Here is a 56,882-nt window from a genome sequence, read left to right on the forward strand (position 1 = left end):
GACACCCCAGCCCAACGCCTAGCCGCGCTCTTGAACCAAGCCGCCTAGCCACGTTGCACTAATCGATTGACTTTGAGCCGAGATCCGCGCGATCACGTTCACGTTCGACGTACGCTCGGCTCGACATCGAGCGGGAGACGTCTGATGACAGAAGCATTTGTGCTTGGTGGTGTCCGCACTCCATTTGCGCGGTACGGCAGCTCGCTGTCGCACATCCGCACCGATGACCTCCTCGGCATGACGATGAAGGGCGCGTGCGAACGCGTCGGCGTCGAACTCGGCGCCATCGAGGACGTCGTCGCCGGTTGTGTGAACCCTGCCCACGAGGGGATGGGTGACGTCGCCCGCTGGGCGGCGCTCGCCGCCGGATTCCCGGACACCGTGGCCGGGACGACCATCAACCGATTCTGCGGTTCGTCGCTGAGTGCCACGATCAACGTCGCGCACGCGATCCGGGCCGGCGACCTGGGCGTGGGGATGGCCTGCGGCGTCGAGTCGATGTCGCGATCGGGCTGGGCCTACATGAAAGGCGACGCACCGTTCGCGCCGCGCGGGCCGGTCATCCTGCTCGACACCATGTGGGCCGGTGCCGGCGGCCCGCCCAACCCGGCGCTGCTGGCGCGCAACGCCTACATCAGCATGATCGAGACCGCGCAGAAGGTGGCTGATCGCTACGGTCTGACGCGCGAGGAGATCGACGCCTTCGCGCTGCGCACACAGCGAAATGCCAAGGCGGCCCGCGATTCCGGGCGCCTGGCCAAGGAGATCATGCCGGTCGAGATCGCCGCGACGAAGAAGGCGCCGGCGCGGCTTTTCGAGCACGACGAATTCATCCGCGACGAGACCACGGCCGAGCAGCTGGCGGCACTGCGACCGCAGCCGGGTACGACCCAGATGACCGCGGCCAATTCGACGCCGCTCACCGATGGCGCCAGCGCCCTGGTACTGGCGTCGGGGGAGCGCGCGGCGGAACTCGGCGTCGAGCCGTTGGCGCGGGTGGTGTCCTCGGCGGTGTACGGGATCGACCCGCTGTTCATGGGGCTGGCACCGGCGTGGGCCCTGCCCCTGGCCATCAAACGTGCCGGTCTGACGCCTGAGCAGATCGATGTCTGGGAGGTCCACGAAGCGTTCAGCGCGCAGGCCCTCGGGGTGTTGCGCGAGCTGCCCAATCAGCTCGACGGATTCGTCGTGCCCGACGAGAAGCTCACACCCAACGGGGGCGCCGTGGCGATCGGCCACCCGTTCGGCGCCACCGGTGCCCGGTATGTCCTGACCCTGGCCACCGAACTGCGCGAGCGCAATGCCCGCTACGGAGCCATCGGCGTCTGCGTCGGATCGGGTCAAGGCGTTGCCATTGTGCTCGAAAATCCCTCTGCTGCTTGAGGAGTAGGCGAGCGACTGGGTGCGATTTTTTGTCGTACCCCTCTGGTTTGATGGTGTTATGTCCAGCAGCGCAACGGCTTTCGATGTTGAGTCGTCGCCGTGCGAGCGGATGGATGCGTACTTCGCCGAGATCGGTGAGCTGACCGGTCAGCGCAACGCGATCGACGCGCGGCTGGTGCAGATTGCCGCCGAGATCGACCGGGACGGGCTCTGGGGTGCCACCGGTGCCCGGTCGATGGCGTCGTTGATGGCATGGAAAACCGGTGTCTCGCCGCGTAATGCGGAAGTGATGGTGGCGGTGGCGCACCGGTTGGAGGAGTTCCCGCGCTGCGCGGAGGCGATGCGGGCGGGCCGGTTGTCGTTGGATCAGGTCGGGGTGGTCGCCGAACACGCGGCCGACGGTTCTGACGAGCACTACGCGCAGTTCGCCGAATCCGCCACGGTCACGCAGTTGCGGACGGCGGTGAAACTGGAACCGCGCCCGGAGCCTGAGCCCACGCCTGAACCGGAGCGGTCGATCGCCAAGACCACCCATGATGACGGCTCGGTCACCTACAAGATCCGGCTGCCGAAGTTGGAGGCGGCGAAGTTCGATGCCGCCGTGGCGTCGCATCAGGACGCGTTGGTCGCGGACTGGAAACGCGACCACGAAGACACCGAAGGGCAAGTGTCGGAGCAGGCACCGCCGTTCCCGAACCAGGTGGACGCGTTCATGAGCGTGGTCGAGGCCGGCTGGGACGCCGACGTGGCACTGCGTCCGCATGCGCAGCACACCACCGTCGTCGTGCATGCGGACCTCGAACAGCGCACAGCCACCTTGCATCTGGGGTCGATGCTCACCGACGAGGAACGCCAACTGCTGTTGTGCGACGCCACCTGCGAGGTATGGCTCGAGAAACACGGGCAGCCGATCGGGGCCGGGCGCACCACCCGCACCATCAGCCGGCGGCTGCGCCGCGCGCTGGAACACCGCGACCGCTGCTGCCGCGTCCCCGGGTGCGGGGCCACCCGCGGTTTGCATGCGCATCACATCATTCATTGGGAGAACGGCGGGGAGACCGAACTGCACAACCTGGTGCTGGTGTGCCCGTACCACCATCGGCTGCATCACCAGCGGGTCATCACGATCACCGGGCCGGCTGATCGGCTGGTCGTCGCCGATGCCGCGGGCCGCCAGCTCGACGGCGGATCTCTTGCGCGGCCACCCACCTCAGCTCGCCCTGATGTGCCGCCGTGCCCCGGACCGACCGGGGAACGCGCCCAATGGTGGTGGTACCAACCCTTCGAACCACCACCCACACCCTCGACCAACTAGGGCAGCAGCGGCAGCCGCCACAGCGGTGCGCCGGGTTCGAGGAACCACAGCCGCGTCGCGGTCAGACGCAGAATCCGGATGGCGCCGGTCATCATGAGCACCGCCAGCGGCAGTTCGATCAATACCGCGGTGACCAACGGCACCGTCGAGTCGTGGCCGAAATCGGACGTCATGACGTCGAACCAGGCATCACAGACCAGCAGCACCCCGGTCGTGAACGCGGTGAGCAGCACGAGTTGACGACGCAACCAGCCCAGCACCGCGGTCGTGGCCATGAAGGCGACGAGGAGACCGTCGAAACCGATCCAGGTCGCCGGCCAGTTGTGCGCCGTGTAGTTGTCCGGAAGCGTGAATCCGAGGTAGACGACCCACGGGATCAGCACGATGCAGCTGCCGGTCATCACCGTCAGCCGGATGCGCCGCATCCTCCTCGCCATCGCGGGCGGGAACACTTCATCCAGTGGACGCTGCAAGCGCATGATCAGCTCGTGCCGCTGCGCCGGCGTCATCGCGGCGATGGCGGCGTCTGACAACCCACTTTCCATGCGGTCGATACTGCCGAACGTCTTGCCGGAGGCCTAGCGCAGCCGCAGCCCTCGCGGCGTTCGGGAGAAACCGGCGTCGGCAAGCGCGGCGTGGACCTCGGCCTGCGCCGCGTCGGGGGTAGGGGCCAATACCGGCTCCCCGTTGACCTTCTCGATCAACAGCGACTGCAGCCGACCGGTGCTCACCAGCTCCGCCAGCGCACCGGCCGCCGCGCGTTGTTGTTCCGGGGTGGCGCCGAACGACAACAACGATTTTCCGCCGCGCTCCAGGAACCACACCGACTCGCCGTCGACCAACGCGACCAGCGCGCCCGCCTTGCGGCCCGGCCGATGGCCGGCTGCCTCGGGCCAGGGGAGCGTGACGCCGTAGGGATTTCCCGGGTCCGTGGCGGCGAGCACGATGGCGGTGTAATCGGGGCTGCTCTGGTCGACGTTGTCGAGATAGTTGCGCAGCCGGTCCACCGTCGAGGCCACCGCGAACTGTGCACCACCGAGGGATTCGATGAAATACCCGCGCTGGCAGCGTCCGGCTTCCTCGAAAGCGGTCAGCACTTTGTAGAGGGTGGCGAAGCCGCCGGGCAGACCGTCGGCCGCGCCACGCGTGACGACGCCATAGCGGTTGAGGAGCAGCTCGGCCTGAAAGTGTGCCCGTGTCGTGGATTCCGGCTCAGCGGGTGGCAGGGCCGACCACCGGCCGGCGACAGTGGGATCGACGGTGCGGGCCTGCGGCCGGGCGACGCTGTACCGGCTGAGCCGGGGCGGACGCTGCTGCCGCTGCCGGTGCGATCCACCGGGTTTGCGTCCCGCGTTGCCGAGGAGCGCCCGTACCGGCGCGAAGGTGTCGCCGGTGACCCAGCCGGCCCAGATCAGTTCCCACAGCGCCTGTTTCGCATCGGTGCTGTCCTCTGCGGCCAGCTGCCGGAAGAAGTAGGCGCCGCCGTTGCTCAGCGTGTCCAGCAGCTCGCGGTGCGCGTCGGTGAACTCGATCTCGGTGCCCGGCGCCAGTGACAGCGGCGCGGTGTCGGACCGATGGAAGACGACCCAGCCGTCGTTGGCGCCGATCTGGCCGGCGCCCGACCAGGTGACCTCACCGGAGGCCAGCAGTTCGTCGAGCATCGCCGGCTGATAGTCCGACACCCGCTGGCCGAACACGAGCGGCTCGACCGCGGACGCCGGAATCGGCACGCCCGCAAGCTGTTCGATGACCGACGCCAGGCCGTCGATGCCGCGGGCATCACCGAACTGCTGCCAGGCCGGCAGGAACCGGGCGTACGCGGCGGTGCTGACGGGTTCGATCTGGGCCCGCAGTGCGGCCAGCGACCGGCGCCGCAGAATCTTCAGCACCGTGGCGTCACACCACTGCTGGTCGACGCTGTCCGGCAGATCGGTGAACTCACCGCGAATGAGCTTGCCGTCCAGCACCATCCGACTCAGGGCATCGGCGGTCACCCGGTGACCCAGGCCGAACCGGGCGGCGGCCTGCGTCGTCGTGAACGGGCCGTTGGTCCTGGCGTAGCGGCCGAGCAGTTCACCCAGCGGGTCGGTCACGGTGGCGGTGAAACTGGCCGGCACGCCGACCGGCACCGCGACACCGAGGCCGTCGCGCAACAGGCCCATGTCTTCGACGGCGGCCCACCAGCTCTGGCCGGCGAACGTCACCGAGACGGCGCGTTTGGCAGCTTGCAAGGTGGCGCACCAGGCCTCGACATCGCTTGCGGTGCAACGCTGCCGGAGTTCCTCGGTGGTGAGCGGCCCGAGCAGCCGCAGGAGGTCGGCGATGCCTTCGGCGTCGCGCGCGGCACGGTCTTCGGTCAGATGTTGCAGTTGCCGGATGGTGGCGGTGACCACGTCCGGGTCGAGCAGTTCCCGTAGCTCGACGCGGCCCAGGAGCTCGGCCAACAGGGTGGCGTCCAACGACAGTGCGGCAGCCCGGCGTTCGGCGAGGGGGCTGTCGCCTTCGTACATGAACGCGCCGACGTAACCGAACAGCAGCGATGCGGCGAACGGCGACGGCGTGGCGGTCTGCACGTCGAGCACCCGGATGCGGCGTTGTGCGACGCGGCGCATCAACTCGATCAGCATCGGCACGTCGTAGACGTCCTGCAGGCATTCCCGCACCGTCTCCAGCACGATCGGGAAATCCGGGTACTTGCGGGCGATGTCGAGCAGCTGCGCGGCGCGCTGCCGCTGATGCCACAGCGGCGACCGCTTGCCGGGATGGCGCCGCGGGAGCAGCAGCGCCCGTGCCGCGCATTCGCGGAAACGCGACGCGAACAGTGCCGACCCGCCGACCTCAGCGGTGACGATGGGCTCGATCTCGTCGGCCTCGAAGACGAAAATGTCTGCGCCGGGCGGGTTTTCCCCGGTATCGGGCAGCCGCAGCACGATGCCGTCGTCGGATGCGGTGGGCTTCTCGTCGATGCCGTACCGCTCCATGATGCGTCGGCCGACCGCCAGCGCCAGCGGCCCGTGCACCCGCAGCCCGTAGGGGGAGTGCAGGACGATCCGCCAGTCGCCGAGCTCGTCGCGGAACCGTTCCACCACGAACGTGGTGTCGGTGGGCACCGTACCGGTGGCCTGCCGCTGTTCGTCGAGCAGCTGCCACAGGTTGTCGGTGGCGTAGCCGTTGAAACCCATTGTGCTGCAGTAGTCGTCGAACTCGGTGCGCGGCAGTCCGGCGAGCTTCCCGGTGAAGGCGCCGATCGCCGCACCCAGCTCGGCGGGGCGGCCGACGGCGTCGCCGCGCCAGAACGGCAACCGCGCGGGCTGGCCGGGCGCGGGCAGCACCAGCACCCGGTCGTGGGTGATCTCGGTGATCCGCCAGCTGGTGGCGCCCAGGGAGATGACGTCGCCGGGCCGTGACTCGTAGACCATCTCCTCATCGAGTTCACCTACCCGCGAGGGCTTTTCGTCACCCGTGGCCAGGTAGACGGTGAACATGCCGCGGTCCGGGATCGCCCCGCCGGACGTGACCGCCAGCCGTTGCGCGCCCGGCCGGGCGGTCAGGGTGCCGGTGTCGCGGTCGTAGACCAGACGCGGCCGCAGCTCGGCGAATTCGGTGGACGGGTACTTGCCGGCCAGTAGGTCGAGCGTCGCTTCGAAGGCGGTGCGCGGCAGGGCGGCGAACGGTGCACTGCGGCGGACGGCCTCGAACCAGCGGTCGGCGTCGAGGGGCTCGAGAGCCGCCGCCGCGACGGTGTGCTGGGCCAGCACGTCGAGGGGATTGGTGGGCACCTGCAGGGTCTCGATCTCGCCCGCGCGCATCCGCTGCACGGTGACGGCGCAGTCGATCAGGTCGGTGCGGTGCTTGGGCAGCAGCACACCCTCGGAGATTTCACCGACCTGGTGGCCGGCGCGGCCGATGCGCTGCAGACCACTGGCCACCGAAGGCGGCGCCTCGACCTGGATGACCAGGTCGACGGCGCCCATGTCGATACCGAGTTCCAGGCTGGACGTGGCGACGACGGCTTTGAGCCGGCCGCTCTTGAGATCCTCTTCGACCTGCGCCCGGGCCTCCTTGCTGACCGAGCCGTGGTGAGCCTTGGCCAGCAGGCTCGGCGCGCCGAAGGTCTGCCCGCTGCCCATGAGGTTGGCGGGCGCGCCGCCACCGACCTGCGGGTTGCGTTCATTGGGCAGTTCGATGCCCGAGCGGGCCGCGTGAATCTCGTTGAGCCGCGCGGTGAGCCGTTCGGCCAGGCGCCGGGAGTTGGCAAACACCAGCGACGAATTGTGCGACTCGATCAGGTCGACGATGCGTTCCTCGACATCGGGCCAGATGGTGCCGCCGTCGAGGTTGGCCATGTCCGGTACCGGTACTTCGACGCTCAGGTCGAAGGTCTTGGCGGCCGGCGGTTTGACGATGCTGGTGGGGGCCGCTCCCGACAGGAACCGGGCGACCTCCTCGGGTGGCTTGACGGTCGCGGACAGGCCGATCCGCTGGGCCGGCTTGTCGAGCAGCTCGTCGAGACGTTCCAGCGACAGGGCCAGGTGTGCGCCGCGCTTGGTGGCGGCGACGGCGTGTACCTCGTCGACGATGACGGTTCGCACCGTCGCCAGCGTCTCGCGGGCCGCCGACGTCAGCATGAGGAACAGCGACTCGGGTGTGGTGATCAGGATGTCCGGCGGTGTCGCGATCAGCTGGCGCCGCTGCGCCGGCGACGTGTCACCCGACCGCACGCCGACGGTGATCTCGGGCGCGGGTGCGCCCACGCGCTCGGCGACCCGCGTGATGCCGGTGAGCGGCGTGGACAGGTTGCGCTCGACGTCGACCGCGAGGGCCTTCAGCGGCGAGACGTAGAGGACTTTTGTGCCCTTGGCGCCGTTGGTGTTGGTGGGCTCCTGCGCCAGCTGGTCGATGGCCCAGAGGAACGCCGCCAGGGTCTTGCCGGACCCGGTCGGGGCGATGACCAGCGTGTTGTGGCCGTCGGCGATGGCCTGCCAGGCCTGCTCCTGGGCCGGGGTGGGCGTGCTGAAGGCAGCCGCGAACCACTCCCGGGTCAGGTCACTGAACCTGTCGAGTGGATTCACGTGTCCATACTGCCCGGCGGGTCTGACATGCCTGAGGGATTTGTGCACGAAAATCCGCGGTCAGCGCGGAAAATCGTGCACAAATCGCAGGTCAGAGGGTCCGCTGGTAGCGCCGCATGCCGGCGATCCAGCGGTCGTAGTCGGCGCCCTTGTGGCGGTACATCTCCAGCACCTCGGGGTGCGGGAGGACCAGGAACGTGCCGTCCTCGATGGCCTTGACCACCAGGCCGGCGACGTGATCGGGCCCGACGACGTTACCCGCGTGGGTCACGGCATTGCCGGCCACCCGGATCGCGGAATCGGGGGAGTCCGTCATGCCGCGCAGCAGTGGCGTGTCGACACCCATCGGGCAGACGCAGCTGACGCCGATGCCCTGGTCGCCGTACGTGATGGTCAGCCACTCCGCGAACCCGACGGCGGCGTGCTTGGTGACGCTGTACCCCGCCGCACCGAGCTGGGTGAGCAGGCCGGCGGCGGAGGCGACAGCGACGAAATGCCCGCCGCCGCGCTCGACCCATTCCGGCACAACGGCTTTAGCGGCCCGGATGTGCGCGCGCAGGTTGATGTCGATGATGCGGTCCCAGGCGGCCTCGTCGTCGCCCAGTCCTGGTTCGCCGGTGATGCCGGCGTTGGCGACGTAGATGTCGACGGGCCCGTACGCATCGCGTGCGGCGTCGAGCAGTGTCGCGATGCCGTCGACCGACGACGCGTCAGCGCCGATGCCGACACCGCCGTAGCCCGCGGCCGTCTCGGCGGCGGCCTCGGCATTGATGTCGCCGGCCACGACCGATGCGCCCGCGGCCGCCAGCGCCGTTGCGATGGACCTGCCGATGCCCGAGCCCGCTCCGGTGACGACGGCCACCGCACCTTCGATCTTCACGGGCTCATGTCTACCTCAGCCGAACTGCACGCCTTGAGCCAGCGGCAGTTCCGAGGAGTAGTTGACGGTGTTGGTGGCCCGGCGCATGTAGGCCTTCCAGGAATCGGAACCGGATTCGCGGCCGCCGCCGGTCTGCTTCTCGCCACCGAACGCACCGCCGATCTCCGCGCCGGAGGTGCCGATGTTGACGTTGGCGATGCCGCAGTCCGACCCGTCGGCGGCCATGAAGCGTTCGGCCTCCCGGATGTCGGTGGTGAAGATGGCCGACGAAAGGCCCTGGGGAACAGCATTGTTGAGAGCGATGGCCTCGTCGAGGGTGTCGTACGTCAGCACGTACAGGATCGGCGCGAAAGTCTCCTGGTGCACGATGGCCGTCTGCCCGGGCATCCGGACCACCGCCGGCGTGACGTAGTACGAGCTGGGGTGCAGCTGGACGCGTTCGCCGCCGGTCACCTCGCCGCCTTCGGCCTGCGCCTGTTCCAGCGCGCCCACCATGTCGCGGTACGACCGCTCGTGGATCAGTGGCCCGATCAGCGTTCCCTCGGCAGACGGGTCACCGACGGGCAGGCTCTGATACGCGGTGACGATGCGCTGCACCAACGTCTCCACCACGCTGTGGTGCGCGATGACGCGGCGCAGCGTGGTGCACCGCTGGCCTGCGGTGCCGGCGGCGGCGAACACGATGCCGCGCACCGCGAGATCGAGATCGGCCGACGGCGTGACGATGGTCGCGTTGTTGCCGCCGAGCTCCAGCAGCACCTTGCCGAACCGCTGGGCCACCCGCGGGCCGATCTCCTGACCCATCCGCACTGATCCCGTCGCACTCAGCAGCGCGACACGGGGGTCGTCCACCAGCTGTTCGCCGATGTCACGGCCGCCCAGCACCAACCGGCCGACATGCGCGGGTGCTCCGACGTCGGCCGCGGCACGCTCGAGCAGCGCCTGGCAGGCGACGGCGGTCAGCGGGGTGAGCTCGGAGGGCTTCCACACCACGGTGTCGCCGCACACCAGCGCGATGGCGGCGTTCCAGGCCCACACGGCGACGGGGAAATTGAACGCCGTGATGACGCCGACGACCCCCAGCGGATGCCAGTTCTCCATGAGCCGGTGGCCGGGCCGCTCCGAGGCGATGGTGCGCCCGTACAGCTGGCGCGAGAGACCCACCGCGAACTGGCAGACGTCGATCATCTCCTGCACTTCGCCGAGGGCCTCGGAGGTGATCTTGCCGGCCTCGATGGTCACCAGCGTGCCCAGATCGGCCTTGTGCTCGACGAGCAGCTCACCCAGCCGGGCCACGAGCGCGCCGCGCACCGGTGCCGGGGTGGTGCGCCACGTGGAAAAGGCCTGCGCCGCTTCGGCGATCGCCGCATCCGTATCGGCGGAGGTGCTCTCCGGAATGGTGAAGAGCACTTCGCCGGTGATGGGCGTGCTGGCGTGCAAGCCGTGGTCGCCGGGCTCACCCAGTGTGACGTGGGCACCGACGGCCTGCAGCGCGGTACGCACGCGGTCGCGGAGTTGATCGGCAGTCGGGAGGAGATTCTGCACTTGCGGTTGAAGGGGAGTCATGATGCCGCTTTCTCGTAGAGGTCGTACGGGTCATGGATGTGATGGCCGATGGCACCGGCCATCCAGTCGAGGCTGTAGTCGGAGTGGTCGTCGGCGGCTGCCGGCTGCGCATCCCGGTCCAGGTTCGACCGGAAGATGCCGGCCGCGGAGGCCGGCAGGAAGTCCTCGTAGACAACGGGTTTCGTGGGGTCGCCGCCGCGGTAGTAGGCCAGGCCCTGTGTCGCCATCTCGGCGTCGGTGGCGGGAAAGTACCGGTCCCAGTGCTCCTGGTCGGCCATCGCGGCGTCGTAGCGCTCCCGGCCGGCGCGGGTCAGCGCCACTCCGCGGGCCTCGACCTCACCGAAGCGCACCCGCAGACTCCCGTCGAACACCGTGCCGTCGGGGTTGCGGAACGTGCGTGGCTCGGCCAGGGCCCGAAACGAGGTCTGCCGCAACAGGACCTGCGGTCCGTCCGTGCGGGGCGGGCCTTGGATCGCGTCGATCATGGTGATGCCGCGGGCCGTCATCCGCCGGTACAGCTCGTCGATGTCGAGCACGCGCGGCGTCAGATGGTTGATGTGGGTCGTGGCCACGCCGGCGATGTCCGCGGCGACGGCCGAGATCTCACTGAGCTCGTCATACCAGGCCTTGTCGATCGGCGTGCGGGACAACGCGAAAGCGGCAGTGCAGCGGCGGACGAAATCGTCGGCATCATGGTCCGGGCAGCCGTCGGCGGCGATCCGGCGGGCCTGGGCGATCAGCGCTGGGTCGAACAGCCGGCGTTGCCCGAGGAACCGCTGCACCCGGGTGCGCAGATCGGGGGAGAAGAAGCGGGCGTCCTCGGTGGCCAGCATCGAGGTGAACACCCGAAACGGGTTGCGGTCGAGCTCTTCTGCGTCGATGGGACGGAACGCGGTGGAGACCACGGGCACCGGTGAGGCGGCCTCGCGCAGGTCGTAGAAGCCGACGGGGTACATGCCGAAGGCTGCGAAAAGGGCTGCGGCGTCAGCGAGTTCGGCGGGGCTGCCAACGCGGATCGCGCCGTGGCGTTCGGCGGTGACGCGCTCGAGGGAACCGAGCCGGCCGTCGGTGGCGCAGTCGCGGTTCACGGCCGTGCTGACCTCGACCAGCGTGGTGTACGCCGGAACCTCGGTGCCGTACATGCGCGACAGTGCGGCGGCGAACGCGGCGCGCAGCTCCCAGGTCTGGACCGTCATGGCACGACCTGCGGGTAGTCTCCGGCCATGGCCGAAGCCGAGCAGCTAGACGATGTCGACCGAATCCTGGTGCGGGAGCTGATGGCCGACGGCCGCGCGACGCTGGCACACCTCGCGACGGCGGCGGGACTGTCGGTGTCGGCGGTGCAGTCGCGCGTGCGCAGGCTCGAATCCCGCGGAGTGATCACCGGATACACAGCGCGGATCAACCCCGAGGCCGTCGGCCACATGCTGTCGGCGTTCGTTGCGATCACCCCACTCGATCCTTCCCAACCTGATGATGCCCCGGCGCGGCTGCAACCCTTCCCCGAAATCGAGTCCTGCCATTCGGTGGCCGGCGAGGAGAGTTACGTCCTGCTGGTGCGGGTCGCCTCGGCGCGGGCGCTGGAGGGCCTGCTGCAGCGGATCCGCACGGTCGCCAACGTTCGCACGCGAAGCACCATCATCTTACAGACTTTTTACGATGATCAGGTGTCACTACCGGAATAGTTCCTGTCAGAAGGCGGGCAAGCTGTAAATATTGCGTTAGGATGGCGCCATGACCGCTGTTCTGACTTCTGGTGACGGGCTGTCGGCGGGCAGCGCCCGCGACGTGCGCGACGTGCTGGGGCGCAGCATCCTGACCGACGGCCTGGATCTCGTGCTCGATCTGGACCGGTCGGGTGGCTCGTATCTCGTCGACGCCCGTGACGGCACCCGGTACCTCGACATGTTCACGTTCTTCGCGTCGTCGGCGCTGGGGATGAACCATCCGGCGCTCACCGATGCGGCCTTCCGCGCCGAACTGGCGCAGGCGGCGGTGAACAAGCCGAGCAACTCCGACGTGTACAGCGTGCCGATGGCGCGCTTCGTGCAGACGTTCGCGCGGGTGCTCGGCGACCCGGCGCTGCCGCACCTGTTCTTCGTCGACGGTGGGGCGCTGGCCGTGGAGAACGCGCTGAAGGTGGCGTTCGATTGGAAGAGCCGCCTCAACGAGTCGCGCGGCATCGACCCGGCGCTGGGCACCCGGGTCCTGCATCTGCGCGGCGCGTTCCATGGCCGCAGTGGCTACACCATGTCGCTGACCAACACCGACCCCAACAAGGTCGCCCGGTTCCCGAAGTTCGACTGGCCGCGTATCGATGCCCCGGTGGTGACGCCGGACGTGGATATCGTTGCGCTGGAACGTGAATCGCTGCGCCAGGCCAGGGCGGCCTTCGAGGCGTACCCGCACGACATCGCCTGCTTCATCGCCGAACCGATCCAGGGTGAGGGTGGCGACCGGCACATGCGTTCCGAGTTCTTCGCCGCGATGCGGGAGTTGTGCCTCGAGTACGACGCGCTGCTGATCTTCGACGAGGTGCAGACGGGCGTCGGGATGACCGGAACCCCTTGGGCCTACCAGCAATTGGGCGTCACACCCGACGTCGTGGCGTTCGGGAAGAAGGCCCAGGTGTGTGGTGTGATGGCCGGTGGTCGCGTCGATGACGTCCCCGACAACGTCTTCCGCGTCAGTTCACGGATCAACTCCACCTGGGGCGGCAACCTGACCGACATGGTGCGGGCCCGCCGCATCCTCGAGGTCATCGAGGCCGATGGGCTGATCGACAACGCCGTGCGCATGGGCAGGTACCTAGTGGGGCAATTGCGCTGCCTGGCAAGCGAATTCCCGGCGCTGGTACTCAATCCGCGCGGGCGTGGGCTGATGTGTGCGTTCAGCATGCCGTCGGCCGCGCAGCGCGACGAGGTGATCAGGCGGCTGTGGCAGCACCACGTGATCCTGCTGGCCAGCGGCACCGACTCCGTGCGGTTCCGACCGGCGCTGACGGTGTCGCGGACCGAGATCGATGAAGCGGTTCAGGCGGTTCGGGACGTGCTAGCGGCGCTCTAGGACCTGCTGCCGGATCAGTCCGCGCAGCCGGGTCAGCTCGCTGCCGCTGACGAGGGTGCAGTCGTGCAACTCGGCCAATTTCCGTGCGGCCGGAGTGAAGTCGTTGTTGGTGACCACCATGGTGTGCGCGCAGTCCTGCATGGGTGCACCGGCGACGACCTCCTGGACGGCGCCGGGGCCGACGGGCCGGGACAGCCGCTTGCATTGGATGGCAAGGCGATTGGGCCGCGTCCCGACGATCAGGTCGACGCCCCAGTCTCCCGACAGCTCCGTCATGATGACGGGGACGCCGCAGGACCGGGCGATCCGGGCGACGTAGTCCTCGAATTCGGTGCCGGACATGTCGTGCACGGGATCTTCGTGGCGGCTCGGGGTGCGCATCCCGGTGATGACGTGCGGAACGGCGGCGAGGAGCAGCGGCACGCCGACGGCCACGCCCAGCGCCGGTTCCCAGGTCCAGCCGTGCAGATACGCCGCGCCGCCCGAGAACAGCCCGGCCGCGCCCAAGAGTTTCATCCGCACGCCAGGCATCGTAGGGCCAACCCCTGACAGGTCTTTACAGAACGGCACCTGTTTACTACCGTGCGTAGTAGAGGTGATCCGAATGACTGGTGAATCCAGGAATTGGCAACGTAACTTCGATTGGGCCGCAGGCTTTTTGGCCGTCGCGCTGCTGCTGCACGGCGCTGATCACATGCGGCGGGGGATGAACGTCGTCCCACCGGCGGTGATGGTGGGCGGCACGCTGCAGCTGATTCTCGCGGCGGTCACGATCACGTTGGTGTTCAAGCGGAACCGGTGGGCACCGCTCGCGGCGGTCGGTATCGGCTATGCCGGCGCGGTGGGATTCACTGCGGCACATCTGCTTCCGAAGTGGGGATTCTTCAGCGACAGCTTCATCAATGCGCCGCCGTGGGCGCGCGTGACGGCGTTCTCGTGGGTGACCGCGATTCTGGAGATCGCGGCCAACCTGGTGTTCGGCACCATCGGCCTGATGCTGGTGCGAGAGCGGCGCGCGACCGCAAGTGCAATCTGAGGGTTGCAGTACGGGCTGGCGTGTGCAACTCTGGAGTTGCACATCACGTCGCTCGAAGGGGAATCATGGACACGCTGGACATCACCCGCAGCATCGACATCAACGCGCCGATCCAGCGGGTCTGGGATGCTCTGACGAAAGCCGAGCTCATCGCGCAATGGTTCGGTGACGCAGCCGAACTCGAGCCGATCCCCGGCGGCACCGGGTTCTTCGGCTGGAACGCCCACGGCAAGTTCCGGGTCGTCGTCGAGAGTGCCGAGGCGCCGCACACGCTGGTCTATCGGTGGGCGCACCGCGAAGCCGACGCCGACCCGACCCCGGAAAACTCCACGGTCGTCCGCTTCGACCTCACCGAGATCGACGGCGGCACCCGGCTCGATCTGCGCGAGACGGGTTTCGAGAACCTGGCCGATCCGCAGACCGCGCACTCCGAGAACAGCGGCGGCTGGACCGCCGAACTCGACGACCTGGTGGCGTACCTGCAGGCGGCGGTGTGACCGACACCCACATGCCGGCGGTGCTGGCGGTGCTCGCCGACGAGACCCGGTGGCGCATCCTGACCGAGCTGGGCGCCGACGACCTGTCGGCGAGCGCGCTGGCCGGCCGGTTGCCCGTGAGTCGGCAGGCCATCGCCAAGCACCTGTCGGTGCTGGCCGATGCGGGGCTGGTCGAGCCCGTCAAAGTGGGGCGGGAGATTCGCTACCGGGCGCTGGGCGCCAAGCTCAGCGCCCTGGGCAGTGAGCTGGAAACCCTTGGCAGGCAATGGGATCGGCGTCTTGCCGCGATCAAGCGGATCGCCGAGGGCCCACTGGCGCCCTGAGGCCACCAGGCGCATACTGGGGTTGGCGGTGATAGTGATGCTCAGCCCGACAACCGATCGCTTCCGCGACGACGATCCCAGCGTGCATCAGGCCGCGCGATTCGGTCTGGTGATGGGGAGCGTCGGCGTCGGATTCATGGTGCTGGCGGCCGTCTGGGTCCGGCACTGCCACGGTTACGACACCGCCGCGTGCAGCATGCCGTACCGCACCGTCCTGGCGCTGGCGGGCCCGCTGTTCCTGTTCGGCAGCGGGGTGTGGGCCTTCGTGCGCACCTACCGGGCGTGGCGCGGCGACAAGGTCTGGTGGGCCTGGCAGGGCGCCGGGTGGTTCCTGTTGCTGCTGATGGCCATCGTGTTGACGATGAGCCTGCCGGTGCTGCTGTTCTGACCGAGACGTGTCAGCTCAGCATCGCGGCCGCGAAGCGGCGCACGGATTCGACGCCCGTCGCGGCGGCGTCGTCGAACCCCTCGCGGGTGCGTACGGAAATCTCCCGCGTGGCGGGGTCCAAGGTGATCTCGGCCAGCAGCTCGCCGGTCGTCGGCTCGCAGACCGCCCACGAGTACAGCGTGTCGGATTCCCATTGCGCCGTACGGGTTTCGACGTGATCGGGAGAGTGCTCACCCAAGTCCGCGAGTGACGGCCGGTCATCCATGCGGTCGTCGGCGCGCAGGGCGCGCAGGTACCAGGCTCCGGCGTTGATTTCGATGGGCTCCATGACGCTCCTCAAATGCAACTCAGGGCTGCGATCCGCGGTGGATCGCAGCCCTGAGTCGCAAAACCAGCGGACTGGAAACTAGTCCTTCAGCTCGGCGATGACGGTGCCCTGCGTGATGGCGGCGCCGGCCTCGACCGACAGGCCGGTCACGGTGCCGTCCTTGTGCGCGGTCACCGGGTTCTCCATCTTCATGGCCTCGAGCACCACGATCAGATCACCCGCGGAGACCTGCTGGCCCTCCTCGACGGCGACCTTCACGACGGTGCCCTGCATCGGCGCGGTGACCGAGTCGCCCGAGGCGGCCTTGCCGCCGGCGGCGCCACGCTTACGCGGCTTCGGCTTCTTCTTGATGACGCCGGTGGCCGCGCCACCACCGCCACCACCGATGGCCAGATCGCCGGGCAGCGACACCTCGACGCGACGGCCACCGACCTCGACGACGACCTTCTGGCGCGGTGCGGCGTCTTCGTCGTCCAGGGCCTCGCCACCGGTGAACGGCTCGACCGTGTTGTTCCACTCGGTCTCGATCCAGCGGGTGTGCACGTCGAACTTGTCGCCGTCACCGATGAAGGCCGGGTCGGAGACCACGGCGCGGTGGAACGGGATGACCGTGGCCAGACCCTCGACGTTGAACTCCGCCAGCGCACGACGCGAGCGGGCCAGGGCCTCTTCGCGGGTGGCGCCGGTGACGATCAGCTTGGCCAGCATCGAGTCGAACTGACCGCCGATGACCGAGCCGGACTCCACGCCCGAGTCCATGCGGACGCCGGGGCCGGTCGGCGCCTCGAACTTGGTGACCGGGCCGGGGGCCGGCAGGAAGCCGCGGCCGGCGTCCTCGCCGTTGATGCGGAACTCGAACGAGTGGCCGCGCGGGGCCGGGTCCTCGGTGATGTCCAGGGCCTCGCCGTTGGCGATCTTGAACTGCTGCAGCACCAGGTCGATGCCCGAGGTCTCCTCGGTGACCGGGTGTTCCACCTGCAGACGGGTGTTGACCTCGAGGAACGAGATCAGGCCGTCCTGGCCGACCAGGTACTCGACGGTGCCCGCACCGTAGTAGCCGGCTTCCTTGCAGATGCGCTTGGCCGACTCGTGGATTTCCTTGCGCTGCGCGTCGGACAGGAACGGCGCGGGGGCCTCCTCGACGAGCTTCTGGAAGCGGCGCTGCAGCGAGCAGTCGCGGGTACCGGCGACGACGACGTTGCCGTGGGTGTCGGCGATGACCTGGGCCTCGACGTGGCGCGGCTTGTCCAGGTAGCGCTCGACGAAGCACTCACCACGGCCGAAGGCGGCGACGGCCTCACGGGTGGCCGAGTCGAACAGCTCGGGGATCTCCTCGAGGGTGCGGGCAACCTTCATGCCGCGGCCACCACCACCGAAGGCGGCCTTGATGGCGATCGGCAGGCCGTGCTCCTTGGCGAAGGCCAGGATCTCGTCGGCGTCCTTGACCGGGTCCGGGGTACCCGGCACCAGCGGCGCGTTGGCCTTGGCGGCGATGTGGCGCGCGGTGACCTTGTCGCCGAGGTCGCGGATGGACTGCGGGCTCGGCCCGATCCAGATCAGCCCGGCGTCGAGGACGGCCTGGGCGAAGTCGGCGTTCTCGGACAGGAAGCCGTAGCCCGGGTGGATGGCGTTGGCGCCGGACTTGGCGGCGGCGTCGAGGATCTTGTCGAAGACGAGGTAGGACTCGGCCGAGGTCTGGCCACCCAGGGCGAAGGCCTCGTCGGCCAGCCGCACGTGCGGCGCATCGGCGTCCGGCTCGGCGTAAACGGCGACGCTGGCCAGTCCGGCGTCCTTGGCAGCCCGGATGACCCGGACGGCAATCTCTCCACGGTTGGCGACTAGCACCTTGGAGATCTTGGAACTGGCGTGGTTGGCCACAGTGCCTCCTGACGGCGGTTCTCTAAGAAATGTCTTTAAGAATGTATCGCGTGCAGTGTAAGGCCTAACCGGCGGATCCCCACTTCGGGATACGCGGGCGCCGGGACGTTTTCTTAGAGATTGCCCAATCGACCCACTTGACCCGCGCTTTCTCACCGAACATCTGCTTGGGTGATACTGGTGCCGCACCGGACCCGCCGGGGAGCCACGAGTAAGGGGACACCGTTGTTCGTCGAGCCGCAGGCCTCAGACCCCGAATTGATCGCGCGCAAGCGGGCGGTCAACCCGAACGTCCGCATCCCACCGAAGATGCAGTGGGTGACCGACGAGGACGGCAACATCCTCAAGCACGAGCTGCCGGGCGAGACCCTGTGGCACCGGATCCGGGACACCTACGCCGCGCTGTTCTACAGCTCGATCGTCACCCACATCCCGTTCCACTTCATCCGGCTGGGCTACCTCCGGCTGTTCGGGGCGAAGATCGGCAAGGGCACCGCGATCAACCGCGGCACCAGCGTCTGGTCCATTCCGTACCTGGTGATCGGTGACCGGGTGTCCATCGGCTTCCGCTGCCTGCTGGACGCGCGCGCGGGCATCGCGATCGGCAACGACGTCGTCATCGCCAGCGATACGCACATCATCGCCGGCGGGCACGACATCAACCATCCGAACTTCGTGCCGGCGCCCAACCCGCCGGACCCCATCGTGATCGATGACCACGTGTGGATCGCGACGCGCGCCATGATCCTGCCGTGCCTGCTCGGCCGCGGCGCTGTGGTGGCCGCACACACCGTCGTCAACAAAGAGGTGCCGCCGTTCGGCATCGTCGGCGGCGTGCCCGGCAAGATCATCGGCCAGCGCAACCCGGATGCGCTGCACTACAGCGGCAAGTTCAAGCTGCCGTTCTTCTGAGCCGTACCCGGGTGGGCTATGCCGCTTCGCGCAGGCGGCGCTTGATGCGCGTCAGCATCGCCGACATGCCCCGCAGCCGCAGCGGGCTGATCAGCTTGGCCAGCCCGAGGTCGGCGTAGAAATCGTCGGGCACCGCCAGGATGTCGGCCGCCGGCAGACCATCCAGGCCCGCCGCGAGGATGGCCGCGAAACCACGCGTCGTCGGAGCCTCGGCCGGTGCACTGAAGTACAGCCGCACATGCTCGGGGTCGTCGGCGTCGACGTGCAGGAACAACGGCGACTGGCACTCGGGCACCGGCTCCATGGCGGCTTCCTCGAGCGACGGCGGGAGTGCCGGCAACTCGTTGGCGAACTCCAGCAGCAGCGCCAGCTTGTCCTGCCCCTGCATCTCGGAGAACTCCGACACGACCTCGGCCAGAGCCGCGGGCATGGTCACGAAGGCGCGTCCCCCGGTTCCTCACCGACAGCGACCGGCACCCGCACGGCGTTGCCCCACTCGGTCCAGGAACCGTCGTAGTTGCGGACGGCGGGCAGGCCGATCAGGTGCGTCAGCACGAACCAGGTGTGGCTGGAGCGCTCGCCGATGCGGCAGTAGGCGACGGCCTTGTCGTCGGGGGAGATGAAGCCGTACAGCTCGTCGAGTTCGGCGCGGCTGCGGAACCGGCCGCTGTCGTCGACGGCCTTTGCCCACGGGATGGACCGCGCGGTGGGGATGTGGCCGCCGCGCAGCGCACCCTCCTCCGGGTAGTCGGGCATGTGAGTGCGCTCGCCGGTGTACTCCTGCGGCGAGCGAACGTCGATGAGCGGCTCTTTGCCGAGGATCGCGAGGACGTCGTCCTTGAAGGCGCGGATCGGAGCGTCGTTGCGCTCGACCACCGGGTACCCGGTGGTCTGCTTGCTCGGGACGTCCAGGGTGGTGTCGCGGCCGTTGGTGATCCACAGGTCGCGGCCCCCGTCGAGGAGGCGGACGTCCGGGTGCCCGAAGAGCGTGAACACCCACAGCGCGTAGGCCGCCCACCAGTTGCTCTTGTCGCCGTAGATCACCACGGTGTCGTCGCGGCTGATGCCCTTGCGATCCATCAGCGCGGCGAACTGTGCGCCGTCGATGTAATCGCGGACATGCGGGTCATTGAGGTCGGTATGCCAGTCGATCTTGACGGCGCCGGGGATGTGGCCGGTGTCGTACAGCAGGACGTCTTCGTCGGATTCGACGATGGCCAAACCGGGGCGTCCGATGTTGCCTGACAGCCAGTCGGCGGTCACCAGGCGATCGGGATGCGCATAGGTGGCGAAAGCGGGATGTGGGTCTGCGGGCAGCGGCACACTGTGAGCGTACCTAGGCCCGAAATGCGCCGCCGACCCGTAAGGTCGAAACTTGTTTGCGCGACAACCGCTGCGGTATGACATCAGCCGTCTCCCACAGGGCTGACCGGAGGGATTGAGGATTTGCCAGAGAAATACGACGTCGGAATCATCGGCCTGGGATATGTGGGCCTGACGCTGGCCACCGTGCTGGCCGAGGCCGGCAACTCCGTCATCGGAATCGAGACCCGTCAGGAATTGGTCGATATGACCAATCAGGGTTTGCCGCATTTCACCGAGACCGGCCTGCCCGACGCCCTCGAGGGCGTCACCCGATTCGGGAAACTGAAGGCCGTCACCGCATTTGACGACAGCTTCTCGTGCGATACGTACATCATCACCGTCGGCACCCCGCTGTCGGCGGACGGTGTCGCACGCGTCGACATGATCGAGGCCGCGGCCCGTGACATCGCCGGAAACATGCAGGACGGCGCGCTCGTCATCCTGCGGTCGACGGTCAAGGTCGGCACCACCCGCGACGTGGTCGCGCCGATGCTGGCCGCCAGCGGCAAGAGCTTCGACATCGCGATGTGCCCCGAGCGCACCCTGGAAGGCAAGGCGCTGCAGGAATTGCGCGAGCTGCCGCAGATCGTCGGTGCCGACGACCCGGCGGTCGCCGACCGGGCCGCCGCGGTATTCCGGAAACTCACCAGCTCGATCGTGCTGGTCTCCGATATCGAGACCGCCGAGATCATCAAATTGGTGAGCAACACCTTCCGCGATGTTCAGTTCGCGTTTGCCAACGAAGTCGCCCGCATTTGCGACGCATTCGGTGTCAGCGCCTACGAGGTGATCTCGGCGGGCAAACTCGGATACAACCGCACCAATATCCCGTTGCCGGGTCTGGTCGGTGGGCCGTGCCTGGAGAAGGACCCGCACATCCTGATGGAGAGCGTCCGCGAACGCGGCGTCACGCTGGACATCACCGCCGCCGGCCGCCTGGTCAACGAGCGCCAGCCCGCCGAGACGGTGCGCTTCATCAGCAGCGAGATCGCCCGCCGGAAGCTGGGCGCCGAAGGGCCGCTGAAGATCAACCTGCTGGGCATGGCGTTCAAGGGCCAGCCCGAGACCAGCGACCTGCGTGGGTCGATGTCGATCAAGGTGTTCAATGAGCTGAAGGCCGCGCACCCGGATGCCGAGATCGGCGTGTACGACCCGGTGACGCCGAATGACGTTCTGGCCGAAGCCTTCCCGGGCCACAAGGTGTACAACCGGTTCGGCGACGCGGTGAGTGGCGCGGACGTCGTCGTCCTCGGCAACAACCACCCGTCGCTGGGCACCATCTCGCCGCGCACCATCAGCGAGTTCATCAGCCCCGACGGCTTCGTCTTCGACTACTGGAACCACTACAGCCACCTGCCGCCCACCGAGCTGGGCGACAGCTACTTCGCCGTCGGCCGCAGCGGAAAGGTCGTCGAGCGTGTCTGAGAAGGTCGTTGTCACCGGTGGTGGCGGATTCATCGGCGCCTACCTGGTCAAGCGGCTGGTGCGGGACGGCTGGCAGGTCGCGGTCGTGGACTCCATGGTCCGCGGCGATGCCAGCCGATTCGCCGAAGTCGCTTCGGACGTCGAGCTTTTCACGTGTGACGTCCGCGATCAGGACGCCCTCGAGAAGGCGTTCGCCGGCGCCGAGGTGGTCATGCACCTCGCCGCCATCAACGGCACCGAGAACTTCTACAAACAACCGGAACTGGTGCTCGACGTCGGCCTGCGCGGCGCGCTCGCGGTGACCAACGCCGGCCGCGCGGCGGGGGTACCGGACCTCATCGTCGCCTCGACCGCCGAGGTCTACCAGACGCCGGCGATCATCCCGACGCCCGAGACCATCCCGCTGATGCTGCCGGACAGCCTCAACCCCCGGTACTCGTACGGCGGCGGCAAGATCGTCAGCGAGCTGATCGCCTTCAACTACGGGCAGGACCACTACCGGCAGGTGCAGGTCTTCCGGCCGCACAACGTGTTCGGGCCCAACATGGGGTGGAAGCACGTCGAGCCCCAGTTCATCCTGCGGGCGCTGGGCTGCCAGGAGGCTGGTGACCCGACCTTCCCGATCCAGGGTGACGGCAGTGAGACGCGTTCGTTCTGCTACGTCGACGACATCGTCCAGGGCATCTTGACGATGTACGAAAAGGGCGGTCACCGCGAGGTTTACCACATCGGCAGCGACGAGGAACTCAGCGTCCGCGAGCTGGCGGAGCGCATCGGCCGGGCCGTCGGCGTCGAGCTCGAGATCAAGCCCGGCGAGTTGCAGGCCGGCGGCACGCCGCGCCGGTGCCCCGACATCTCGAAGATGCGGGCGCTGGGCTGGTCGCCGCAGGTGGCCCTCGACGACGGTCTGGCGCGCACCGTGGCGTGGTACCGCGAGCACCGAAATGACGTGCCCGCAAACGACCTGATGTAGCCCGGGCACAATAGCGGGTATGAGGGCGCGCATCCTGGCACTTGTCGTCATCGCTGGGCTGCTGCTGACGGGGCTCGCGGCGCTGGTCTACAGCCTCACGCGCCCCGAACCCGAAGCCGTTCAGGCCAAGCCGTCGGCGCAGTTGCCGATGGTGGACAAGGCGTCGCTGGAGCGCGCGATCCACGACGCCTTCACGAGCCAGCCGCCGCAGGCGGTGATCTGCGAGCGCGGCCTCATCGCGAAGGTCGGGCAGAGCACGCGGTGCGACGTCACGATGTCACCGGCCTACGGCATCCAGCCGACCATCACGGTGTCCGGGGTCGAGGGCGGCAAGGTCAGCTATTCGATGACCCCGGCGGTCTCCAAGACGCAGTTGGAGGCGGCCGTGGCGGACATGGTGACCCGCACCCGCAAGGCGGCCCCGGACTCGGTGACGTGCCTGTCGGGACTGGAGGGCAAGCAGGGCGCGGTGGCGCTGTGCGACATCACCGACGACGGGTTCACCAGCCGGCGCACCGCCCTGGTGAGCGAAGTGTCCGGGCTCGCAATGAATTACGGCCTGACGCCCGTGCTGGAGAAGTCCGTGGCCGAGAGCTCCCTCGCCTCGCAACTGGGCCAGAGCCCGAACACCGTCACGTGCGCCGGCGATGTGGACAGCAAGGTCGGGGCGACGCAGCGCTGCACCGCGGTCGTCGGCGGCCAGAACCGGGCCTACACCCTGACGGTCACCGACGTCGCCGACGGCAAGGTGTCGTTCAGCTACAAGCCGGCCAACTGACCAGACCCATCCGCCGGCCGGTTGGCGCCGAATCCCACTGAGACCGAATCAACTCGGAGGTTTGATGGGAATCGAGTACAGCAGCGTGGTCGACGCGCCACGCGACGACGTGTTCGCCTGGCACGCGCGGCCGGGGGCCATCCACCGGATGCTGCCGCCGTGGCAGCCCATGAGCGTGGTTGCCGAAGCGGCGTCGCTGGCCGACGGGCGCGCCGTGCTCGGCCTGCCCGGCGGGTTGCGCTGGAGCGCACAGCACAATCCCGCCGACTATGCGCCGCCCGCACGGTTCGTCGATGAGTTGAGCCGCGACGGATTGCGTTCGCTGCCAACACAGTTGATCGGGCACTGGCGGCACGAACACTGCTTCGACGCCGTCGGCGACGGGCGCACCCGGGTCACCGACCGTGTCGATGCGCCGGTCCCCGGGCACCTCCTCGAGCCGACGTTCCGCTACCGCCATCGCCAGCTGAGCGACGACCTGGCCGCCCACCGGTGGGCGCGCGAGCACGGCGAGCGTCCCGGCTCGGTGGCGGTGACCGGGGCATCAGGCCTGATCGGCAGCGCCCTGACCGCCTTCCTGTCGACCGGTGGTTGCCGCGTCATCAGGCTGGTGCGCCGCGAACCGCGCGACGACACCGAGCGTCGCTGGGATCCCGAATCACCCGCCGATGACCTGCTCGACGGCATCGACGCCGTGGTGCACCTGGCGGGCGCATCGATTGCCGGCCGGTTCACCGACGCGCACAAGAAAGCGGTGCGCGGCAGCCGGATCGAGCCGACCCGCCGGCTGGCCGAGTGCGCCGCAGGAGCGACGGACGGGCCGTCGGTCTTCGTCAGCGCGTCGGCCGTCGGCTGGTACGGGGACGACCGGGCCGACGAGCGCCTCGACGAATCGGCGCAACCGGGCGACGGGTTCCTGGCCGACGTCGTCGCCGACTGGGAAGCGGCGACGGCGCCGGCAACCGCGGCCGGACTGCGCGTCGTCAACGTGCGTACCGGGATCGTGCAGACGCCGCGCGGCGGCACGCTGCAACTGATGCGGCCGCTGTTCGCCGCCGGTCTCGGCGGACCGCTCGGCAACGGGCGGCAGTGGCTGTCGTGGATCGACATCGACGACCTGATCGATGTGTACCACCGCGCCCTCGTCGACGCCGGGCTGTCCGGTCCGGTGAATGCCGTTGCCCCGCAACCGGTCCGCAACGCGGACTACACGCGGACCCTGGCCGGGGTGCTGCACCGTCCGGCCGTGCTGCCCGTGCCCGCCCTTGGACCGGCGCTGCTGCTCGGCCGGCAGGGGGCGCGCGAGCTGGCCATGGCCAGTCAGCGCGTCGTACCCGGCCGGCTCATCGACGCCGGGCACCGCTTCCGGCGCCCGGATCTCGAACAGTGCCTGCGGCACCAGCTGGGAAAGGCGGCCCGATGATCGACGCGCAACGTCAGTTGGTGGTGGCCGCGCCTGCGGACGCCGTCTTCGCGTATCTGGCGGACTTCACCACCACGACGCAGTGGGACCCCGGCACCGTGCACACCGAACGCATCGCCGGCGACGGCGGCGTGGGGACCCGCTACGCGAACACGTCGCGCTTCGCCGGTCGCACGTCGGAGATCATGTACGAAGTCACCAGCCTGACGCCGGGGCAGTCGATCGAACTGCGCGGCGTCAACCAGTACCTGATCGCGCGCGACACCATCACGGTGGTGCCGCACGTGGACGGTACCCAGGTCACCTACCGGATCAGGTTCGCGTTCCAGGGGTGGCTGCGGTGGCTCGAGCCCGTGCTGCAACTCGCGGTGGCGCACCTCCTCGACGACGGGGCGCGCGGGCTCCGCCGCGAACTCGCCCGAATCTGATTGCGCGACAAGCCCTCACAAACCGATGGCAGCGGCGCAGTACTGCCACACCTGCCGCACCCGGGCGTCGTCGTCTCGGGTGGGCAAGTAGTGCGTGGGACGGATGCGGCGGTCGTGCCAGAACTGTCCGGAGACCGGGGCGGGTTCGGTGGCGGTCAACCAGACCGCGGTGTCGGCGGCCTGCTCGGACGTCCGCAGGATCGGGCGCGTCAGGCGGCGGAACCCGGGCAGTGACTGCGCGACGCCCGGGGTATCGGCCCAACCGGGATGCATGGCGGCCACCATCAATTCGGGCCAGCGCCGCGCCAGCAGCGGCGTCAACGCGACCTGGACGCGTTTACTGCGCGCGTACGCCGTGGCGCCGCGGTAATGCCCGCGCCGGTACTCGATGTCGTCGACGGGAAGCGACTGGGTGTACATGCCGCCCGAGGACATCAGGACCACCCGCGGGTCGGGCGCCGCGGTGAGCGCCGGCAGCAGAAGCTCCGTCAGCAACACCGGGCCCAAGACGTGGGTTGCCAGCGAAAGCTCGTGTCCCTCCGCGCTTTCCGTCCGCTCCTCGGGCATCACTCCGGCGTTGTGGATCACGGCGTCCAGCCGTGGCCGCCGGGAGAGCAGGTCCGCGGCGAACGACCGGACGGCGGCCAGGTGCGATACGTCGCACACCTCCACCGCCACCTCGGCTCCCGGTACGACGGCGAGTACGTCGCGCCGGGCGGCCTCGCCGCGGGCCCGGTCGCGCACCGTCATCAGCACTGTCGCCCCGAGCGCCGCGAGTTCGGTGGCGATGGCCTTGCCGATACCGGAATTCGCCCCGGTGACCAGCACGGTGCGGCCGGCGAGTGCCTCGGCCGGCAGCGCGGGCGTCTGCCAGAACTGTTGCCGCACAGCCAGACCCACGCGGGAGTAGCCGAGCACGACGGTGCTGTCCAGCAGATCGTCGAAGAAGGCGCCGACCATGGTCATCAGGTCAGGGAGACGACGACGACCGGATTGCTCGTCGGCTGGCTGGACCCGGAGCCCGGCTCGACCGTCACGGCCACCTTGGCGGCCGCGTCCAGTGCCGGTATCACCTCGCCGCCGGGCGGTGGCATGGTGTCCGCGCTCATGGTGCCGGCGGACCGCGGCGCACCCGACGCCGGGATGAACCACATCTGGTAGACGTGGCCCGCCGGTGGCGCAGGCACATTCGCCATGGCCACCACCACGGCATTCGCCTGCTGCGACGCACTGAGCGTGATGGTGCCCCCGGCGACCGGCGCGGAATACGTGCGGATGTCCGGGTTGGCCAGCACCTGCGACACCGTCGGCTGTCCCGGGTGCTCGGTGAAGCGGTTGGCGACCACCGTCGTGCCGATGACGATCGCGCAGATCACCGCGGCCGCCGCCGCGAGCCGGACGATCATTCGGCGTCGCCGGGTTCGCCTGAGCGCCAACTCATCCGAAGTGCGCTCGGCCGACTGGATGCCGATGGCCTGCAGGATGCGCGCGCGCAGTTCGGCCGGCGGCGTCAGGGTGTCTCCCGCGGTCAGCAGTGCCATGGTCTCCTGGGTGTCGCCGACGATCCGGGCGAATGCCTGCGCGGTGTGCGGCGCGGCGACGCCGAGGCGGCCGGCGATGTCCGAGCGTTCGGCCTCGGACACCGCATCGAGTGCGTATACGTACGCCAGGTCGAGCAGTTGCTGTTCGTCGTCGGTGTAGCTGTCAGGCATCGGTGCCCACCCCCAAGCAGTTCTTCAGGCGGATCAGGCCGTCCCGGATACGGGCCTTGATGGTGGGGAGGGTGACGGCGAGGTGCTCGGCGACCTCCCGATAGGTGTGGCCGCTGTAGTACGCCAGGCCGATGGCTTCGCGCTGGACGGCGGTCAGTCCGTCGAGGCAGTCGGTGACCTCCTGCTCGTCGAGTCGCTGTCCCACCTCGTCGGCGACGGTGTCGTGCTCGCGGCCGAGGTTCGAGGCGCCGTACGCGTGGTTGCGGTCGGCCGCGGACTGTTCGGAGCGGACCCGGTCGATACTGCGGCGGTGGGTCAATGTCATGAGCCAGCCGATCGGACTGGCCAGCGCCGGGTCGTATTGCCGTGCCGCCGAGGACCACACCTGGAGGAACACCTCCTGCACGACGTCCTCGGCCAGGGTCCGGTCCCGCACGACGCGATAGGCGAGGCCGAACACCCGTGGCGAGGTCAGATCGTAGAACTCGGCGAACGCCGCCCTGTCGCCGTCGGCGATCGCGGTGAGCAGAGCTGCGCGGTCCGGCTCGCCCTCCATGCGGGAATCGTCGCACGGCGGCGCGGGAACCGGGGCGATCTGGCGCAACCCGTCGGGTCCGGGCGGCGTGCTCACGATCGAGCCTTCGGACGCAGGACCAGTTGGTGCAGGTCCAGGTAGCCCGAGGCGAAGCCCGCCTCGGAGTAAGCGAGGTAGAAGCGCCACATCCGCCGGAAGATGCGGTCGAATCCCAGGGCATCGGCGCCGGCGCTGTTCGCGGTGAAGCGTTGCAGCCACAGTCGCAGGGTGTGGGCGTAATGCGGTCCGAACGAATGCCGGTCGGTGATACGCAGTGCGGTGTGCGCGCTGATCGACTTCTCGACGAGCTTGACCGACGGCAGGAATCCGCCCGGGAAGATGTACTTGTGCACCCAGGTGTAGGTGTCGCGGGACGCCAGCATGCGCTTGTGCGGCATGGTGATCAGCTGCAGTCCGACCCGGCCGTCGACATCGAGGAGGCGCTCCAGCGTGCGTAGATAGGCCGGCAGGTAGCGATACCCGACGGCCTCGATCATCTCGACGGAGATGATCGCGTCGTACTTCCCGGTGATGTCGCGGTAGTCGCACAGCTCGACGGTGATGCGGTCGGCCAGCCCGGCGGCGGCGATGCGCTCGCGCGCCAGCAGCTGCTGCTCGCGCGACAGGGTGACGGTGTGGACGTGCGCGCCGCGCTGCGCGGCACGGATGGCCAATTCGCCCCAGCCGGTGCCGATTTCGAGCAGCCGCGTGCCGGCGCCGACGCCGGTGGCATCCAGCAGCCGGTCGATCTTGCGGTGCTGCGCGGCCGCCAGGTCGCGCCATGACGGCGGCGGATCGAGCGTGTCGAACAGCGCGCACGAATAGGTCAGCGTCGGATCGAGGAACATGCTGAAGAACTCGTTCGACAGGTCGTAGTGATGGGCGATGTTCGCACGCGTATCCGCTTGCGCCCCATGGTGGTTGCGTGGTGTGCGCGGCAGGAGCACGGAACGCAGTCCCTGGAAGGCCGCCGGCACGATCGTGTCGATGCGCGATGCCAGCGCGGTCAGCACGGCGGTGAGCTCGGGCGCGGACCAGTCACCGACCATGTACGCCTCCCCGAAGCCGATCAGGCCACTGTTCGCGACGCGGCCGAAGAAATCGTCGGGGCGGTGCAACAACATTCGCGGTGCGGCCGGATCATCGGCGCCGGCCGCGCCCTGGACGGTGCCGTCCGGATACTCCACCCGCACCGGCAGGTCCCGTACCGCGGCCCGGAACAAGGCCCGCGTGACGGGCGTACCCAGCCGGGTACGCAGACTGCTTGGCACCTGCGCGATTTCGGTCCACCTGGCCGGCAGGAACGGATCGTACGCGGCGGCACCGTCATGGAGTTGATTCGTCATAGGGCGGCCTCCTGGGGGCGGGGGTGCAGTTGCAGGCCGCGCGCCCAGAGGCGCACGCCCTGCCAGCGGATGCGTGCGAGAACCAGCAGCGGCGCCAGCGGCGCTGCCAGTGCGGTGGTCAAAACGGTTGCGGGACGGGCGGGGTGGACGGATCCGGTCCAGGTGGCGGTCATGACCACCCCGCCGGACGCGTCGAGCAGGGTGACCGCCACGTTGAGCCGGCCCCGCGCCGGTTCCGGGATGCGCAGCACGTATCGGCCACTGACCGGGTTGAACGGCGAGACGTAGAACACCTTCGGCACGACCACCGTGCCGCGATGATCGGTGTGCAGCAGGTAGCGGTGGCGTCCGCCGTAGGTGTTGTGCACCTCGGCGATGGCACAGACCAGTGCGCCGGCGGCGTCATGGCACCAGTAGACGGTCAAGGGGTTGAACACGAAGCCGAAGACCCTGGCATTGGCCAGCATTCGGATGGCACCGCCACCGAGGTCGATGCCGTGTTCGCCGAGATAGGCGTCGATGTTCTCGCGCAGCGTGCGCCGCGGATCGCCGGCATGGTCGGCGGCGTGGAAGCCGGCCAGCGGCCGCAGCAGGCGGGGAAACTCGGGCACGGCGTCGAGGTCGACCAGCCAGCTGTAGCTGCGGTAGGTGAACGCGTGCGGCACCGGAACGGTCCGCCTGTGGTGGATGCTGGTTCGCACGATCTGTGGTGGGCTCATGCCACGTTCCCCGCCGGGCGCAGCAGGGGCGGCACGGGACCGCTCCAGCTGCCACCGAGACGTTCCGCCGCGGCGACGCCGGACACCGCACCGTCTTCGTGAAAGCCCCAGCCGTGATACGCGCCGGCGAACGCCAACCGGTGATCGCCGAGCGTGTGCAGCCGCTGTTGCGCGGCGCGGAACTCGGGGGAGTACTGCGGATGGTCGTAGAGCATGGTCGCGATGACCTGGCCCGGGTCGACCCGACCGCCGCCGCCCAGCGTCACCACGAACCGCCGGTCGGTGCTCGCGTCGAGTCGCTGTAGCCGGTTGAGGTCGTAACTGACCAGGACGTCGCCGGCTTGGACGGTGCACGACGGCATCCGGTAGTTCCACGATGCACGGGCGCCCCGGCGACGCGGCAGCAGCGACGTATCGGTGTGCAGCACAGTGTGATTGATCGAGTACCGCAGGGCGCCGAGGATGTCGACCTCGTCGGCCGACGGCCGGTCCAGGATCGAGAGGGCCTGATTCGGATGCGTCGCGATGACCGCCGCGTCGAACGGTTCGACCCGGTCCGCGTCGTCACGCACCAGCACCCCGTCGGTGGTCCGGGTGACGGTGCGGACGGGTACGCCGGCGCGTACCGACGGCAGGCGCGTGGTGATCGCCTCGACGTACCGTGCCGAGCCCCCGGTCACCGTCCGCCACGTCGGTGACCCGAACACCGTCAGCATCCCGTGGTGGTCGAGGAACGCCAGCAGGTAGCCGACGGGGTAGTCGAGCGCGACGTCCGGCGGGCACGACCAGACCGCAGCGACCAGCGGGACCATGAAATGCGCGACGAAGTAGCGGGAAAACCCTGCGGCCCCGAGGAATTCGCCGAGGGTTCGGCCGTCTGCCACGTCGCGCGCCAGTTCGGCGCGGGCGAGCCGGTGGAAGCGCGTCACCTCGGCGAGCAGGCGCAGATAGCGCGGTGAGAGCACCGCGCCCGGCGTGGCGAACAGGCCTGTCAGCCCCTTCGCGCCGGCGTACTCCAGGCCGCACCCTTCGCAGCAGACCGACATCGACATGTCGGATTCCTGGGTCCGGACACCGAGTTCGGCGAACAGCCGCAGCAGCGTGGGATAGGTGCGGTCGTTGTGCACGATGAAGCCGGAGTCGACGCCGACGACATCGGTGCTGCCGCGACGGGCCGCCAGTTCATGGGTGTGGGCGTGGCCACCGCATCGCGGTTGCGCCTCGAAGAGGGTGACTTCCGCGTCGCGGGCGAGCACCCACGCCGCGGTGAGCCCCGATATGCCGCTGCCGACCACTGCTATCCGCCGCACCGTGCCGTCCTTCCTGGTTTGTCACCAGGAGTTCGGTGCGGGATGCGGTGCGGATAGGTGGATTCGGGAAAAACCTACTGGGGCCGGTTGGCGGCCCACAGGTCCGCGACGGACACGCCGAGGCGGGCCAGCATACGGCGGAGCAGGGGCAGGCTCAGGCCGATGACGTTGGAGGGGTCGCCCTCGATGCCGTCGATGAACCAGCTGCCCAGGCCGTCGAGGGTGAAAGCGCCTGCCACCCAGAGGGGTTCGCCGGTGCCGATGTAGGCATCCAGGTCGGTGGTGCCGGGCTCGCCGAAACGCACTGTGGTGGAGCCGAGTTCGCTGACCTGAGCGGTGACGGCGCCGTCGCTCAGGCGCAGGACGCTGTGGCCGGTGTGCAGGACGGCGCTGCGGCCGGCCATCGAGAGCCATTGCCGCCGGGCCACCTCGGGGGCGCCCGGCTTGCCGGTCAGCCGGCCGTCGAACTCGAGCATCGAATCACAGCCGATGACAACGCAATCCGATGACAGGGTCGCGTCGAGTGATTCGGCGACCCGCTGCGCCTTGGCTGTCGCCAGGGCACGTACGACGTCGCCGGGGCCGGCGTCGCCGAGAGACGCGATGATCGCGTCCTCGTCGACGTCGGATACCAGCACGACCGGTTCCACACCGGCCTTGCGCAGCACACTGAGCCGGCCCGCGGAGGCCGAGCCCAGGACCACCCGGGTCATCGCCGGATGAAGGTGCGCTCCACCAGGGTCACCAGCTGCCAGCTGGTGTACGCGTACCGCAGCTTGGAGACGGGGTGGCCCCAGTCGTTGCGGTCACCGGCCTCGGGGGCACCGCCGCCGCCCGAGGCGCCGGCCAGCACCGTCACCAGCGCAGCGAGCTCCTCGTCGGACGGGTTGCCTTTGACGACCTGGAACAGCGGAGCCACCGGGGCCTGCGTCTCGGTCTCGTCGACCACAGATTCGGCGCTCACAGGGGGATGTTCCCGTGCTTCTTCGGCGGCGTCTGAACGACCTTGCGCTCCAGCAGACGCAGCGAGTTGGCGATGTAGCCGCGGGTGTGCGACGGCGGGATGACCGCGTCGACGTAGCCACGCTCGGCCGCGACGTACGGGTTCACCAGGGTGTCCTCGTATTCCTGCTGCAGCTGCAGGCGCAGGGCATCGACGTCCTCGCCGTTGGCTGCGGCGGCCTTGAGCTCCTGGCGGTAGACGAAGCCGACCGCGCCGGAGGCGCCCATGACGGCGATCTGGGCCGTCGGCCACGCGAGGTTGACGTCGCAACCCATGTCCTTGGAACCCATGACGCAGTAGGCGCCGCCGTAGGCCTTACGGGTGATGACGGTGATCTTGGCGACGGTGGCCTCACCGTAGGCGTACAGCAGCTTGGCGCCGCGGCGGATGATGCCGTTGTACTCCTGCTCGGTGCCCGGCAGGAAGCCCGGGACGTCCACCAGCATGATGATCGGGATGTTGAAGGCGTCGCAGGTGCGGATGAACCGCGCGGCCTTCTCGGAGGCGTTGATGTCCAGGCAGCCGGCGAACTGGGTCGGCTGGTTGGCCACGATGCCGACCGGGCGGCCGTCGATGCGGCCGAAGCCGATGACGATGTTCTGCGCGTAGCCGGGCTGGATCTCCAGGAACTCGTCGTCGTCGAGGATGCGCGAGATGACCTCGTGCATGTCGTACGGCTGGTTCGGCGAATCCGGGATCAGGGTGTCGAGCTCGAGGTCCTCTTCGGTGAGGTTGTCCTCGACGGCACCCGGGTGCGGCGGCGCGGGCAGGCGCGGCGGCTCGGCGTAGTTGTTCGGGGGCAGGTAGCTCAGCAGGTCGCGGACGTAGTCCAGGGCATCCTGCTCGCCCGAGGCGACGTAGTGCACGGTGCCGGACTTGGCCTCGTGGGTGTGGGCGCCGCCCAGCTCCTCCATGGTGACTTCTTCACCGGTGACGGTCTTGATGACGTCCGGTCCGGTGATGAACATCTGGCTGGTCTGGTCGACCATGATGATGAAGTCGGTGAGCGCGGGCGAGTACACGTGGCCACCGGCCGCGGCACCCATGATGAGCGAAATCTGGGGGATGACACCCGACGCCAGGATGTTGTTGCGGAAGATGCGGCTGTACAGACCGAGCGAGACCACACCCTCCTGGATGCGGGCGCCGGCGCCGTCGTTGATGCCGATCAGCGGGCGGCCGGTCTTGATGGCCAGCTCCTGGACCTTGACGATCTTCTCGCCGTAGACCTCACCGAGGCTGCCGCCGAAGACGGTGGCGTCCTGGCTGAAGATGCAGACCTCGCGGCCGTCGATGGTGCCGTAGCCGGTGACCACACCGTCGCCGAGCGGGTGCTTGTCGGCCAGGCCGAAGTTGGTGCTGCGGTGCTTGGCCAGCGCGTCGAGTTCGACGAACGAGCCCTCGTCCAGCAGCGCCAGGATGCGCTCGCGGGCGGTGAGCTTGCCCTTCTGGTGGACCTTCTCCACCGCGGCCTCGCCGACGGGGTGCAGGGTCTCTTCGGTACGCCTACGCAGGTCTTCCAGCTTGCCTGCGGTGGTGTGGATGTCGATCGCCTTGTCCACCGGTGGCTCGGTCACGCTCGTCATGGCGACGATGTTAACGGTTCTCTAAGAAAGTTGTGAAGGTGGGGTGCTCTCTCGGCGGGTCACGCCGGTTTGCGCAGGACCACGGCCGCGAAACTCGTGAGTGCGGGCACCGGGTGCTTAAGAAGGAAACGGCTCTTCGCGCGCTCGAGGGCATCGAGCGGAGGCAGCACACGGTAGTAGCCGTGGCCGTAGGCGCCGGACCACGATTCGACCTGGAAACCGACGCTCTCGTAGCGCTTGATGGCCTTCTGGGTGGGGCCGGTGGTCCAGCGGTAGTAGGCCGGGAACTTCTCGTGGTGCGGGTTCTGCAACCGCCCGGGCTGCAGCTTGCTGATGACGGTGCGCGCCGCCTGCTCGGGGATGAGCAGGTTCACCACGAACGGGAACGCGAACAGCGTCGGGAAGAAATGCACCGAAAGTCCGCCTGGGCGAAGGAGTTTGAAGCAGTTCTCGTGGAACGTGCGGGCGTCGGGCAGGTGCTCGCACAGCATCTTGGAGAACACCAGGTCGTACGCGGCCAGCTCGTTGTCGATCGGTTTGCACAGATCGGCGACGCGGGTGTGCACGCGGCTGTTGGCCTTGGCGAGTTCGGTGGCGGAGATGTCGATGACGACGCGCTCGTCGGCGAAGCTCCAGTCGTCGCCGCCGATGATCGGGTTGGCGCCGCCACCGAGTTCGGCGACGGCCTTGACGCCTTCGCGCTCGGCCAGGGTGCGGACGGACTCGTCGTAGCCCTGCCAGAGGGTGTCCAGGTCCTTGTAATGGACATCCACGTGTGTACCGCTCATTTGCGCACCGTTCATAGATTTTTCCGCCCCCGCGGCTTGCACGACCTGCGTCAGCAGTTTGCTGGTAAGTCAATATACACTTCGCGCGCTGGTCCCGCCCGTAACTCGGGTTGAACAGCGTTCAGGCGGTGGCATTTGCTGAGCGGGCACTGAGCGCGGTCGCGACCCGGCGCCGCTCGGGCAGTGGGTAATGCCTGGTCGAAGCCGCGAGACCGGGTTGCCGTCGGGGGAGCGCGGCGCCGGGAAAGGCGGACCGATGGTACCGAATCGCGCTTAGCTGAGGGAGCGCGTGCGCACTGTCGGCAGTGCGTCCTGCGCAGGCGCGATGCATTTAGCTTGTCATTTGCGTAAGTTTGCGGTTCGATATGCGTGCCCGCTCTTTTCGGGTAGCTGACTCTACGACCGCGAAACGATCAGCAGATCGGCGCAAGGGGATATTCAACAGTGCATTCGACGCGCAAGTACGACGGAGTGGACGGGCCGAAGGTGGCCATCGCCCACGACTATCTGACCCAGTTCGGCGGCGCGGAAAAAGTTGTCCTGTCGATGACGAAGGCGTTCCCGGACGCCCCGCTCTACACGATGCTCTACGACCCCGAGCTGACCTACCCGGAGTTTGCCGACCTGGACATCCGGGTGTCGGCGCTCAACAAGGTGGGTCTGGCCCGCAAGTACCACCGGGCCGCGCTGCCCATCTATCCGCGCGTCGCCGAGTCCATGTACGTCGACGCCGACATCGTGCTGGCGAGCTGCAGCGGCTGGTCGCACGGTTTCCGCACCAACGGCAAGAAGCTCATCTACTGTTACAACCCGGCGCGCTGGCTGTACCAGACCGAGGCCTACCTCGGGGACCACGCGAACCCGATCAAGCGCCTGGGCCTCAAGCTCACCAAGAAGCGCCTGCTGGACTGGGACCGTCGGCAGGCGCTCGCGGCCGACAAGTACCTCGCGATCTCGACCATGATCAGCGGCTACGTCAAGAAGGCCTACGACATCGACGCCGAGGTGATGTTCGCGCCGGTGGCGATGTCGCGGTCGTACGCCGTCGAATCCGTCGAGGAGCTCGAGGACAAGGTCGACCTGAGCGATCCGGACGGCAGCTTCTACCTCGTCGTGTGCCGGCTGCTGCCGTACAAGAACGTCGACGTCATCGTGCGGGCTTTCGCGGGTAGTGACCGGCAGCTCGTGGTGGTCGGCAATGGGCCCGAAGCCGAGCGGCTCCGGTCGATGAAGACCGACAATGTGACCATGCTCCACAACCTGACCGACGGGCAGATGGCCTGGCTCTACAAGAACTGCCGAGCACTGATGTCATCGAGTTTCGAGGACTACGGCCTGACCCCCATCGAGGCGGGTGTCTGGGGCCGGCCGAGCGTCGCGCTGCGGTTCGGCGGCTTCCTCGACACCATCGACGAGGGCACCACCGGCCTGTATTTCGATGAACCACAACCGGATTCGGTGCGCGAGGCGCTGGACCGGTTCGAGTCGGCGACGTGGGACCAGGAGAAGATCAAACACCACGTCTCCCAGTTCACCGAGGACGCGTTCAGCGCTCGGCTGCATGAGGCAGTCGACAAGCTGGCCGGGTACTGATGGCGCCAGAAGCGGCGCCGGTCGCCACGCTGAAGGACTACCGCCTGGTGTACGTCGGTCCGGCGGACCACGAGACGGCGGTGGGTGACTACGCCGAGAACCTCACGCGGGCGCTGCGGCCCCATGTCGGCGAACTGGTCGAGCACCGCACGCTGGGACCGGGTTCCGACAGCGCGCGGGAAATCCTGGGGCACCGGCGCGCGGTCGCCGAGCTGGTGGCCGGCGGGAAGCCGGGCCGGGTGCTGGTGCATGCGGAGCTGGCGGCCGGTGCGGTGTCGGCGTTCTGGTCCATCGCGGGGTTGCGCGGCGTGCCGGTGACGGCGACGGTGCACGATCCGCCGCAGGGCATCTGGTGGCCGGGGCGCACGAAGTTCGTGGCGCGGCACAAGCTGGTGATGCACGGCCTGCACTACCCGCTGCGTCCGGTGTCGCGGATGCTCGAGGGCATGGTCAACGGGGACCGGACGTTGTTCGCCCTCAGCCAGATCGGCGCGCAGTCCATTCGCGATGTGTACCCGAACACCGATGTGGCGTATGCCCCTTACCTCGTGTGCGAGCGGCCCCGGGTGCGCCCGGTGATCGAGCGGCCGAAGGCCGTGGGTTTCTTCGGGCATGTGTACCGGGGCAAGGGATTCGAGCAGATCGCGCGCATTCGCCGGGAGCTGCCCGACGACATCGTGATCCGGGTGGCGGGCCGGGGGACCGAAGCGCTGCCCGGTGGCCCGGGGGTGGAGATCGTGGGCGCCGTCGACGGTGATGCCGAGGATGCGTTCTTCGATTCGGTGCGCGCCGTGGTGATTCCGTACGGCAAGCGCCACTTCTACGCCGAGACCTATCCCGCCTCGTCGGTCGCGGCCCACGCCATGGCCTACCGCACCCCGGTGGTGTGCACCGACTACGGCTCTCTGGCCGAGTTCGGCACCGAGACCGGCGCGGTCGTCGTGCCCATGGACTCCGACGACCCCAAGGCACTGCCGGCCGGGTTCTCGGCGGCCATCGCGGCCTTGCTCAACGACGAGACGCGGCTCAAGGAACTCGAGGCGAATGCCGACCGGACGCGCCAGGAGCGGTCGCCGGAGAACGTCGCCGCCGCCTACGCCGCAAAGTGGTCGGAGATGCTGACGCGCCAGGGCCGGCTGCACTGACGAGGCCGAAACACTGTGGTTAACTCGGAATCCGGGACGACGGGAGCGAAGAACGTGATTGGCGAGCCGGCAACGGCAGACCCGGCAGATGTGGCACGCAAGAAGGCGGCCGCACCGACTTTGAAATTGCCGCCGGATCCGGAATGGAAACTCGGCGAGGACGGCCGCGTCACCTACTACAAGATGCAGAGCATGGGCGTCGCCCGCAAGGCGCGCAACCGAATTGGCGAACTGCTGTTCAACATGTTCATCACGCACATCCCGTCGCACACCATCCGCCAGGGCTTCCTGCGGCTGTTCGGCGCGACCATCGGTGAGTGGTCGACCATCATGCGCGGCACCACGATCCTGGACATCGAATTCCTGACGATCGGCAACGGCACCACCATCGGCTTCCGCTGCCTGCTCGATGCGCGCGCCGGCCTGTGGATCGGCGACAACGTGACCATCGCCAGCGACGTCCACCTGCTCGGCGGTGGGCACGACATCAACCACCCGGACTTCCTGCCGATCCCGATCCCGACGGTGATCGAGGACTACGTCTGGATCGCGAGCCGGGCCATGGTGTTGCCCGCCCTGATCGGCCGCGGCGCCGTCGTCGCCGCGCAGGCGCTCGTGGTCAAGGACGTGGCCCCGCTCGACGTGGTCGGTGGCAACCCCGCCAAAGTGTTCGCCAAGCGTAATCCGGATGCATTGGGCTACAGCGCAAAGTACCGGCCGTTGTTCTGCTGATGCCGGTCGATCTACGCGAATACCGGTTGGTCTACATCGGTCCGGCCGAAGGCCAGACCGCGGTGGGCGACTACGCCGAGAACTTCGTCAACGCCGTGCGGCCGCTGTTCGGTGAGGTCGTGCAACGCCGCACCCTCGGCCCGGGGGCCGAGACGGTGGCCCAGGTACGAGGCCACCGGCGCGCGGTCGCCGAGCTGGTGGCCTCCGGCAAGCCGGGCCGGGTCTTGGTGCATGCCGAGCTGGCGGCCGGTGCGGTGTCGGCGTTCTGGTCCATCGCGGGGTTGCGCGGCGTGCCGGTGACGGCGACGGTGCACGATCCGCCGCAGGGCATCTGGTGGCCGGCGCGGACCCGGTTCGTGGCGCAGCACCGGCTCGTCATGCACGGCCTGCACTACCCGCTGCGCCCGCTGTCGCGGCGAATCGAGGGCATCGTCAACGGAGACCGGACGATGGTCGCGCTGAGCCGGATCGGCGCGGACTCCATCAAGGCCATCTACCCCGGCACCACGGTCGCCGCCGTGCCGCACATCATCTCCGAACGACCGCGGCTGCGCCCGCTCACCGAGCGGCCCAAGGCCGTCGGTTTCTTCGGACATGTATACCGCGGCAAGGGTTTCGAGCAGATCGCCCGCATCCGCCGGGAGCTGCCCGACGACATCGTCATCCGGGTGGCGGGCCGGGGAACCGAGGCACTGACCGGTGGCCCGGGCGTGGAGATCGTCGGCCCCGTCGACGGGCCGGCCGAGGACGCGTTCTTCGATTCGGTACGGGCCGTGGTGATTCCGTACGGCAAGCGCCACTTCTACGCCGAGACCTACCCGGCGTCCGGTTCGGTCGCCCACGCGATGGCGTACCGCACCCCCGTCGTCTGCACCGACTACGGCGCCCTGGCCGAACTGGACGAGCGCGCCGGCGCACTCGTCGTCCGCATCGGCGACCAGAACCCCGAACAGGTGGCGTCGTCGTTGGCGAAGGCCATCGTGTCCCTCGTCGACGACGATGAGCGACTGGCCGAGTTCGGCCGGCACGTCGAGGCCTACCGCGAGGCCTGCTCCGGGCCGCGGACGGCCGAGGCGTTCGGCCGCGTGTGGACCGACATGTTGGCCCGAGCATCTGTGAGCGTGTGACCTGACTGCCCCCGAAGCGCCCACCCGCAATGTGGCGAAGACGCTCATCTCGCTGATCTGGATCTACGGCGGTCGCGGGGTCGGCCTGCTGTGGACGCTGATCCTCGTGCAGCGCCTCGGCGTCTCCGAATACGGCCTGTACGCCATGGCGACGGTGCTCAACGGCATCGTCGGCAACACCGTCGACAACTCCTTCGCGGTCCGGGCCATCCGGGAATCCGAGGAGCACTTCCTGCGTGAGCGCACCATGCGCTATCTCGTCGCAGTGGGGCTGGTCGCCACCGGCGCGGTCACGTTCGACGTCAACTACGTCATCGGCTTCGGTCTGATGGTGGCCGGCGGCGAGATCGCCCTCAACGTCGTCAAGAGTCAGTCCGCGCGAGATGGCCACCCGGACAAGGTGTATCGGCTCGACACCGCGCGGCAGTTCTCCAGCGCCGGCATCGGCGCGGTGTACCTGTACACCTCGGCGCACCCGACGCTCACCCACGCCTCGCTGCTGTACTGCACGCCCTACGTGCTGATCCTGCTGGTCGGGGCCAAGCTGGCCATCGGCCACCGGCCCGCACCACCCGGGCCGCCGCGGTTGATCGCGGCGCTGACCGGCGAAATGCTCGGCACCACGCTGTATCTCGGCGGTGACGTGCTGCTGCTCGGCACCCTGGTGGACACCACGGCAGCGGGCTACTACCAGCTCGCGTGGGTCGTCGCGGCCGCGGTGGCGGCCGCCGGCCAGTCCTTCGGCATGACCTATCACGAGCCGCTGCGGGAGAGCGGCGGTGACCTGTCCGCCGCCCCACCGCTGCGCAACATCCTGCGGATGGCGGCACTCGGCGGCTCGCTGCTGCTGATCATCGGTGGCTGCCTGTTCGCCTTCGGGGCACCGACCCAGCTCGCCACGACCATGATGATCATGGGCGGCTTCGCCGCGCTGCGTATCTGCATCTTCGTGCTGCAGGTGATCCTCTACACCCAGCGGCGCGACGTCTTCCGGCTCACCATCGCCGTCGGCCTGGTGCCGGTGAAACTCGGCATGGTCGCCGCCCTCGCGACACTGACACCGCTCGGCGCGGTGGGCGCGGCCATCGCGGCCACCGTCGCCGACGCGATCATGCTCGCCGGGTTCACGTGGGCGGTCTACCGGCCGCGCGAGGTGGTGGAGTCATGACCACACCGAAGACCGCGTTCATCCTGTCGAAAGACCCGGTGCTCGAACACACCGGTGACGTCGCACTGGCCCGCATGCTCATGCAGCTGGCCGCCGACTCGTCCGAGGTGTCGGCCATCGCGCTGTCACCCCGACCGGGCACCGTCACTGCCGACCTGATTCCCGGTGGCCTGCCGCTCGAGCGGGTCCACAAGCCGGCCGTGCGTCCGCACCGGCTGCTCATCGACTCCCTGCGGCGCCGGCGCAGCCTGGTGCATGTCCGATTCGACACCGACGAACTGGTCCGGGCGATCGATCGCAGCGACGCCGACGTGTTCGTCGCCGAACACAGCTACATGGCCGAATCGTTCTTCCGCAGCACGCATTTCGGGAAGAAGCGATTCGTCGTCAACACCAACGTGAGCGAGTCGCTGGTCTGGCGGGCGTCGCGCGGCGCGCTCGGCCGCGTCGAGGAACCGCGCCTGGTCCGCGACGAGCTGCGCGTCGCGCGCGCGGCCGACGCCGTCAGCACCTACGACGCCGAGGAAGCCGAGTACTACCGCGACAACGGCGTCGCCGATGCCCGGTTCATGGACATCACGATGCCGCCCGGTACGCAGGTCGACGTCGCGACCTCCCCGCCGCGGCTGGTGTTCATGGGCACCCGCGACTGGCCGCCCAACCAGGAGGGGTTCCTGCGGGCTCTCGAACTGTGGCCGCGGATCTCCGCCGGGATCCCCGGCGCCGAACTGTGCATCATCGGGGCCAAGAAACCTGGTGCGGCCGACCCGGTCTATCCCGACGGGGTCCGCGACCTCGGATTCGTCGACGACCTCGGGGCGTTCCTGGGCACGTGCCGTGCCCTGATCGCGCCGATCCGCACCGGCGGGGGAGTCCGGGTCAAGCTGCTCGACACCATCCGGATCGGGCTGCCTGCCGTCGCCACCACGGCGGCCATCGGATCACTCGGGCCGATCTTCGGGTTGCGACCCCTGGACGACGATGCGGCGTTCATCGCCGAGTGCCGGCGGCTGCTCACCGACGTGCCGGCCGCCGTCGACCTGGGAAACCAGCTGTTCGAGATCAACCGGCAGCGGTGGCAGGACCGGTTGCCGCACCGGGCGGTGGCCGACCTGCTGCGCGGCGACGGTCAGGTGTAGTAGACCTTCACGCCGACCCACGGTGCCCAGACCATGTAACCGTGCTGGAAGTCGACGCGGTTGGAGCCGTTGACGTAGCGCTCGTCGCTGGTGGCCAACCCCAGCTGCGGTTTCCAGGCCTGCGCGAAAGCGCTCGAGGCCCAGTGGGCACCGGTCTCGGGCGACCACCACACGCGGAACACCTGGCCGCCGGAGAAGTCCTGGTAGCCATCGGCAAAGACGCTCGAAGGCACCGAGTTCCGCTGCATCGCGATGTCGGCCACCGGGCGCGGTGACGACACGTAGCCGCTCGGCAGCTCGTAGATGGTGTTGACCGTGCGGACCTGCGCCCACACCGTCTTGGTTGCCTTGAACACCGGGCTCAGGACCGAGCCGTGCGCCGGGTCGGTGATCTGCGAAAAGCGCAGGAACTCCGGCGATTTGGGTACGCCGGCGGCGATGGTCGCCGCCAGGTCGGCGGCCGCGGGCTTCGGGGTCCAGTCGCTGCGGTAGAGCCCGACGGTGGCGTCGGCCTGGTTGCTCCCGGTCTTGCGGTCACGTGTGGTGTAGACCATCAGCGGGCCGGTGTACGGCATCTCCTGCCACTTGGTGTAGATGTCCTTGAGATACGCGGCCTGCGTGGTCTCGTTGACCACCGAGGTGGGCTCGCCGTATTCGGTGGCCCAGATCTTCTTCTCGTCGTCGCCGTTGTCGATCATCACCTGGCGCATCTGAAGCAATTGCAGGACAGGCGAATTCGCGATCAGCATGCCGTCGGAGAATTTCAGGTTGTAGTTGTACGGGTGGAACGACAGCGCGTCGAAGTTGCCCTTGGCGCCGGCGGCGTACATCCCGGCGATGAAGCGCACCGGGTTGATCGACCACGAGCCGAAGTCCACGACGGCGCCGACGACCCCACCGATCACCGTCGCGTCCGGGTCGACGGCCTTGATGCGCGGATAGGCCGACTTCAGCAGATCGGTGTAGCCCGCGGGATCGGGCGCGGGGCTGTAGAAGAACACCGCGTTCGGCTCGTTCCAGATCTCGTAGGCGGAGATCTTGCCCTTGTAACGCGTGGCCACCTTGGCCGTGAAGGCGCCGTAGGCGTCGGGGTCCGACGGCCGGCTGCTGAGCGGGAGGCCGCCCTGCGACATGGCCCAGGGCGGGGTCGCGTTGATGAACGCGATGATCGACATGTTCATGGCGGCGGCGGCATTCACCGTCTTGTCGACCAGGCTCCAGTCGAGCTGGCCGAGGATCGGCTCGACCCCGGCCCACGGGATCATCAACCGGATGGTGTTCACGCGGTTGTTGGCCATCAATGCCAATGTCCGGTTCACGTCATCCTGCGACAGGCCGTAGATGTCGGAGTCGGCGAAGCCGATGGTGGTCGGCAGGTTGACGACTTTGGCCCGCTCGGCGATCCTGACCCGCTCAGGGGTGTCCCCTGGGATGCCGGTCAAGACGATGAGGGCGCAGACCATGCTGCCGGCGATCGCCGATGCCATGCTCGAGAAACGGCGGGCGGATCGTCGGGGGCGCTTCCCGGGCATCGTGCAACCGCCCTTCACCTATGAAGTGCGTCGCGAGGCGCAAACGCGCACTCAGTGTGCAGCAGCCAAGGGCGTTTGCTGTGAATCTGCTTGGGCGTGTCGCAGTCTTACCTGTTCCTGCCGTTCTCGGTCTATATGCACCAGGAACGCCAGCAAAATGGAGAACTTGAGGGTGGCCGGGGGGATGCCGACCACGGGGTGATCGAGTTGGAGCGCGACAACACAGAATCCGATGTAGATGCCGCCATATCCGGCCCAGGCAAATGAATTCGAGCGAATCGCGCGGTAGCTCATGACGCAACCGATCACCATGATCGCAAAGAACGCCAGACCGGGGAAAATGCCGCCGCGGTAAATCGTCAGCAATGGCGCGTTCGACACATGGTTCAGCACGAACGCATAGTTTCCGTCCCGGAATTCGAGCCGGTTCCAGCCTTTTCCGAACAACCAGTAACCGGCCATGGTGTCGGGGAATTCACGGATGGCATCAATTCGGGAAGTGGAGCCGACATCGTCACTGCTGAACGAGTGCGCGAATCTGGTCCGCACTTCCGGTATCGCCGCCGCGGCTCCGATCGCGGCCACCATCGCGGCGATGGCCAAACCGCGGTCCCGGGACCGCATGGTGTGGAAGGCCAGCACCAGCACCGCCCCGCCGACGATGGTGAACATGCCGGCCCGGCTCAAGGTGAGCAGCAGCGCGACGAGGAAGATGCCGGTCACGACGATGCGCTGCCAGCCCGCCAGGACAACCAGGCCGACGGCGATCGACACCACCAGCGCGATGCCCTCGGCGTTGGGGTCCACCGACGTGCCGCCGAGTCGCATGGACCTTTCGGCACCGCCTTCGGCGAACGCGAAGCGCGTCGCGGTGTATTCCGCCGCGTAACCGAAGACCCGCAGATACCTGAACGAGGTCTGGTTGGGGTCGAATGCCACGATGTACAGGCCGAAGACCGCATTGGCCAGCGTCGCGTAGACGAATATGCGGCCGAACTTCTCCAGATGTTGCCCCGACAGACTGCTCAGTGCGATCGCGACCAAGGTGACCACCGACCACCGGACGATCTGGATGACGTCGCCCACGCCCACGCCGGTTACCGCGACCGACGCGATCGACGTGATCACGAGCGCGATGATCGCCCATTCCAGCGGATGAATCGGACGGGCCAGTCGCGGATGCACAAACAACGCGACCACCGCACCGAATGCGAACGGCAGATATAAGGGCACGTGAACGCCCGGGAAATATCCGAAAGGCAGTGCGCCGGTGACGACCGCCAATCCGTACAAGAACCACAGCGGATGCCGTAATCCGACATAGATGCCGACAACCAGTGCGGCAATAGCGACAATGCCCAACAGGGTGACCTGGCCAAAAGACGTCGCCAACCAGACCAGGCCCAAGATCACGGCCAGAATCCCGACCGATGATTTAAGATTGCCGAGTTGACCCAAACGGGCGTTCATGCCGACTATGTTCTCAGCTCGACCAGCTAAGCTCAAGCAGGTTGCCCGGACCCGTGGCGCGCCTGAATGGTCGGTCCGGTTCCCAGCCGCTAATCTGTGAGCCGTCGCATTGCTGAAATAAGGGGCACGACCTTGGAGATCAAAGAGTACCTGCGGATATTCGGCCGGTACTGGTGGGCGATCGTGGCGCTGACGGTTGTCGGAGGTGTCGCGGGCTGGTCGTGGTGGGAATTCGGTGATCGCGAATACCAGTCCAGCGCGACGCTTTTCGTGGCGACCCAGAACGGCACGTCGGTCACCGAGGCCTACCAGAACAACCTGTTCTCCCAGGACCGCGTGAACTCCTACGCCACCCTCGCCATGAGCGAGCAGGTGGCTGCCCGCGCGGTGGACCAGCTGAAGGCGACCATCTCGGCGGGCGAACTGCGGGCCAAGGTCACCGCCGTCCCGCTGCCGAAGACCGTGTTGCTGCAGGTGTCGGTCACCGACAAGGACCCGGGCCAGGCGCAGACCTACGCCAGCGCGGTGGCCGATCAGCTCGCCGGCCTGGTGGGGGAGCTGGAGACCTCCCGCCGTGGCGGCAGCCCCGCCGCGGGCGCCATCGTCGTGGACGAGGCCGGCTATCCGACCAAGCCCCTGGGCTATTCGATGGTCACCCGCATCGGGATGGGGCTGGCCGGTGGCCTCGTCCTCGGCCTGCTGGCGGCCATCGTGCTCGGCATCATCGACCGCCGCGTGCGCGGCCGCGACCGCGTGGCCGACGCCAGTGGTTCGCTGCTCATGGGCGCGCTGCCCGCGGACTCGGCCCGCAGCCATGCGCCGGTGGTCGACCTGACCGCCGAGGGTGCCTATCCGGAGGCGCTGCGCGAGCTCCGCAACAATTTGCGGTTCACCGTGCCGGCAAATCGTGATGAAGCCGCTCGGGTGATCGCGGTAGCCAGTCCGTCGCCGTCCGACGGGCGGACGACGGTGGCGATCGATCTGGCCGCCGTGCTGGCCGAGACCGGCAGAAGCGTGGTGCTGGTGGACGGTGACCTGCGCAACCCGGCGGTGGCGCAGCGCCTGGACCTGACCCCGGCGGCCCGTCAAGGCGCGGCCGACCGCGGCCTGAGCACCGTGCTGGTCGGCGAGAACACCGTCGCCGAGAGCCTGATCCCCGAGGTCTCCGTCGGTCAGCACCGGATCGCGGTGTTGCCCGCGGGCCCCGCGACCACGCGTCCGGGCGAGTTGTGGGCCGGCGACCATACCGAGAGCCTGTTCGCCGACCTGTCCGGCCAGTTCGACTACGTCGTCGTGGATACGCCGCCGCTGGGCAAGTACAACGACGGTGCCGTCGCCGCCGCACTGTCGGACGGGGCTCTGCTGGTCGGCCGCATCCGGCACACGACGAGCAATGCGCTCACGCGTGCCGTGCAGACCCTGAAGTCCGCCAACGCGGTACTGATCGGTTCGGTCGCCACCGACGAACCGGTCGAGTTCAAGCTTCACATCGGCGGGTCCGACGGCCCCAAGTCCGGTGGCGGCAAGAGCAAGAAGGCGGCGCCCAAGGCCGCCGCCAAGGCTGCATCGCAGCCCGAGGCCAAGACGGCGGCGCACCAGAAGCCGTGATGCGTCAGGTTGAGTTGCGGCGCACGGTACTGGCACTGGCTGCAGTGCTGGTCACCGTCGCTGCGTGCGGCCAGTCGGGTCCGGTGCCGCCACGGCCGGGTGACGACGTGCGTCCCACCCGGGACCTCACCCCGATGTTTCCGGGGGCCGAGGCACTCCCGCCGCCCGACCTCACCGACGACGGCCCGGGTTCCCTGGTCGAGCTGAAGCCCGTCAAAGGTGACCCCAGCTTCGACGAGGCCGGCGCCACCGCGGCACGCATCGTGTACCGGTCCACGAGCGGCGTGGACGGCCGTCCCATCCAGGTCAGCGGCCTGATCGCGGTGCCCCCGGGCCCGGCGCCCAAGGGCGGCTGGCCCATCATCTCGTTCGGGCACGACACCACCGGGCTGCTGCCCAAGTGCGCGCCGACCCTCGCGCCGCAATTCTGGGGCTACTCGACCGGGATGACGGTGTATCTGCGGCGCGGCTTCGCCATCGTCCTGTCCGACTACCAGGGGCTGGGCATCGACCCGGGCTCCAGTGCCCGGCAGCACTCCATCCTGGATGCGAACAGCCTGGGGAACAGCATCATCGACGCCGCCCGCGCGATCCATCGCGCCGCTCCGTCCACCAGCACCAACTGGGGTGCGCTGGGCGCCGGCGAAGGCGGCCTGGCCGCGTGGGCCGCGGCCGAACGCAACGGGACCTACGGCGCCGGCATGAACATGGTCGGCGCGGTGGCGGTCAACCCGATCGCGGATCTGGCGCCGCTCGCCGACCCGGACCGCACCGCCGCGCTGGCGACCGCCGATCAGTACCGGCTGCAGATCCGGGCGCTGCAGAGCCTGGAAACCATGCAGCCCGACTTCGACCTCGACGCGCACCGCTCGGCGAAACTCAAGGACCAGTGGGACCTGTTGGTCGACTGCGCACCGCGCGACGTCGCGGCCGCCCAACTGGCGCTGAATCAGTTGACTCCCAACGACTTCCAGGCCAAGGATGCGGCCGCTGCGGCAGACCTCAAGCGTCGCCTCGGTGCCGTCGCGTTGCCCAGTCCCGGTGCGGGCCCGAACGATCCGCCGGTGCTGGTGGCGTTCGGCACGGCCGACACCGTCAACCCGGCGGCCGGCGTGCTGACGGCCACCGCGGCCGCGTGTGCCCGCGGCCAGCAGATCGTCGTGATGCGCGGCGTCGGCGACACGGGCCAGATCAACGACCAGACGATGCAGAACGCGCTGGCGTGGCTGCAGGCGCGGTTCGACGGCGAGCGCGTGGCCGATGTCTGTGTGGGGGCGACGTGATCACGCCGGCCGGAGTGCCGCGGGTGCGCGACTACGCGCTGTTCGTCAAGAACAGTTGGGTGCTGGTGTTGGTCACCACCATCGCGAGTGCACTGGTGGGCTGGGCGGGCTGGGAGCACGCCAAGCCCGAATACCGATCCACGGCATCGGTGTTCGTCCGGACCGAGGGCAGCGCATCGCCGCTCGACGCCTACTACGGCGACGCCGGCATGCTCGGCCTGATGGAGACCTACCGGAACCTGGCCACCAGCTCCCAGATCACCGCACCCATCATCCAGAAGCTGGGCCTCATCGAGTCCGACAAGGAACTCGCGGCCCGGATCGTCATATTGCCCAGTGCCACAGCGATGTTGAACGTCACGGTCACCGGCGGTGATGCCGACCAGACCACGCAGATCGCGCACGAGGTCGTCAACGACCTCGTCGCGGTGGGCAACCGGCTGGCTCTGGTCGCCGGTACCAGCGCGACGCTCGTCGTCATCGACGACGCCAGTCCCGCCCAGCGGGTGGGCGGCGTGTGGTCCTACGTGATGACCGGGACGGTCCTGGGTTTCGCACTGTGCGTCATCGCGGTCATCGCGCGGGCGCTGATCTTCGACCGGGTACAGAGTCGCCGCCACCTCGAGCGGGTGATCGGTGACGCGAGCGCCGGGACCTCGGGATGAACTCGCCGTGGCTGCGGCGCGTCGCCGCGGCGGCGCTGCTGGCCGCGGTGTGCCTGACCGCGCCGGCCTGCCAGAGTGACTCGGCACCGAAAAAGGCCGGGCCACCAACGGCTCCGGGGATCGATCTCAAACCTGACACCACCGGCGCCGGCGAGGTGCCCGGGGCGCTGGTGTCGGCCTCGACGTTCCCCACGCTGGACCTGCGGCTGAAATCGGCGGTCTCGCTGGCCGCGCGCATCGCCTACACGTCGACGTCGGGGATCACCGGCGAGCACACCGAGGTATCGGGTTCGGTGTTCGTGCCGAACGGGACACCGCCGCCGGGCGGCTGGCCGGTCATCGTCTTCGGCCACGCGACGTCCGGCATGCAACGCGACTGCGGACCGTCGGGCTCGTCGACGTTGCAGGGGCTGTCCCAGCCGATCACCACGCTGGTCAAGGCCGGCTACGTGGTGAGCCTGCCGGACTATCAGGGCCTCGGTCCGGGGACCGTCGGCCATCCGTACGCCGATGCCACGACGGTGGGCTACAACGTCATCGACTCCGTGCGCGCGGCGCACAAGCTGGTGCCGCAGTCGTCGGACCGGTGGCTGGCCGTCGGGGTGTCCCAGGGTGGCCAAGCCGCTTGGGCCGCAAACGAACTCGCCGCCCGATACGGCACCGGGCTCAACCTCGTCGGCACCGTCAGCCTCTCACCGGCCACCGATCTCACCGGTCTGGCCGCCGGAGCGGCGGCCGGCAGCCTGTCGAAGGAGCAGGGCGCCATCCTGCAGCTGATCCTGGCGTCCCTGGCGACGGAGAACCCGTCGCTGAACCTCGCGGACTATCGCCACGGCGAGATCGTCGAGCACTGGGACATCCTGGCCTCGTGCCGCACGGGGGACGCCGCGGCGCGGACCGCGGCGATCGACAAGATCACGCCCGACGACCTACGGCCGGCGAACCCGCAGGCCGAAGCGACGCTGCAGGACCTGCTGGCCAAGCGGAGCCTGCCCAAGGAGCCGGCGTCCGCGCCGATGCTCGTGCTGTACGGCGGCCAGGACACGCTGCTGCCGCCGGACTGGACGAACAAGGCGCTCGCCGCCGCGTGCCGCCTCGGCGACGTCATCGACATCATGTTCCAGCCGACCAAGGGGCACGCCGACATCGACGTGGCCGTGTCCTACGACTGGATCAAGGACCGCTTCGACGGCGTCCCCGCCCCGAACAGTTGTCCGTCATTCAATTCCACGCAGGGAGCAGGACAGTGAACGCGCCGACCTCGGCACCGGTCCGGACCCGGGCCCGCATCATCGGGCTGGACGGCGCCCGCGGGCTGTCGTGCCTCGGCGTCGCCGTCATGCACGTCACCGGGCACTACTCACCGCAGACGGCCTATCACTGGAAGACCAACCTGGTCGGGCTGTCGCTGATCTTCTTCTACGCGCTCAGCGGGTTCCTGCTGTTCCTGCCTTACGTACGCAACCTGATCGAGCAGCGCGAACTGCCCAGCACCGCGAACTTCGCCGTGCACCGCATCGCCCGGATTCTGCCCGGCTACCTGGTGATATTCCTGCTGTGCAACTACCTGCTGCAGATCGTCTACATCGAGAACGCGTCGCTGCAGCCGACCCGCACCGAAGACGGCACCGGCATGATCACCGACCCGTGGCAGTTGATCGCCAACCTGACGCTGATGCAGTCGTACATCCCGAAGTACTTCCAGACCGGCCTGAACCCGTCGTGGTCGCTGACGCTGGAATACGCCTTCTACCTTTCGATCCCGCTGCTGGGCATGCTGCTGTTCGCCCTCGGGCGGCGGTCGAACCTGCGGCCGTGGCTCGTCGTGTCGCTCGGGCCGGCGCTGCTGATCGCGCTGGGCTTCATCGGCCGGGCCTTCGTGCCGTGGATGATCTCGGCGTTGCACCTGACCGATCCGACGGAGATCAACTGGGGCGCCAACTGGGTCGCGGTCTACACCAAGACCTTCCTGACAAACTCGGACACCTTCGCGTTCGGCATGGCCGCCGCGGTGCTCGTCGTGGCCATGGAGCACAACGCGATTCGCGAGAAGCTCAGCCGCCGCGTCCGGCTGTACAGCTTCCTGGCGATGTTCCCGGCGGGTGTGGTCATGCTCGGCCTGATCGCCCTGGCCAACCCGTACGCCACGTCGGCCCTGGCCGTGCTGTGCGCGCTGGGCATCCTGGTGATCGTCGCGCCGCTGTTCCGCGGCGAGCGGTCCGGGCTGGCCGAGCTGCTCGACACCGCGCCCTTCCGGTTCGTCGGCAAGGTCTCGTTGTCGGCGTATCTTTGGCATTTCCCCCTCATGCTGCTGCTGGGCCGCTGGGGCCTGATGGCCGGCGACACCGTGCCCGGCATGCTGCGCAACGTGGCGCTCGTCCTGGCGGTGACACTGGTGGTCTCGGCCGTCACGTACTACGCAGTGGAAGAGCCCGTCATGAAATTCGCCAAGCGGTACCGCACCAGGTGGTCCTGAATGCGCCGTGCGATCCAGTGGGGCGCCGCGCTCGCGGCAGTGCTCCTGATCGCGGCGTCGTTGCCGGTGATGTGGCAGGTCGGCAGCTGGGCCCTGGACAAGTTGCGGCACGGCGGTGCCGGTGACCCGGTGCCGATCCGCACGGCCGATCTGACGGGCTCGGGCCCGGGCAGCCTGATCAGCGCGATGACGATGCCGGCGCTGACCAACTCGGTGGAGGGCAAGGATTTACAGGCCGCCCGCGTGGTCTACCGATCCACCTCCGGTGACACCGACGCGCCGACGGTGGTGTCGGGATCGGTGTTCACGCCCCGGGGCCAGGCGCCCGACGGCGGCTGGCCGGTGATCGCGCTGGCCCACGGCACGACCGGCATCGACTACCCGTGCGCGCCGTCGCTGTCGGCGAATCTCCTCGGCAACGTGGTGTTCGTGCAGGGCTTCGTCAACCTCGGTTTCGCCGTCGCCCTCGCCGACTACCAGGGCCTGGGCGCACCCGGTGTCCACCCCTACACCGACAACCGTACGGCGGGCCGCAACGTCATCGACTCGGTGCGCGCCCTGCGCCACACGTTCCGCGACATTTCCAACCGCTGGGCGGTGTTCGGCGGTTCGCAGGGCGGCGGCGCGGCCTGGGCCGCCGACGAACAGGCGCGCACCTACGCGCCCGAACTCGACCTGATCGGCGCGGCCGCCAGCGTGCCGTCGGCCGACGTGGCGGGCATCGTCGACAAGGCCGGCATCTTCGATCAGGGCAAGGCCGGCACCATGACCAAGGACCAGGAGGCGGCGTTCCAGGCGATCGTCGAGTCACTGGCCCGGCTGCATCCCGACCTGAACCGCGACGACTACCGCCGGGGCGCGGCGGCCAGGTACTGGAAGGTGCTGTCGGCGTGCTCGGGGCCCGACGTCGCGTACCGCGCCACCGCCATCGACGCGATCGGACCGACCGACCTGGCACCGGTCGATGCGGCGGCCGCCGACCGACTGCGTCGGTACCTGCAGGACTGGGCCCTGCCGCAGCAGCCGCTGTCGGCCCCCATGTCGGTGGTCTACGGCGGCAAGGACACGTTCCTCGACCCGGAATGGACCAAGGCCGCCATCGCCCGCGCATGTTCGCTGGGCGGTACGGTGGTCTGGAATTTCCAGCCGGACGGTGGACACGGCGATATTGACGGGCCGGGTCAATTGCGGTGGCTGGCAGAACGATTCAGGGGAGGCGAGGCGGTCAATGACTGTCCTGCGCAGGGGACCACGTAATCCCGACGGCGACAGCCCGATTCATCAGCAGTTGCTGATCGAGGCGAAATGCATCGTGAAGCGACTCATCGCGCCCCGCGGCACCGCGGTCGGCGAACCCGAGCGGCCGTATCTGATCCTGCCGATCCTGGGGCAGTCCAACGCGTTCGGCATGGGGCTGCCGGTCGATCCCGACGGGTTGGACCGCCCCCACCCGCTGGTGCACCAGTGGGCCATGTGTGGACCGTCCAAAGGCACGGCGGTGCTGGCGACGCAACCCTTGCTGCACGAAATACCTTGCAAATACGTCGGTTTCGGTCCGACGTTCGCCAAACAACTCGCGGAGGACACCGGGCGGCCGGTCCTGCTGATCCCCGGTGCTCGCGGCGACACCTCATTCACCCCGAAGAACGGGCACACGTGGGATCCGGCCGACCGCAAGACCCGGGTGAACCTGTACCGGCGGGCCGTGGCGGCCATCGACGCCGCGCTGGCGCGGTTTCCCGGCAGTGAGATCGCCGCGGTGCTCTGGCACCAGGGGGAGACCGACGTGCCGCTGATCTCCGGCGCGCAGTACCAGGCCAAGCTCGACTCGCTGATCGGGGACCTGCGCGCAAGGTACGGCGAGAGCCTGCCGTTCGTCCTGGGGCAGATGGTGCCCGAGGAGATGGAGCTGAGCGGCAAGCCCTACGCCGCGATCGACGCCGTGCACGCCGACACCCCGAACCGGTGGCCGCTCTGCACCTTCGTGCCCGGCCCGCGCGATTCGTACAACAGTCCCGACGATCGCCACTACAGCGCTGCCGGGCAGCGCGAGTTGGGTCGCCGGATGTGGCAGCAGTACCGAGAGATGTGCGCCGAACAACTGGCGGACTATGGCGCGCGGTGAACTCGGCCGGGTCATCCGCCGTGTCTTCGGTGTGGTCACGATCGTCGTGCTCGTCGATGTCGGGCTGGCCGGGCTGGTGCTGTTCGCGGGCGCGAAGTCCGATCAGCTCCAGCGGGCCGACGCGATCATCGTGCTGGCCGGCGAACACGACGGCCGCGAACAGTACGGGCTGAGCCTGGCCCGGCAGGGCTGGGCCCGCACCGTGGTGCTGTCCAACCCGTACGTGCCGGGCGACCCCCAGATGAAGAGCGCCTGCGCGCCGGCCACCGACATCGAGGTGATCTGCCGGAAGCCGGAGATCCTGACGACCCGCGGCGAGGCCATGATGATGCGCCAACTCTCCGAGGGCCGATCCTGGCACCGGATCATCGTCGTCAGCTGGCGGTACCACCTGCCGCGCGCCCGCCTGATCTTCCGGCAGTGCTATTCCCCGGACCACGGTTCGGTTGTCGCGGTGGCTTTGCCCAGGGACTATGACTTCTCGCCCGTCGGGTGGGAGCTGACGTTCTTCTATCAGTTTGCCGGGTTCGCTAAGGCCGCGCTGCAGGGTCGCTGCGGTTGACCTGCCTATTTTTCTGATCGGTGGTATTTTCGAGCAAACGATGCGATAGTAGTCGCAGTTCGCTGAGCGGGGGCTATAGCGAACAGCCAGCAAATGGGAGGGAGTACGCGTCAGTGTCGGTGGCAGAAGAACTCTACGTTCCCGAGGCTTCTCCCGCGCCTCGCGTACGGGCCGTCGCGCCTTTAGCTGACCGGGCCTGGCAGACGCGGTACCGCTGGTGCCTCATCGCATTCGATCTGGTCGTGGTCGTGTTGGCCCTGGCGAGTGCCCAGTTCGTCAAGCTCGGTACACCCGACGCCTCCCTGGAATTCACTTCGACGTATCTGCACGTCTTCTCGTACTACTCGGTCCTCTCGCTGTTCGTCGCCGTGATCTGGCTGGCCATGCTGGCCGCATACCGCACCCGATCGCCGCGCATTGTCGGCGCCGGCGTCGAGGAGTACCGCCGGGTCTTCTCCGCGACGCTGGCCACCGTCGGCATCATCGCCGTCGCACTGATGATCTTCCGCCCTGAGTACGCTCGCGGCTACTTGGCGGTCGCGCTGCCGCTCGGCCTCGTCGGCCTCGTCGTGGGCCGGACCATCTGCCGCCGGGTGCTGGCCCGCCTGCGCCGGCGCAACAAGTGCGTCGCCAACGTGCTGGCGGTCGGTGACCCGCGCGCCGTGAGCAACCTGGTGCAGTCCCTGCACCGCGAGTGGTGGTACGGCTACTCGGTCCGCGGCGTCTGCCTCACCGGACGGCCCGCCGGCGGCACCTTCGAGGTGGCGGGGGTCGGCGAGCTGCCGGTGCTCGGCAACGAGACCCAGGTGTCCGACGCCATCACCCAGGCCGCCTTCGACGCCGTCGCCCTCACCACGACCGACCACCTCGGGCCCGAGGGAGTGCGCGAACTGTCGTGGGAGCTCGACAAGCTGGGCATGGACATGGTCGTGTCCCCGAGCGTCATCGACGTCGCCGGCCCCCGGCTCACCATGCGTCCCGTCGCCGGCCTGCCGCTGATCCACGTGGAGCGTCCGCAGTACAGCGGGACCAAGAAACTCCAGAAGCGCGCCTTCGACGTGTTCGTCGCACTGTTCGCGCTCACCGTGACCTCGCCGCTGATGGTGTTGTCGGCCATCGCGATCAAGCTCACCAGCCGTGGTCCGGTCTTCTACCGCTCCGAGCGAATCGGCTTGGACGGCAAGCCGTTCCAGATGACGAAGTTCCGGACGATGGTGCAGGGCGCCGACCGCATGGTCGACGACCTGATCAGCCTGGATCTCAACGAGAGCGGCAGCGGGGTGCTGTTCAAGATTCACGAGGACCCGCGCGTCACGCTGGTCGGAAAATACCTGCGGCGCTACAGCATCGACGAACTGCCGCAGTTCTTCAACGTGCTGCGCCGCGACATGAGCGTCGTCGGGCCGCGCCCGCCGCTGCGCCGTGAATTCGACACGTACAACGAGCAGGTGCGCCGCCGGCTGCTGGTGCTCCCCGGCATCACGGGGCTGTGGCAGGTGAGCGGCCGGGCCGACCTGTCGTGGGAGGACTCGGTACGGCTCGACCTGTCGTACGTCGAGAACTGGTCCATCACCAACGATCTGCTGATCGCGGCCAAGACCTTCCGCACCATCATCGGCGGTTCTGGCGCCTACTGACTCCGGACGGGCGACCGTCGGTGAATAATCCCCTTTGATGCGTAAAGCCCTGCCGTGGATAGTGGTGGCCGTCCTGGTCGTCGGTGGTCTGACGGCCGCGACCTACCTGCGACCGCTGGCGCTGATCGGGACCTCGAAGGTCCTCGACATGTTCATTCCGCTCTCGGGCGCGCCGGAGCCGATCGGTTCGGCCGATCTCGCCGGCTCCGGCCCGGGCACCCTGCTGTCGGCGACGACCATGCCGGGGGTCACCAGCACCTTCACGGGACAGGGGATTCGCGCGGCCCGCGTGGTGTATCACTCGACCTCGGGTGACAGCGGCGCGCCGACCGTCGTCTCGGGCGCGGTGCTCACGCCGCTGGGCCGGGCGCCCAAGGGCGGCTGGCCGGTGGTGGCTCTCGGGCACGGCACCCTGGGCATCGACAACAACTGCGGGCCGTCGCTGTCGCCGACCCTGATGAACCTGCTGCCCATCGCGAAAGTCGTGATCAATCTCGGGTACGCCGTGGCCCTGGCCGACTACCAGGGGCTGGGCGTCAAGGGCGTGCACCCGTACTCCGACGCCCGCACCGCGGGCCTCAACATGATCGACGCCGTCCGCGCGGCACGGCACGTGTTCGGTGACATCTCCTCGACGTGGGCGGCGTTCGGCGACTCGCAGGGTGGCGCGGCGGCCTGGGCCGCCGACGAGCAGGCCGAGCCCTATGCCCCGGAGCTCAACTTGGTGGGTGCGGTCGCCGTGGCGCCCGCCGCCGATATCAGCGGTCTGGTGGCGAAATCGCAGACCGGCACGTTGACCAGCGAGCAGCGCCCGGTGCTGCAGGCGCTGATCGAATCGCTGGCCCGGCTGCACCCCGACCTGAACCGTGATGAATACCGGCACGGCGGTGCGTCCCGCTACTGGAACGTGCTGACGGACTGCAGCGCCGGCGCGGCCTACAAGCGTGCCGTCGCCGCCGGACAACTCGGGCCGCGCGACTTCCTGCCGGTGTCGCCGGATGCGGCCCAGCGACTGCAGAATCTCTTGCAGGCGTGGGCAATTCCGCAGCGCCGGCTGACCGCGCCGCTGTACGTCTGGTACGGCGGTCTGGACCCGTTCATCGATTCGGCCTGGACGAAGGCGGCCATCGGGCGGGCCTGTTCGCTCGGTGGCACGGTGACGACAGAGTTCGACCCGCAGGGCGGCCACAATCCGCCCGCGGCGCAGGAGATGCTCGACTGGATGGCGGATCGGTTCGCCGGGAAGAAGGTAACCAATGACTGCTGAGCTGCTGCCGCTGGACGCCGCGGCGATCCAGGCGTCCGTCGGTGACGGCTGGCGCGTCGAGGTGGTGGCCGAAACCGGTTCGACCAATGCCGATCTGGCGACGCGGGCACAGTCCGGCGAGAACGTGGCGGGCGTGGCGCTGTTCACCGAGGACCAGACCGCGGGCCGGGGACGCCAGGGCCGCACCTGGACGGCGGTGCCGCGGTCGCAGATTCTGATGTCGTTCGGGGTGGACACCACCGACGTGCCGAGCGAGACGTGGGGCCTGCTGTCGCTGGCGGCGGGGGTGGCCGTCGTCGAGGCCGTCGCCGAGGTGGCCGGCGTGCAAGCCGCGCTCAAGTGGCCCAACGATGTGCTGGTGGGCACCGGCAAGCTCGCCGGGATTCTCGCCGAGGTCGCGGCCCCGGCCGGCGGGTCGCCCGTCATCGTCGTCGGTATCGGTCTGAACGTGTCGCTCGCCGCCGCCGAACTGCCCGACCCGGTGGCCGTGTCCCTGCTGAGTCTCGGTGTCGCGCAACCGGATCGGCAGCAGCTGGCCGTGGCGCTGCTGAACCGTCTGCACGCCCGCATCGCCGAGTGGCGGGTGGGCGGGAACGTCGAGCTGTTGGCCGTCTACCGCAAGCACAGCGCCACCCTCGGACAGTCGGTGCGGGCCGAGTTGCCCGGCGGGCGTGAGGTGGTCGGGCAGGCGACCGACATCGACGCGGGCGGTGCGCTGGTGATCGATTCGGCCGACGGGGCGGTGGCCGTCTCGGCGGGCGACGTCGTCCATTTGCGTCCCGCCGCCGGCTGAGCACCGCCTAGAGTCTGGGTATGGGTTACCCGGACAACGTGCTGGCGGCCGACGAACATGTTGTGCTGCATCGGCACCCGCACTGGAAGCGACTGATCGGGCCGGTGCTGGTGCTGCTGGTCGCGACGGCGCTGGCCGCGTTCCTCGCGGCGGTGGTCAACCACACCAACTGGGATTCGAACGCCAAGAACATCATCTTCGCGGTGATCGGCGTGGTCTGGCTGGTGGTGATCGGTTGGCTCACCGTCTGGCCGTTCCTGACCTGGCGCGGGGCGCATTTCGTGATCACCGACCGGCGGGTGATGTTCCGGCGCGGCGTGCTGACGCGGTCGGGTATCGACATTCCGCTGGCGCGCATCAACAGTGTGGAGTTCCGGCACCAGCTACTGGACCGGATACTGCGCACCGGCACGCTGATCATCGAGTCGGCATCGCAGGATCCCCTGGAATTCCATGACATTCCGCGGGTGGAGCAGGTCCACTCGC

General features: G+C 68.5%; 54 protein-coding genes (1 of these 54 running past the window's edge). 32 read left to right on the plus strand and 22 right to left on the minus strand.

Annotated elements, in window-relative coordinates:
• The first annotated feature begins 144 nt into the window (after positions 1-144).
• Positions 145-1,383, plus strand: a complete 1,239-nt coding sequence (locus tag ACJH7A_RS02570; RefSeq protein WP_406776311.1) for a thiolase family protein — start codon at positions 145-147, stop codon at positions 1,381-1,383.
• A 58-nt stretch (positions 1,384-1,441) separates the two neighbouring features.
• Positions 1,442-2,698, plus strand: coding sequence for a DUF222 domain-containing protein (locus tag ACJH7A_RS02575; protein WP_406776310.1), 1,257 nt, complete (start codon positions 1,442-1,444; stop codon positions 2,696-2,698).
• Here ACJH7A_RS02575 and ACJH7A_RS02580 read toward each other — a convergent pair.
• The 5 genes from ACJH7A_RS02580 to ACJH7A_RS02600 form a co-directional block, all read right to left on the minus strand.
• A complete protein-coding gene (locus ACJH7A_RS02580) occupies positions 2,695-3,243 on the minus strand; it encodes a hypothetical protein (protein WP_406776309.1) in 549 nt (182 codons plus the stop codon). The two genes, ACJH7A_RS02575 and ACJH7A_RS02580, sit on opposite strands and share 4 nt — an antisense overlap.
• Positions 3,244-3,276: 33 nt before the next feature.
• Entirely contained in the window at positions 3,277-7,770 is a 4,494-nt protein-coding gene (locus tag ACJH7A_RS02585) for an ATP-dependent helicase (protein ID WP_406801389.1), read from the minus strand.
• Between the two features lie 91 nt (positions 7,771-7,861).
• Positions 7,862-8,650 (minus strand): SDR family oxidoreductase, encoded by a 789-nt coding sequence (locus ACJH7A_RS02590; RefSeq protein ID WP_406801390.1) that lies wholly within the window; start codon positions 8,648-8,650, stop codon positions 7,862-7,864.
• A 15-nt stretch (positions 8,651-8,665) separates the two neighbouring features.
• Positions 8,666-10,216, minus strand: coding sequence for an aldehyde dehydrogenase family protein (locus tag ACJH7A_RS02595; protein ID WP_406801391.1), 1,551 nt, complete (start codon positions 10,214-10,216; stop codon positions 8,666-8,668).
• Complete coding sequence (locus ACJH7A_RS02600; RefSeq protein WP_406801392.1) at positions 10,213-11,412, minus strand: 2-oxoadipate dioxygenase/decarboxylase family protein; 1,200 nt, start codon at positions 11,410-11,412, stop codon at positions 10,213-10,215. Before ACJH7A_RS02600 ends, ACJH7A_RS02595 begins: the two co-directional genes overlap by 4 nt.
• 27 nt (positions 11,413-11,439) lie before the next feature.
• Here ACJH7A_RS02600 and ACJH7A_RS02605 point away from each other — a divergent pair, with 27 nt between their 5' ends.
• Together ACJH7A_RS02605 and lat are read left to right on the plus strand one after the other, a co-directional pair.
• Positions 11,440-11,901: an Lrp/AsnC family transcriptional regulator gene (locus tag ACJH7A_RS02605; protein WP_133426946.1), complete on the plus strand. Its 462-nt coding sequence runs from the start codon at positions 11,440-11,442 to the stop codon at positions 11,899-11,901.
• 49 nt (positions 11,902-11,950) lie between these two features.
• Positions 11,951-13,282 carry an L-lysine 6-transaminase gene (gene lat / locus ACJH7A_RS02610; RefSeq protein ID WP_406801393.1) on the plus strand — a complete coding sequence of 444 codons (1,332 nt, stop codon included), beginning with the start codon at positions 11,951-11,953 and terminating at the stop codon, positions 13,280-13,282.
• On the opposite strand, the gene ACJH7A_RS02615 is transcribed toward lat, so the two are convergent.
• The gene (locus ACJH7A_RS02615) at positions 13,268-13,813 is read right to left on the minus strand and encodes a restriction endonuclease (protein WP_406783837.1); all 546 of its coding nucleotides are present in this window, start codon (positions 13,811-13,813) and stop codon (positions 13,268-13,270) included. The two genes, lat and ACJH7A_RS02615, sit on opposite strands and share 15 nt — an antisense overlap.
• Before the next feature lie 73 nt (positions 13,814-13,886).
• Between ACJH7A_RS02615 and ACJH7A_RS02620 the strand changes: the two genes are divergently transcribed.
• The 4 genes from ACJH7A_RS02620 (at position 13,887) to ACJH7A_RS02635 (ending at position 15,526) form a co-directional block, all read left to right on the plus strand.
• Positions 13,887-14,318, plus strand: coding sequence for a hypothetical protein (locus tag ACJH7A_RS02620; protein WP_346417009.1), 432 nt, complete (start codon positions 13,887-13,889; stop codon positions 14,316-14,318).
• 65 nt (positions 14,319-14,383) lie between these two features.
• Positions 14,384-14,815 carry an SRPBCC family protein gene (locus ACJH7A_RS02625; protein WP_318986414.1) on the plus strand — a complete coding sequence of 144 codons (432 nt, stop codon included), beginning with the start codon at positions 14,384-14,386 and terminating at the stop codon, positions 14,813-14,815.
• Positions 14,816-14,826: 11 nt separating this feature from the next.
• Positions 14,827-15,138 (plus strand): metalloregulator ArsR/SmtB family transcription factor, encoded by a 312-nt coding sequence (locus tag ACJH7A_RS02630; RefSeq protein WP_318986450.1) that lies wholly within the window; start codon positions 14,827-14,829, stop codon positions 15,136-15,138.
• A gap of 37 nt (positions 15,139-15,175) precedes the next feature.
• Entirely contained in the window at positions 15,176-15,526 is a 351-nt protein-coding gene (locus ACJH7A_RS02635; RefSeq protein WP_318986415.1) for a hypothetical protein, read from the plus strand.
• 10 nt (positions 15,527-15,536) lie between these two features.
• On the opposite strand, the gene ACJH7A_RS02640 is transcribed toward ACJH7A_RS02635, so the two are convergent.
• Both ACJH7A_RS02640 and ACJH7A_RS02645 read right to left on the minus strand, forming a co-directional pair.
• A complete protein-coding gene (locus ACJH7A_RS02640; RefSeq protein ID WP_406801394.1) occupies positions 15,537-15,854 on the minus strand; it encodes a hypothetical protein in 318 nt (105 codons plus the stop codon).
• A gap of 78 nt (positions 15,855-15,932) precedes the next feature.
• The gene (locus ACJH7A_RS02645; RefSeq protein WP_318986417.1) at positions 15,933-17,732 is read right to left on the minus strand and encodes an acetyl/propionyl/methylcrotonyl-CoA carboxylase subunit alpha; all 1,800 of its coding nucleotides are present in this window, start codon (positions 17,730-17,732) and stop codon (positions 15,933-15,935) included.
• A 180-nt stretch (positions 17,733-17,912) separates the two neighbouring features.
• Here ACJH7A_RS02645 and ACJH7A_RS02650 point away from each other — a divergent pair, with 180 nt between their 5' ends.
• On the plus strand, positions 17,913-18,644 hold the full coding sequence (locus ACJH7A_RS02650; RefSeq protein WP_318986418.1) for an acyltransferase: 732 nt from the start codon (positions 17,913-17,915) through the stop codon (positions 18,642-18,644).
• A gap of 16 nt (positions 18,645-18,660) precedes the next feature.
• On the opposite strand, the gene ACJH7A_RS02655 is transcribed toward ACJH7A_RS02650, so the two are convergent.
• Together ACJH7A_RS02655 and ACJH7A_RS02660 are read right to left on the minus strand one after the other, a co-directional pair.
• Positions 18,661-19,074, minus strand: coding sequence for a SufE family protein (locus ACJH7A_RS02655; protein WP_406783850.1), 414 nt, complete (start codon positions 19,072-19,074; stop codon positions 18,661-18,663).
• 2 nt (positions 19,075-19,076) lie between these two features.
• On the minus strand, positions 19,077-19,967 hold the full coding sequence (locus ACJH7A_RS02660; RefSeq protein ID WP_064858492.1) for a sulfurtransferase: 891 nt from the start codon (positions 19,965-19,967) through the stop codon (positions 19,077-19,079).
• A gap of 123 nt (positions 19,968-20,090) precedes the next feature.
• On the opposite strand from ACJH7A_RS02660, the gene ACJH7A_RS02665 reads away from it, so the two are divergent.
• The 5 genes from ACJH7A_RS02665 to ACJH7A_RS02685 all read left to right on the plus strand — a co-directional run bounded on the left by ACJH7A_RS02665 (position 20,091) and on the right by ACJH7A_RS02685 (position 25,036).
• The gene (locus tag ACJH7A_RS02665) at positions 20,091-21,434 is read left to right on the plus strand and encodes a nucleotide sugar dehydrogenase (RefSeq protein WP_318986420.1); all 1,344 of its coding nucleotides are present in this window, start codon (positions 20,091-20,093) and stop codon (positions 21,432-21,434) included.
• Positions 21,427-22,407 (plus strand): SDR family NAD(P)-dependent oxidoreductase, encoded by a 981-nt coding sequence (locus ACJH7A_RS02670; RefSeq protein WP_318986421.1) that lies wholly within the window; start codon positions 21,427-21,429, stop codon positions 22,405-22,407. Before ACJH7A_RS02665 ends, ACJH7A_RS02670 begins: the two co-directional genes overlap by 8 nt.
• Positions 22,408-22,426: 19 nt before the next feature.
• Entirely contained in the window at positions 22,427-23,185 is a 759-nt protein-coding gene (locus tag ACJH7A_RS02675) for a DUF4333 domain-containing protein (protein WP_318986422.1), read from the plus strand.
• A 64-nt stretch (positions 23,186-23,249) separates the two neighbouring features.
• Entirely contained in the window at positions 23,250-24,608 is a 1,359-nt protein-coding gene (locus ACJH7A_RS02680; protein ID WP_406801395.1) for a TIGR01777 family oxidoreductase, read from the plus strand.
• Entirely contained in the window at positions 24,605-25,036 is a 432-nt protein-coding gene (locus ACJH7A_RS02685; RefSeq protein WP_406801396.1) for an SRPBCC family protein, read from the plus strand. The genes ACJH7A_RS02680 and ACJH7A_RS02685 overlap by 4 nt, the downstream gene beginning before the upstream one ends.
• A 15-nt stretch (positions 25,037-25,051) precedes the next feature.
• Here the strand turns inward: ACJH7A_RS02685 and ACJH7A_RS02690 are convergent, their stop codons facing one another.
• The 10 genes from ACJH7A_RS02690 to ACJH7A_RS02735 all read right to left on the minus strand — a co-directional run bounded on the left by ACJH7A_RS02690 (position 25,052) and on the right by ACJH7A_RS02735 (position 34,074).
• Positions 25,052-26,002 carry an SDR family NAD(P)-dependent oxidoreductase gene (locus ACJH7A_RS02690; RefSeq protein ID WP_406801397.1) on the minus strand — a complete coding sequence of 317 codons (951 nt, stop codon included), beginning with the start codon at positions 26,000-26,002 and terminating at the stop codon, positions 25,052-25,054.
• Positions 26,002-26,748, minus strand: a complete 747-nt coding sequence (locus ACJH7A_RS02695) for an anti-sigma factor domain-containing protein (RefSeq protein WP_406801398.1) — start codon at positions 26,746-26,748, stop codon at positions 26,002-26,004. Before ACJH7A_RS02695 ends, ACJH7A_RS02690 begins: the two co-directional genes overlap by 1 nt.
• A complete protein-coding gene (gene sigK / locus ACJH7A_RS02700; protein WP_318986427.1) occupies positions 26,741-27,379 on the minus strand; it encodes an ECF RNA polymerase sigma factor SigK in 639 nt (212 codons plus the stop codon). The genes ACJH7A_RS02695 and sigK overlap by 8 nt, the downstream gene beginning before the upstream one ends.
• A complete protein-coding gene (locus tag ACJH7A_RS02705) occupies positions 27,376-28,668 on the minus strand; it encodes a cyclopropane-fatty-acyl-phospholipid synthase family protein (RefSeq protein WP_318986428.1) in 1,293 nt (430 codons plus the stop codon). The genes sigK and ACJH7A_RS02705 overlap by 4 nt, the downstream gene beginning before the upstream one ends.
• Positions 28,665-29,387: a DUF1365 domain-containing protein gene (locus ACJH7A_RS02710; protein ID WP_318986429.1), complete on the minus strand. Its 723-nt coding sequence runs from the start codon at positions 29,385-29,387 to the stop codon at positions 28,665-28,667. The genes ACJH7A_RS02705 and ACJH7A_RS02710 overlap by 4 nt, the downstream gene beginning before the upstream one ends.
• Positions 29,384-30,688, minus strand: coding sequence for an FAD-dependent oxidoreductase (locus tag ACJH7A_RS02715; protein WP_318986451.1), 1,305 nt, complete (start codon positions 30,686-30,688; stop codon positions 29,384-29,386). The genes ACJH7A_RS02710 and ACJH7A_RS02715 overlap by 4 nt, the downstream gene beginning before the upstream one ends.
• An 83-nt stretch (positions 30,689-30,771) precedes the next feature.
• Positions 30,772-31,410: a Maf family protein gene (locus tag ACJH7A_RS02720; RefSeq protein ID WP_406801399.1), complete on the minus strand. Its 639-nt coding sequence runs from the start codon at positions 31,408-31,410 to the stop codon at positions 30,772-30,774.
• On the minus strand, positions 31,407-31,661 hold the full coding sequence (locus tag ACJH7A_RS02725) for an acyl-CoA carboxylase subunit epsilon (RefSeq protein ID WP_318986431.1): 255 nt from the start codon (positions 31,659-31,661) through the stop codon (positions 31,407-31,409). The genes ACJH7A_RS02720 and ACJH7A_RS02725 overlap by 4 nt, the downstream gene beginning before the upstream one ends.
• A complete protein-coding gene (locus ACJH7A_RS02730) occupies positions 31,658-33,286 on the minus strand; it encodes an acyl-CoA carboxylase subunit beta (RefSeq protein WP_226519208.1) in 1,629 nt (542 codons plus the stop codon). Before ACJH7A_RS02730 ends, ACJH7A_RS02725 begins: the two co-directional genes overlap by 4 nt.
• A gap of 59 nt (positions 33,287-33,345) precedes the next feature.
• The gene (locus ACJH7A_RS02735) at positions 33,346-34,074 is read right to left on the minus strand and encodes a bifunctional 2-polyprenyl-6-hydroxyphenol methylase/3-demethylubiquinol 3-O-methyltransferase UbiG (protein ID WP_234880725.1); all 729 of its coding nucleotides are present in this window, start codon (positions 34,072-34,074) and stop codon (positions 33,346-33,348) included.
• A gap of 444 nt (positions 34,075-34,518) precedes the next feature.
• Between ACJH7A_RS02735 and ACJH7A_RS02740 the strand changes: the two genes are divergently transcribed.
• From ACJH7A_RS02740 to ACJH7A_RS02765, 6 genes are read left to right on the plus strand one after another with little or no spacing between them, the layout of a single operon-like run.
• Complete coding sequence (locus ACJH7A_RS02740) at positions 34,519-35,667, plus strand: glycosyltransferase (RefSeq protein WP_226519206.1); 1,149 nt, start codon at positions 34,519-34,521, stop codon at positions 35,665-35,667.
• A complete protein-coding gene (locus ACJH7A_RS02745; protein ID WP_212806619.1) occupies positions 35,667-36,812 on the plus strand; it encodes a glycosyltransferase family 4 protein in 1,146 nt (381 codons plus the stop codon). The genes ACJH7A_RS02740 and ACJH7A_RS02745 overlap by 1 nt, the downstream gene beginning before the upstream one ends.
• 54 nt (positions 36,813-36,866) lie before the next feature.
• A complete protein-coding gene (locus ACJH7A_RS02750) occupies positions 36,867-37,544 on the plus strand; it encodes an acyltransferase (RefSeq protein ID WP_318986434.1) in 678 nt (225 codons plus the stop codon).
• Positions 37,544-38,671 carry a glycosyltransferase family 4 protein gene (locus ACJH7A_RS02755; protein ID WP_406801400.1) on the plus strand — a complete coding sequence of 376 codons (1,128 nt, stop codon included), beginning with the start codon at positions 37,544-37,546 and terminating at the stop codon, positions 38,669-38,671. Before ACJH7A_RS02750 ends, ACJH7A_RS02755 begins: the two co-directional genes overlap by 1 nt.
• A gap of 31 nt (positions 38,672-38,702) precedes the next feature.
• Positions 38,703-39,839, plus strand: coding sequence for a hypothetical protein (locus tag ACJH7A_RS02760; RefSeq protein ID WP_212806617.1), 1,137 nt, complete (start codon positions 38,703-38,705; stop codon positions 39,837-39,839).
• Positions 39,836-40,978, plus strand: coding sequence for a glycosyltransferase family 4 protein (locus ACJH7A_RS02765; protein WP_061000791.1), 1,143 nt, complete (start codon positions 39,836-39,838; stop codon positions 40,976-40,978). Before ACJH7A_RS02760 ends, ACJH7A_RS02765 begins: the two co-directional genes overlap by 4 nt.
• On the opposite strand, the gene ACJH7A_RS02770 is transcribed toward ACJH7A_RS02765, so the two are convergent.
• The gene (locus ACJH7A_RS02770) at positions 40,969-42,465 is read right to left on the minus strand and encodes a beta-galactosidase (protein ID WP_406801401.1); all 1,497 of its coding nucleotides are present in this window, start codon (positions 42,463-42,465) and stop codon (positions 40,969-40,971) included. The genes ACJH7A_RS02765 and ACJH7A_RS02770 overlap by 10 nt on opposite strands.
• A 96-nt stretch (positions 42,466-42,561) precedes the next feature.
• Positions 42,562-43,980, minus strand: coding sequence for an O-antigen ligase (locus ACJH7A_RS02775; protein ID WP_061000789.1), 1,419 nt, complete (start codon positions 43,978-43,980; stop codon positions 42,562-42,564).
• Between the two features lie 132 nt (positions 43,981-44,112).
• Here ACJH7A_RS02775 and ACJH7A_RS02780 point away from each other — a divergent pair, with 132 nt between their 5' ends.
• The 12 genes from ACJH7A_RS02780 to ACJH7A_RS02835 form a co-directional block, all read left to right on the plus strand.
• Positions 44,113-45,588 carry a polysaccharide biosynthesis tyrosine autokinase gene (locus ACJH7A_RS02780; RefSeq protein WP_061000788.1) on the plus strand — a complete coding sequence of 492 codons (1,476 nt, stop codon included), beginning with the start codon at positions 44,113-44,115 and terminating at the stop codon, positions 45,586-45,588.
• A complete protein-coding gene (locus ACJH7A_RS02785; protein WP_131808698.1) occupies positions 45,588-46,871 on the plus strand; it encodes a lipase family protein in 1,284 nt (427 codons plus the stop codon). The genes ACJH7A_RS02780 and ACJH7A_RS02785 overlap by 1 nt, the downstream gene beginning before the upstream one ends.
• A complete protein-coding gene (locus ACJH7A_RS02790) occupies positions 46,868-47,536 on the plus strand; it encodes a YveK family protein (protein WP_167837886.1) in 669 nt (222 codons plus the stop codon). The genes ACJH7A_RS02785 and ACJH7A_RS02790 overlap by 4 nt, the downstream gene beginning before the upstream one ends.
• Positions 47,533-48,786, plus strand: coding sequence for an alpha/beta fold hydrolase (locus tag ACJH7A_RS02795; protein WP_406801402.1), 1,254 nt, complete (start codon positions 47,533-47,535; stop codon positions 48,784-48,786). The genes ACJH7A_RS02790 and ACJH7A_RS02795 overlap by 4 nt, the downstream gene beginning before the upstream one ends.
• Complete coding sequence (locus ACJH7A_RS02800) at positions 48,783-50,012, plus strand: acyltransferase (protein WP_061000781.1); 1,230 nt, start codon at positions 48,783-48,785, stop codon at positions 50,010-50,012. Before ACJH7A_RS02795 ends, ACJH7A_RS02800 begins: the two co-directional genes overlap by 4 nt.
• The gene (locus ACJH7A_RS02805; RefSeq protein ID WP_406775840.1) at positions 50,013-51,269 is read left to right on the plus strand and encodes a lipase family protein; all 1,257 of its coding nucleotides are present in this window, start codon (positions 50,013-50,015) and stop codon (positions 51,267-51,269) included.
• Positions 51,241-52,137 carry a sialate O-acetylesterase gene (locus ACJH7A_RS02810; protein ID WP_406801403.1) on the plus strand — a complete coding sequence of 299 codons (897 nt, stop codon included), beginning with the start codon at positions 51,241-51,243 and terminating at the stop codon, positions 52,135-52,137. The genes ACJH7A_RS02805 and ACJH7A_RS02810 overlap by 29 nt, the downstream gene beginning before the upstream one ends.
• Positions 52,124-52,699: a YdcF family protein gene (locus tag ACJH7A_RS02815; protein ID WP_133426915.1), complete on the plus strand. Its 576-nt coding sequence runs from the start codon at positions 52,124-52,126 to the stop codon at positions 52,697-52,699. The genes ACJH7A_RS02810 and ACJH7A_RS02815 overlap by 14 nt, the downstream gene beginning before the upstream one ends.
• 242 nt (positions 52,700-52,941) lie before the next feature.
• Positions 52,942-54,336: a sugar transferase gene (locus ACJH7A_RS02820; protein WP_133426960.1), complete on the plus strand. Its 1,395-nt coding sequence runs from the start codon at positions 52,942-52,944 to the stop codon at positions 54,334-54,336.
• A gap of 37 nt (positions 54,337-54,373) precedes the next feature.
• Positions 54,374-55,603, plus strand: a complete 1,230-nt coding sequence (locus ACJH7A_RS02825) for a lipase family protein (RefSeq protein ID WP_237162857.1) — start codon at positions 54,374-54,376, stop codon at positions 55,601-55,603.
• Entirely contained in the window at positions 55,593-56,396 is an 804-nt protein-coding gene (locus tag ACJH7A_RS02830) for a biotin--[acetyl-CoA-carboxylase] ligase (RefSeq protein WP_406801404.1), read from the plus strand. The genes ACJH7A_RS02825 and ACJH7A_RS02830 overlap by 11 nt, the downstream gene beginning before the upstream one ends.
• A 20-nt stretch (positions 56,397-56,416) precedes the next feature.
• Positions 56,417-56,882, plus strand: the 5' portion of a protein-coding gene (locus ACJH7A_RS02835) for a PH domain-containing protein (protein ID WP_406801405.1). 53 nt of this gene lie beyond the right edge of the window; only the first 466 of its 519 coding nucleotides appear in the window; it begins with the start codon at positions 56,417-56,419; its stop codon lies off the right edge, out of view.

The organism is Mycobacterium sp. SMC-17 (assembly GCF_045310915.1).
Lineage (GTDB): Bacteria > Actinomycetota > Actinomycetes > Mycobacteriales > Mycobacteriaceae > Mycobacterium.

Coding starts and splice junctions, on each gene's coding strand:
- ACJH7A_RS02570 (WP_406776311.1), top strand. CDS start 145: ATGACAGAAGCATTTGTGCTTGGTGGTGTCCGCACTCCATTTGCGCGG.
- ACJH7A_RS02575 (WP_406776310.1), top strand. CDS start 1,442: ATGTCCAGCAGCGCAACGGCTTTCGATGTTGAGTCGTCGCCGTGCGAG.
- ACJH7A_RS02580 (WP_406776309.1), bottom strand. CDS start 3,243: ATGGAAAGTGGGTTGTCAGACGCCGCCATCGCCGCGATGACGCCGGCG.
- ACJH7A_RS02595 (WP_406801391.1), bottom strand. CDS start 10,216: ATGACTCCCCTTCAACCGCAAGTGCAGAATCTCCTCCCGACTGCCGAT.
- ACJH7A_RS02600 (WP_406801392.1), bottom strand. CDS start 11,412: ATGACGGTCCAGACCTGGGAGCTGCGCGCCGCGTTCGCCGCCGCACTG.
- ACJH7A_RS02605 (WP_133426946.1), top strand. CDS start 11,440: ATGGCCGAAGCCGAGCAGCTAGACGATGTCGACCGAATCCTGGTGCGG.
- lat (WP_406801393.1), top strand. CDS start 11,951: ATGACCGCTGTTCTGACTTCTGGTGACGGGCTGTCGGCGGGCAGCGCC.
- ACJH7A_RS02615 (WP_406783837.1), bottom strand. CDS start 13,813: ATGCCTGGCGTGCGGATGAAACTCTTGGGCGCGGCCGGGCTGTTCTCG.
- ACJH7A_RS02620 (WP_346417009.1), top strand. CDS start 13,887: ATGACTGGTGAATCCAGGAATTGGCAACGTAACTTCGATTGGGCCGCA.
- ACJH7A_RS02625 (WP_318986414.1), top strand. CDS start 14,384: ATGGACACGCTGGACATCACCCGCAGCATCGACATCAACGCGCCGATC.
- ACJH7A_RS02630 (WP_318986450.1), top strand. CDS start 14,827: ATGCCGGCGGTGCTGGCGGTGCTCGCCGACGAGACCCGGTGGCGCATC.
- ACJH7A_RS02635 (WP_318986415.1), top strand. CDS start 15,176: ATGCTCAGCCCGACAACCGATCGCTTCCGCGACGACGATCCCAGCGTG.
- ACJH7A_RS02640 (WP_406801394.1), bottom strand. CDS start 15,854: ATGGAGCCCATCGAAATCAACGCCGGAGCCTGGTACCTGCGCGCCCTG.
- ACJH7A_RS02655 (WP_406783850.1), bottom strand. CDS start 19,074: ATGCCCGCGGCTCTGGCCGAGGTCGTGTCGGAGTTCTCCGAGATGCAG.
- ACJH7A_RS02675 (WP_318986422.1), top strand. CDS start 22,427: ATGAGGGCGCGCATCCTGGCACTTGTCGTCATCGCTGGGCTGCTGCTG.
- ACJH7A_RS02680 (WP_406801395.1), top strand. CDS start 23,250: ATGGGAATCGAGTACAGCAGCGTGGTCGACGCGCCACGCGACGACGTG.
- ACJH7A_RS02685 (WP_406801396.1), top strand. CDS start 24,605: ATGATCGACGCGCAACGTCAGTTGGTGGTGGCCGCGCCTGCGGACGCC.
- ACJH7A_RS02690 (WP_406801397.1), bottom strand. CDS start 26,002: ATGACCATGGTCGGCGCCTTCTTCGACGATCTGCTGGACAGCACCGTC.
- ACJH7A_RS02695 (WP_406801398.1), bottom strand. CDS start 26,748: ATGCCTGACAGCTACACCGACGACGAACAGCAACTGCTCGACCTGGCG.
- ACJH7A_RS02705 (WP_318986428.1), bottom strand. CDS start 28,668: ATGACGAATCAACTCCATGACGGTGCCGCCGCGTACGATCCGTTCCTG.
- ACJH7A_RS02710 (WP_318986429.1), bottom strand. CDS start 29,387: ATGAGCCCACCACAGATCGTGCGAACCAGCATCCACCACAGGCGGACC.
- ACJH7A_RS02720 (WP_406801399.1), bottom strand. CDS start 31,410: ATGACCCGGGTGGTCCTGGGCTCGGCCTCCGCGGGCCGGCTCAGTGTG.
- ACJH7A_RS02730 (WP_226519208.1), bottom strand. CDS start 33,286: ATGACGAGCGTGACCGAGCCACCGGTGGACAAGGCGATCGACATCCAC.
- ACJH7A_RS02735 (WP_234880725.1), bottom strand. CDS start 34,074: ATGAGCGGTACACACGTGGATGTCCATTACAAGGACCTGGACACCCTC.
- ACJH7A_RS02745 (WP_212806619.1), top strand. CDS start 35,667: ATGGCGCCAGAAGCGGCGCCGGTCGCCACGCTGAAGGACTACCGCCTG.
- ACJH7A_RS02755 (WP_406801400.1), top strand. CDS start 37,544: ATGCCGGTCGATCTACGCGAATACCGGTTGGTCTACATCGGTCCGGCC.
- ACJH7A_RS02765 (WP_061000791.1), top strand. CDS start 39,836: ATGACCACACCGAAGACCGCGTTCATCCTGTCGAAAGACCCGGTGCTC.
- ACJH7A_RS02770 (WP_406801401.1), bottom strand. CDS start 42,465: ATGGCATCGGCGATCGCCGGCAGCATGGTCTGCGCCCTCATCGTCTTG.
- ACJH7A_RS02775 (WP_061000789.1), bottom strand. CDS start 43,980: ATGAACGCCCGTTTGGGTCAACTCGGCAATCTTAAATCATCGGTCGGG.
- ACJH7A_RS02785 (WP_131808698.1), top strand. CDS start 45,588: ATGCGTCAGGTTGAGTTGCGGCGCACGGTACTGGCACTGGCTGCAGTG.
- ACJH7A_RS02795 (WP_406801402.1), top strand. CDS start 47,533: ATGAACTCGCCGTGGCTGCGGCGCGTCGCCGCGGCGGCGCTGCTGGCC.
- ACJH7A_RS02805 (WP_406775840.1), top strand. CDS start 50,013: ATGCGCCGTGCGATCCAGTGGGGCGCCGCGCTCGCGGCAGTGCTCCTG.
- ACJH7A_RS02810 (WP_406801403.1), top strand. CDS start 51,241: ATGACTGTCCTGCGCAGGGGACCACGTAATCCCGACGGCGACAGCCCG.
- ACJH7A_RS02815 (WP_133426915.1), top strand. CDS start 52,124: ATGGCGCGCGGTGAACTCGGCCGGGTCATCCGCCGTGTCTTCGGTGTG.
- ACJH7A_RS02825 (WP_237162857.1), top strand. CDS start 54,374: ATGCGTAAAGCCCTGCCGTGGATAGTGGTGGCCGTCCTGGTCGTCGGT.
- ACJH7A_RS02830 (WP_406801404.1), top strand. CDS start 55,593: ATGACTGCTGAGCTGCTGCCGCTGGACGCCGCGGCGATCCAGGCGTCC.